At 35.8% G+C, this 57671-nt stretch carries 59 protein-coding genes, 3 pseudogenes and 3 riboswitches (2 of these 65 running past the window's edge); of the genes and pseudogenes, 42 read left to right on the top strand and 20 right to left on the bottom strand.

Annotated features, from left to right (window positions below; translation table 11 throughout):
* A protein-coding gene (thrS, locus tag ACQKOF_RS13895) for a threonine--tRNA ligase (protein ID WP_427557958.1) crosses the window boundary here: on the top strand, window positions 1–1204 show its 3' portion. It extends 713 nt beyond the left edge of the window; 1204 of the gene's 1917 nt are visible here — the last part of the coding sequence; its start codon lies off the left edge, out of view; it ends in the stop codon at window positions 1202–1204.
* Window positions 1205–1411: 207 nt separating this feature from the next.
* Here thrS and ACQKOF_RS13900 read toward each other — a convergent pair whose 3' ends face one another.
* On the bottom strand, window positions 1412–1873 hold the full coding sequence (locus ACQKOF_RS13900) for a hypothetical protein (protein WP_427557960.1): 462 nt from the start codon (window positions 1871–1873) through the stop codon (window positions 1412–1414).
* 148 nt (window positions 1874–2021) lie between these two features.
* Window positions 2022–2162 carry an aspartyl-phosphate phosphatase Spo0E family protein gene (locus ACQKOF_RS13905; RefSeq protein WP_199777829.1) on the bottom strand — a complete coding sequence of 47 codons (141 nt, stop codon included), beginning with the start codon at window positions 2160–2162 and terminating at the stop codon, window positions 2022–2024.
* Window positions 2163–2827: 665 nt separating this feature from the next.
* On the opposite strand from ACQKOF_RS13905, the gene ACQKOF_RS13910 reads away from it, so the two are divergent.
* Window positions 2828–3460 (top strand): hypothetical protein, encoded by a 633-nt coding sequence (locus ACQKOF_RS13910; protein WP_427557963.1) that lies wholly within the window; start codon window positions 2828–2830, stop codon window positions 3458–3460.
* Window positions 3461–3670: 210 nt separating this feature from the next.
* On the opposite strand, the gene ACQKOF_RS13915 is transcribed toward ACQKOF_RS13910, so the two are convergent.
* Entirely contained in the window at window positions 3671–4225 is a 555-nt protein-coding gene (locus ACQKOF_RS13915) for a GNAT family N-acetyltransferase (protein ID WP_427557964.1), read from the bottom strand.
* Between the two features lie 400 nt (window positions 4226–4625).
* Here ACQKOF_RS13915 and ACQKOF_RS13920 point away from each other — a divergent pair, with 400 nt between their 5' ends.
* Both ACQKOF_RS13920 and ACQKOF_RS13925 read left to right on the top strand, forming a co-directional pair.
* Entirely contained in the window at window positions 4626–5096 is a 471-nt protein-coding gene (locus ACQKOF_RS13920; protein ID WP_427557967.1) for a GNAT family N-acetyltransferase, read from the top strand.
* Window positions 5097–5190: 94 nt separating this feature from the next.
* Window positions 5191–5610 carry a GNAT family N-acetyltransferase gene (locus ACQKOF_RS13925; protein ID WP_427557970.1) on the top strand — a complete coding sequence of 140 codons (420 nt, stop codon included), beginning with the start codon at window positions 5191–5193 and terminating at the stop codon, window positions 5608–5610.
* A gap of 263 nt (window positions 5611–5873) precedes the next feature.
* Here ACQKOF_RS13925 and ACQKOF_RS13930 read toward each other — a convergent pair whose 3' ends face one another.
* Window positions 5874–6536, bottom strand: coding sequence for a class I SAM-dependent methyltransferase (locus ACQKOF_RS13930; RefSeq protein ID WP_427557973.1), 663 nt, complete (start codon window positions 6534–6536; stop codon window positions 5874–5876).
* Between the two features lie 323 nt (window positions 6537–6859).
* On the opposite strand from ACQKOF_RS13930, the gene ccsB reads away from it, so the two are divergent.
* Window positions 6860–8029 (top strand): c-type cytochrome biogenesis protein CcsB, encoded by a 1170-nt coding sequence (ccsB, locus tag ACQKOF_RS13935; protein ID WP_427557976.1) that lies wholly within the window; start codon window positions 6860–6862, stop codon window positions 8027–8029.
* A gap of 517 nt (window positions 8030–8546) precedes the next feature.
* Here ccsB and ACQKOF_RS13940 read toward each other — a convergent pair.
* From ACQKOF_RS13940 to ACQKOF_RS13950, 3 genes are all read right to left on the bottom strand, one after another.
* Complete coding sequence (locus ACQKOF_RS13940) at window positions 8547–8747, bottom strand: cold-shock protein (RefSeq protein WP_008174868.1); 201 nt, start codon at window positions 8745–8747, stop codon at window positions 8547–8549.
* A 213-nt stretch (window positions 8748–8960) separates the two neighbouring features.
* Complete coding sequence (locus tag ACQKOF_RS13945; protein ID WP_427557979.1) at window positions 8961–9587, bottom strand: response regulator; 627 nt, start codon at window positions 9585–9587, stop codon at window positions 8961–8963.
* Window positions 9580–11772, bottom strand: a complete 2193-nt coding sequence (locus tag ACQKOF_RS13950; RefSeq protein WP_427557982.1) for an ATP-binding protein — start codon at window positions 11770–11772, stop codon at window positions 9580–9582. The genes ACQKOF_RS13945 and ACQKOF_RS13950 overlap by 8 nt, the downstream gene beginning before the upstream one ends.
* A gap of 204 nt (window positions 11773–11976) precedes the next feature.
* On the opposite strand from ACQKOF_RS13950, the gene ACQKOF_RS13955 reads away from it, so the two are divergent.
* Together ACQKOF_RS13955 and ACQKOF_RS13960 are read left to right on the top strand one after the other, a co-directional pair.
* Window positions 11977–12900: a hypothetical protein gene (locus tag ACQKOF_RS13955; protein ID WP_427557985.1), complete on the top strand. Its 924-nt coding sequence runs from the start codon at window positions 11977–11979 to the stop codon at window positions 12898–12900.
* An 85-nt stretch (window positions 12901–12985) separates the two neighbouring features.
* Window positions 12986–13963 carry a thymidylate synthase gene (locus ACQKOF_RS13960; RefSeq protein ID WP_427557988.1) on the top strand — a complete coding sequence of 326 codons (978 nt, stop codon included), beginning with the start codon at window positions 12986–12988 and terminating at the stop codon, window positions 13961–13963.
* 111 nt (window positions 13964–14074) lie between these two features.
* Here ACQKOF_RS13960 and ACQKOF_RS13965 read toward each other — a convergent pair whose 3' ends face one another.
* Window positions 14075–14359 carry a hypothetical protein gene (locus tag ACQKOF_RS13965; RefSeq protein WP_427557991.1) on the bottom strand — a complete coding sequence of 95 codons (285 nt, stop codon included), beginning with the start codon at window positions 14357–14359 and terminating at the stop codon, window positions 14075–14077.
* A 74-nt stretch (window positions 14360–14433) separates the two neighbouring features.
* Between ACQKOF_RS13965 and ACQKOF_RS13970 the strand changes: the two genes are divergently transcribed.
* The 6 genes from ACQKOF_RS13970 (at window position 14434) to ACQKOF_RS13995 (ending at window position 19150) form a co-directional block, all read left to right on the top strand.
* Entirely contained in the window at window positions 14434–14622 is a 189-nt protein-coding gene (locus tag ACQKOF_RS13970; RefSeq protein ID WP_427557994.1) for a hypothetical protein, read from the top strand.
* Between the two features lie 45 nt (window positions 14623–14667).
* Entirely contained in the window at window positions 14668–14874 is a 207-nt protein-coding gene (locus ACQKOF_RS13975) for a thymidylate synthase (RefSeq protein WP_427557997.1), read from the top strand.
* Window positions 14875–14987: 113 nt separating this feature from the next.
* Window positions 14988–15398: an Rrf2 family transcriptional regulator gene (locus ACQKOF_RS13980; protein ID WP_427558000.1), complete on the top strand. Its 411-nt coding sequence runs from the start codon at window positions 14988–14990 to the stop codon at window positions 15396–15398.
* A gap of 73 nt (window positions 15399–15471) precedes the next feature.
* The gene (locus ACQKOF_RS13985; protein WP_427558003.1) at window positions 15472–16101 is read left to right on the top strand and encodes an NAD(P)-dependent oxidoreductase; all 630 of its coding nucleotides are present in this window, start codon (window positions 15472–15474) and stop codon (window positions 16099–16101) included.
* Window positions 16102–16230: 129 nt separating this feature from the next.
* On the top strand, window positions 16231–17649 hold the full coding sequence (gene aspA, locus ACQKOF_RS13990; RefSeq protein ID WP_427558006.1) for an aspartate ammonia-lyase: 1419 nt from the start codon (window positions 16231–16233) through the stop codon (window positions 17647–17649).
* 250 nt (window positions 17650–17899) lie between these two features.
* Window positions 17900–19150, top strand: coding sequence for a methyl-accepting chemotaxis protein (locus ACQKOF_RS13995; RefSeq protein WP_427558009.1), 1251 nt, complete (start codon window positions 17900–17902; stop codon window positions 19148–19150).
* A 154-nt stretch (window positions 19151–19304) separates the two neighbouring features.
* Here ACQKOF_RS13995 and ACQKOF_RS14000 read toward each other — a convergent pair whose 3' ends face one another.
* The gene (locus ACQKOF_RS14000; RefSeq protein WP_427558012.1) at window positions 19305–19736 is read right to left on the bottom strand and encodes a DUF4181 domain-containing protein; all 432 of its coding nucleotides are present in this window, start codon (window positions 19734–19736) and stop codon (window positions 19305–19307) included.
* 583 nt (window positions 19737–20319) lie between these two features.
* On the opposite strand from ACQKOF_RS14000, the gene ACQKOF_RS14005 reads away from it, so the two are divergent.
* The 5 genes from ACQKOF_RS14005 to ACQKOF_RS14025 all read left to right on the top strand — a co-directional run bounded on the left by ACQKOF_RS14005 (window position 20320) and on the right by ACQKOF_RS14025 (window position 25276).
* Window positions 20320–21789 (top strand): amidase family protein, encoded by a 1470-nt coding sequence (locus ACQKOF_RS14005; RefSeq protein WP_427558015.1) that lies wholly within the window; start codon window positions 20320–20322, stop codon window positions 21787–21789.
* Between the two features lie 131 nt (window positions 21790–21920).
* The gene (locus ACQKOF_RS14010; protein ID WP_427558018.1) at window positions 21921–22286 is read left to right on the top strand and encodes a hypothetical protein; all 366 of its coding nucleotides are present in this window, start codon (window positions 21921–21923) and stop codon (window positions 22284–22286) included.
* A gap of 343 nt (window positions 22287–22629) precedes the next feature.
* Window positions 22630–22826, top strand: a riboswitch (cobalamin riboswitch).
* Window positions 22827–23050: 224 nt separating this feature from the next.
* A complete protein-coding gene (locus tag ACQKOF_RS14015) occupies window positions 23051–23902 on the top strand; it encodes a leucine-rich repeat domain-containing protein (protein WP_427558020.1) in 852 nt (283 codons plus the stop codon).
* Window positions 23903–24081: 179 nt separating this feature from the next.
* Window positions 24082–24265, top strand: a riboswitch (cobalamin riboswitch).
* 30 nt (window positions 24266–24295) lie between these two features.
* Window positions 24296–24424 (top strand): hypothetical protein, encoded by a 129-nt coding sequence (locus tag ACQKOF_RS14020; RefSeq protein WP_427558023.1) that lies wholly within the window; start codon window positions 24296–24298, stop codon window positions 24422–24424.
* Between the two features lie 87 nt (window positions 24425–24511).
* Window positions 24512–25276, top strand: coding sequence for a hypothetical protein (locus tag ACQKOF_RS14025; protein WP_427558025.1), 765 nt, complete (start codon window positions 24512–24514; stop codon window positions 25274–25276).
* A 187-nt stretch (window positions 25277–25463) separates the two neighbouring features.
* Here ACQKOF_RS14025 and ACQKOF_RS14030 read toward each other — a convergent pair whose 3' ends face one another.
* Window positions 25464–27404 carry a GTP-binding protein gene (locus ACQKOF_RS14030; protein ID WP_427558028.1) on the bottom strand — a complete coding sequence of 647 codons (1941 nt, stop codon included), beginning with the start codon at window positions 27402–27404 and terminating at the stop codon, window positions 25464–25466.
* A gap of 156 nt (window positions 27405–27560) precedes the next feature.
* Window positions 27561–27746: riboswitch (cobalamin riboswitch) on the top strand.
* A 168-nt stretch (window positions 27747–27914) separates the two neighbouring features.
* On the opposite strand from ACQKOF_RS14030, the gene ACQKOF_RS14035 reads away from it, so the two are divergent.
* Together ACQKOF_RS14035 and ACQKOF_RS14040 are read left to right on the top strand one after the other, a co-directional pair.
* On the top strand, window positions 27915–28916 hold the full coding sequence (locus ACQKOF_RS14035; RefSeq protein WP_427558031.1) for an ABC transporter substrate-binding protein: 1002 nt from the start codon (window positions 27915–27917) through the stop codon (window positions 28914–28916).
* Between the two features lie 53 nt (window positions 28917–28969).
* Window positions 28970–29644: a precorrin-3B methylase gene (locus tag ACQKOF_RS14040; RefSeq protein WP_427558034.1), complete on the top strand. Its 675-nt coding sequence runs from the start codon at window positions 28970–28972 to the stop codon at window positions 29642–29644.
* Window positions 29645–29756: 112 nt separating this feature from the next.
* On the opposite strand, the gene ACQKOF_RS14045 is transcribed toward ACQKOF_RS14040, so the two are convergent.
* Window positions 29757–30173 carry a hypothetical protein gene (locus ACQKOF_RS14045; protein ID WP_427558037.1) on the bottom strand — a complete coding sequence of 139 codons (417 nt, stop codon included), beginning with the start codon at window positions 30171–30173 and terminating at the stop codon, window positions 29757–29759.
* A gap of 210 nt (window positions 30174–30383) precedes the next feature.
* Between ACQKOF_RS14045 and ACQKOF_RS14050 the strand changes: the two genes are divergently transcribed.
* The 5 genes from ACQKOF_RS14050 to ACQKOF_RS14070 all read left to right on the top strand — a co-directional run bounded on the left by ACQKOF_RS14050 (window position 30384) and on the right by ACQKOF_RS14070 (window position 35642).
* Window positions 30384–30509, top strand: a complete 126-nt coding sequence (locus tag ACQKOF_RS14050; RefSeq protein ID WP_427558040.1) for a hypothetical protein — start codon at window positions 30384–30386, stop codon at window positions 30507–30509.
* 34 nt (window positions 30510–30543) lie between these two features.
* Window positions 30544–31494 carry a ribokinase gene (locus ACQKOF_RS14055; RefSeq protein WP_427558042.1) on the top strand — a complete coding sequence of 317 codons (951 nt, stop codon included), beginning with the start codon at window positions 30544–30546 and terminating at the stop codon, window positions 31492–31494.
* 138 nt (window positions 31495–31632) lie between these two features.
* Window positions 31633–33621, top strand: a complete 1989-nt coding sequence (locus tag ACQKOF_RS14060; protein WP_427558044.1) for a S9 family peptidase — start codon at window positions 31633–31635, stop codon at window positions 33619–33621.
* Window positions 33622–33885: 264 nt separating this feature from the next.
* Entirely contained in the window at window positions 33886–34386 is a 501-nt protein-coding gene (locus ACQKOF_RS14065; RefSeq protein WP_427558046.1) for a sigma-70 family RNA polymerase sigma factor, read from the top strand.
* Window positions 34383–35642, top strand: coding sequence for a DUF4179 domain-containing protein (locus ACQKOF_RS14070; RefSeq protein WP_427558049.1), 1260 nt, complete (start codon window positions 34383–34385; stop codon window positions 35640–35642). Before ACQKOF_RS14065 ends, ACQKOF_RS14070 begins: the two co-directional genes overlap by 4 nt.
* 470 nt (window positions 35643–36112) lie before the next feature.
* Here ACQKOF_RS14070 and ACQKOF_RS14075 read toward each other — a convergent pair.
* Window positions 36113–36349, bottom strand: a pseudogene (locus ACQKOF_RS14075) (IS3 family transposase); the annotation flags it as partial.
* Window positions 36350–36453: 104 nt separating this feature from the next.
* Between ACQKOF_RS14075 and ACQKOF_RS14080 the strand changes: the two are divergent.
* The 5 genes and pseudogenes from ACQKOF_RS14080 (at window position 36454) to ACQKOF_RS14100 (ending at window position 40043) form a co-directional block, all read left to right on the top strand.
* Entirely contained in the window at window positions 36454–36855 is a 402-nt protein-coding gene (locus tag ACQKOF_RS14080) for a BlaI/MecI/CopY family transcriptional regulator (RefSeq protein WP_427558109.1), read from the top strand.
* Between the two features lie 2 nt (window positions 36856–36857).
* Window positions 36858–38018, top strand: a pseudogene (locus tag ACQKOF_RS14085) (M56 family metallopeptidase); the annotation flags it as partial.
* An 871-nt stretch (window positions 38019–38889) separates the two neighbouring features.
* Window positions 38890–39258, top strand: a complete 369-nt coding sequence (locus tag ACQKOF_RS14090) for a hypothetical protein (RefSeq protein WP_427558052.1) — start codon at window positions 38890–38892, stop codon at window positions 39256–39258.
* Window positions 39259–39530: 272 nt separating this feature from the next.
* Window positions 39531–39782 carry a hypothetical protein gene (locus tag ACQKOF_RS14095; protein ID WP_427558054.1) on the top strand — a complete coding sequence of 84 codons (252 nt, stop codon included), beginning with the start codon at window positions 39531–39533 and terminating at the stop codon, window positions 39780–39782.
* Between the two features lie 66 nt (window positions 39783–39848).
* A complete protein-coding gene (locus ACQKOF_RS14100) occupies window positions 39849–40043 on the top strand; it encodes a DUF6980 family protein (protein WP_427558057.1) in 195 nt (64 codons plus the stop codon).
* 562 nt (window positions 40044–40605) lie between these two features.
* Here the strand turns inward: ACQKOF_RS14100 and ACQKOF_RS14105 are convergent.
* The 3 genes from ACQKOF_RS14105 to ACQKOF_RS14115 all read right to left on the bottom strand — a co-directional run bounded on the left by ACQKOF_RS14105 (window position 40606) and on the right by ACQKOF_RS14115 (window position 43677).
* Window positions 40606–41148 (bottom strand): GNAT family N-acetyltransferase, encoded by a 543-nt coding sequence (locus tag ACQKOF_RS14105; RefSeq protein WP_427558059.1) that lies wholly within the window; start codon window positions 41146–41148, stop codon window positions 40606–40608.
* A 351-nt stretch (window positions 41149–41499) separates the two neighbouring features.
* Window positions 41500–42696: a class I SAM-dependent rRNA methyltransferase gene (locus ACQKOF_RS14110; protein WP_427558062.1), complete on the bottom strand. Its 1197-nt coding sequence runs from the start codon at window positions 42694–42696 to the stop codon at window positions 41500–41502.
* 63 nt (window positions 42697–42759) lie between these two features.
* Complete coding sequence (locus tag ACQKOF_RS14115; RefSeq protein WP_427558065.1) at window positions 42760–43677, bottom strand: alpha/beta hydrolase; 918 nt, start codon at window positions 43675–43677, stop codon at window positions 42760–42762.
* A gap of 172 nt (window positions 43678–43849) precedes the next feature.
* Here ACQKOF_RS14115 and ACQKOF_RS14120 point away from each other — a divergent pair, with 172 nt between their 5' ends.
* The 3 genes from ACQKOF_RS14120 to ACQKOF_RS14130 all read left to right on the top strand — a co-directional run bounded on the left by ACQKOF_RS14120 (window position 43850) and on the right by ACQKOF_RS14130 (window position 45616).
* Window positions 43850–44329, top strand: a complete 480-nt coding sequence (locus tag ACQKOF_RS14120; RefSeq protein ID WP_427558068.1) for a dihydrofolate reductase — start codon at window positions 43850–43852, stop codon at window positions 44327–44329.
* A 659-nt stretch (window positions 44330–44988) separates the two neighbouring features.
* Window positions 44989–45201: a hypothetical protein gene (locus tag ACQKOF_RS14125; RefSeq protein ID WP_427558071.1), complete on the top strand. Its 213-nt coding sequence runs from the start codon at window positions 44989–44991 to the stop codon at window positions 45199–45201.
* Window positions 45188–45616 carry an HIT family protein gene (locus ACQKOF_RS14130; RefSeq protein ID WP_427558074.1) on the top strand — a complete coding sequence of 143 codons (429 nt, stop codon included), beginning with the start codon at window positions 45188–45190 and terminating at the stop codon, window positions 45614–45616. The genes ACQKOF_RS14125 and ACQKOF_RS14130 overlap by 14 nt, the downstream gene beginning before the upstream one ends.
* A 48-nt stretch (window positions 45617–45664) precedes the next feature.
* On the opposite strand, the gene trhA is transcribed toward ACQKOF_RS14130, so the two are convergent.
* The gene (gene trhA, locus ACQKOF_RS14135) at window positions 45665–46300 is read right to left on the bottom strand and encodes a PAQR family membrane homeostasis protein TrhA (protein WP_370043250.1); all 636 of its coding nucleotides are present in this window, start codon (window positions 46298–46300) and stop codon (window positions 45665–45667) included.
* 273 nt (window positions 46301–46573) lie between these two features.
* On the opposite strand from trhA, the gene ACQKOF_RS14140 reads away from it, so the two are divergent.
* The 5 genes from ACQKOF_RS14140 to msrB all read left to right on the top strand — a co-directional run bounded on the left by ACQKOF_RS14140 (window position 46574) and on the right by msrB (window position 50081).
* Entirely contained in the window at window positions 46574–47416 is an 843-nt protein-coding gene (locus ACQKOF_RS14140; protein WP_427558077.1) for a DegV family protein, read from the top strand.
* A gap of 184 nt (window positions 47417–47600) precedes the next feature.
* Window positions 47601–48533: a GDSL-type esterase/lipase family protein gene (locus ACQKOF_RS14145; RefSeq protein ID WP_427558079.1), complete on the top strand. Its 933-nt coding sequence runs from the start codon at window positions 47601–47603 to the stop codon at window positions 48531–48533.
* Window positions 48534–48537: 4 nt separating this feature from the next.
* On the top strand, window positions 48538–49113 hold the full coding sequence (locus ACQKOF_RS14150) for a YpmS family protein (RefSeq protein WP_427558082.1): 576 nt from the start codon (window positions 48538–48540) through the stop codon (window positions 49111–49113).
* 12 nt (window positions 49114–49125) lie between these two features.
* Entirely contained in the window at window positions 49126–49656 is a 531-nt protein-coding gene (msrA, locus tag ACQKOF_RS14155; RefSeq protein WP_427558085.1) for a peptide-methionine (S)-S-oxide reductase MsrA, read from the top strand.
* Entirely contained in the window at window positions 49653–50081 is a 429-nt protein-coding gene (msrB, locus tag ACQKOF_RS14160) for a peptide-methionine (R)-S-oxide reductase MsrB (protein WP_370043255.1), read from the top strand. Before msrA ends, msrB begins: the two co-directional genes overlap by 4 nt.
* Window positions 50082–50402: 321 nt before the next feature.
* Here the strand turns inward: msrB and ACQKOF_RS14165 are convergent, their stop codons facing one another.
* On the bottom strand, window positions 50403–50909 hold the full coding sequence (locus tag ACQKOF_RS14165) for a formylglycine-generating enzyme family protein (protein WP_427558088.1): 507 nt from the start codon (window positions 50907–50909) through the stop codon (window positions 50403–50405).
* Between the two features lie 287 nt (window positions 50910–51196).
* Entirely contained in the window at window positions 51197–53035 is a 1839-nt protein-coding gene (locus ACQKOF_RS14170; RefSeq protein ID WP_427558091.1) for a methyl-accepting chemotaxis protein, read from the bottom strand.
* A 258-nt stretch (window positions 53036–53293) separates the two neighbouring features.
* Here ACQKOF_RS14170 and ACQKOF_RS14175 point away from each other — a divergent pair, with 258 nt between their 5' ends.
* Window positions 53294–53506 carry a YozE family protein gene (locus tag ACQKOF_RS14175; RefSeq protein ID WP_427558093.1) on the top strand — a complete coding sequence of 71 codons (213 nt, stop codon included), beginning with the start codon at window positions 53294–53296 and terminating at the stop codon, window positions 53504–53506.
* Window positions 53507–53625: 119 nt separating this feature from the next.
* The gene (deoD, locus tag ACQKOF_RS14180; RefSeq protein ID WP_427558096.1) at window positions 53626–54333 is read left to right on the top strand and encodes a purine-nucleoside phosphorylase; all 708 of its coding nucleotides are present in this window, start codon (window positions 53626–53628) and stop codon (window positions 54331–54333) included.
* Between the two features lie 120 nt (window positions 54334–54453).
* Here deoD and ACQKOF_RS14185 read toward each other — a convergent pair.
* Window positions 54454–54873, bottom strand: a pseudogene (locus ACQKOF_RS14185) (tyrosine-type recombinase/integrase); the annotation flags it as partial.
* A gap of 375 nt (window positions 54874–55248) precedes the next feature.
* Here ACQKOF_RS14185 and ACQKOF_RS14190 point away from each other — a divergent pair.
* Window positions 55249–56043: a CsxC family protein gene (locus tag ACQKOF_RS14190; protein WP_427558098.1), complete on the top strand. Its 795-nt coding sequence runs from the start codon at window positions 55249–55251 to the stop codon at window positions 56041–56043.
* Window positions 56044–56557: 514 nt separating this feature from the next.
* On the opposite strand, the gene ACQKOF_RS14195 is transcribed toward ACQKOF_RS14190, so the two are convergent.
* Window positions 56558–56902: a DUF6176 family protein gene (locus ACQKOF_RS14195; RefSeq protein WP_427558112.1), complete on the bottom strand. Its 345-nt coding sequence runs from the start codon at window positions 56900–56902 to the stop codon at window positions 56558–56560.
* A 321-nt stretch (window positions 56903–57223) separates the two neighbouring features.
* Between ACQKOF_RS14195 and ACQKOF_RS14200 the strand changes: the two genes are divergently transcribed.
* Window positions 57224–57671, top strand: partial view of a DMT family transporter gene (locus tag ACQKOF_RS14200; RefSeq protein WP_427558101.1) — the 5' portion only. 440 nt of this gene lie beyond the right edge of the window; the window shows 448 of its 888 coding nt (coding positions 1–448); its start codon is at window positions 57224–57226; the stop codon falls past the right edge of the window.

Here is a 57671-nt window from a genome sequence, read left to right on the forward strand (position 1 = left end):
AGAAGCGGAAAAGCGGAATCACCGGAAGTTAGGAAAAGAACTAGAGTTATTCATGTTTTCGGAAGAAGCACCAGGGATGCCATTTTATTTAGCAAATGGTCAAATTATTCGCAACGAATTGGAGTCTTATTTACGTCATTTACAAGCAAAATTTGATTATCAAGAAGTACGGACACCTTTGATGATGAATCAGCGTCTATGGGAGCAGTCAGGACATTGGGATCACTATAAGGAAAATATGTACTTTACACATGTAGACGACCAAAGCTTCGCATTAAAGCCTATGAATTGCCCTGGACATATGCTGATATTTAAAAATGATTTACATTCATATAGAGATTTACCGATTCGTATGGCTGAATTTGGTCAAGTTCATCGACATGAATTTAGTGGCGCATTAAATGGCCTTTTACGAGTTCGTACATTTTGTCAGGATGATGCACATATTTTTGTTACGCCACAGCAAATTGAAGATGAAATTGCGCTTGCTCTGAAAATTATTGATGAGGTATATCAGGTTTTTGGCTTCCAATACGATATTGAATTATCAACACGTCCAGTTGATTATATGGGTGAACTTGAACTTTGGAATCAAGCCGAAGCGGCATTAGAAAACGTACTAACTAATCTAGGCTTTCCTTTTACAATTAATGAAGGTGATGGAGCGTTTTATGGACCAAAAATTGATATTCATATTAAAGATGCCATACATCGCAGTCATCAATGTGCAACGGTGCAGCTCGATTTCCAACTACCTGAGAAATTCGATTTAACGTATATCAATGAACAGAATGGAAAAGTAAGACCTGTCGTTATTCATCGAGCGGTATTCGGTTCAATTGATCGCTTCTTAGGCATATTGATTGAGCATTTTGGAGGGGCGTTTCCAGCGTGGCTTGCACCTCAGCAAGTAAAAGTAATTGGGGTTGCAGATACACATCAAGAATATGTACAGCAAGTAGTTGATGCTTTACAAAAGGAACAAATCCGTGTAAGTATTGACGATCGACAAGAAAAGCTCGGTAAAAAAATTCGTGAAGCTCAAATGAAAAAAACACCTTATATTTTAGTGCTTGGTGATAAAGAAATGGATCATCAACATGTCACTGTTCGTAAATATGGTCAGCAAGCATTAATTGAAAAACCATTGCAACAGTTTATAGAAGAAATAAAGCAAGAAATACAGCAAAAAGCCTTATCTTAAAAGGGGATTAAACCATTCTTTATATCAATATAGCTCGACTCCAGAGGTAAGTCACTACTTCCTCGAGTCGAGCTATAAACAGCCATGAAATGTATGTTGTAATATATGTTTTTCTAAATTTACTGAAAATGTTGATTTTTTCATCGATTTTGCTACTATAATCAAATTTTCAAGCATACAATAAATAAAACGACAAACAAAATAAATTTAATTGATGGAATTACTTTGATAATTACTATTTCCTAAAAGGATAGTTTGGGTCTCAGCGTCAATGACCAGGTATTTATGATAAGTCTCCTGATTATTTTGCTTAAAGGATGCTAAAAAATATACTTGTCGATTGGGATGAATAAAAGTATGTTGAGAGAGGTCTATTTTTTTACGTATAAAATTAGTTTTTAGATGAAATGTTTCTTCAGCCTTCGGTACGTCCTTAAAGGCTATTTTTTGACGAATGTTTAAGGTAGCATCGTTATATTCCTCATAGATTGTCTTGTCTAATTGATGATAAAAATCATTCTCAGTAAGAAATGTCTGATATTGATTATTAGGATATTTATAAGATGTAGTTCCAGAAGGTATGCAAAGAATTGGTGCTGTATTTTCTACTGAATCTTGAGGCTGCTGTAGTAAAAAGCTTGAAACGACCAATGATAAAAATACCTGCATTTATAGGCCTCCTTTTTCCTGTCATAAAGAAGATATCCCATTTTTATGATATTTATACGTATCTTTACAACAGCAATAGGAATTTGCTGTCTATTTTATAACCGGAACCTAATACAGGATAAAACTAGTCGAATCATCGGAAATCGTTTCAGCTGGCTTTATTGATCGCTTTTGAATATTTATTTAGTAGGTCATCTAATTCTTGACTACAATCTACCACGCTAGGATGGGTGAAACCTAAATCCATAGCCTTTTTATACATATCTTTCCTTTTGTTTTCAATCTCCATCTTCAAGAATTGTTTAAACGATATATTAACCAAAATCTTTTCCCCCTAAAATTTTTTCTTCATATTCTTGAAATACATTGACCTCGATTCAACTTTTTCATTGTATCTCACCTAAAATGAAAAATATGTCACATTGTGTATAGGTTGAGAAATTCGTAAATTAGTCATAGGAAAATATATTAATTCTTATATAGTGGGAAAAATAAAAAACAGTAATATTAAATAGTTTGACCTATTTAAAATACCTTTTATTGTATTATTCGTATGTTTTATTACCCTGAATAGAAGAATATTAGGGTTTTTTTTTGGCTAGATTTTAGTAAAGGTGAAGGGTGATATTTAATAAATTAGCATCTTTTTTACTATAAAATTTTATGTCGATATTGACGGAAATTTTAATGAAATTCGTATCTTGTCACAATTTATCAAATAAACTTCTTTGTTGTTTGTTATTGAGGAGATTTTATTTTGGTTGATAATGTTGAGAATTTTCGAAATAAATGGAATGATGGATAAATAGAGTTGCAATCTATTAACTTCTGCTGAAAGAAGTTAAAGCCTCCGGCGGATGTCACGGAATCGGAAAGGAAATCTTTGTGCCAGCACAAAGCCGATTCCGGACGCAATTATGCCGAGGCATAATTGATATGATAGGGGGGAGGTTTATGGTGTTGAAGTTAAGATGGCCATTATTAAGCGTTATTATCGTTTCTAGTTTAATGTTAATAGCATGTTCAGACGTGAAAACAAAAGCTGGAGAATCTCCAGGATCAACAGCGGCTACTAACCATTCCGTTCAACACGTGGAAGAATCAAAACAAACACCTCCAACTATTGATAAGAATTATGATTTTACATATTTAGAGAAATTATCAGAGGAAAAAAGAGCTTTATATGAAGATTTCTTAAGCAAAGGGAATATTAATAGTTTAAAGACTTTTACACCAGAGGAAATGGTGTTAATTATGATGAATTTAGTATTTGAGCATAATTTCGATAAACTATATGCAATTACCTACAATAACAATGAGCTTCCAGATAAAGAAACCTTTATTGGTGAGTATATAAATTATTTATTAGATGAGCAAATACAGGATTATTTAATGTACAGATACTACAATAATATTTCATTGAATAAGGATACTAGTACCGAAAGTATTGCAATTGTTCAATTAGAGATAATTTTTGGAAGTTCCCACTACCTTAAGGTATTTGCCTTACTGAAAGAGGATGGTATGTGGAAGGTTGACTTATACAATTATATGAAAGAAAAGAAAGCAAAATCAGAAGAAAAATAGAGGAGATAATAATGACCGTCATTTACTTTGTAAGACACGCTCATTCACACTATACAGCTGATGAGTACAATCGTTACAATCGTCCACTTTGGGTTTGAGGATAGGGATAAAAAGGGGCTGTCTACTGGCAGCCCCTTGGTTCATTTTATCGAGAACTTTATATGATTTATCGAGAAAGACGAAGTATTTCCACCACCTGCGAAAAATTGCTTATCCTATTTGAGTCCAATCTTCTCGTAATAGACCAAATAAAACTACATCATGGAATTGAGCGAAGCGGAAAATCTCATTTCGTAGAGTGCCTTCTTTTGTAAAGCCACATTTTTCATAGGAACGAATAGCTCCTTTATTAAAGCTGAAAACCTGAAGCTTAATTTTATTAATGGAAATATAATTAAAAATAAAATGAATAAGAGTTTTCATGGCATCGGTTCCAAGCCCTTTGCCGTGCCATTGTTCGCCAATTGAGATGCCTACAAAGCAAGTACTATTTTTCCAGTTGATGCCATAGACACCACATGAGCCGATAAGTTCATTTGACGACTTTTCGAATATACCGAAGAAAAACTCCTCTTTTTTTCCACTAATACTTTGAAAGAATGAAGAATGATCCTCAAAGGTGTTTGGAAAGGGAATATCGTCATTGGCAAGTAACAACGTATTCTTTTCACTTTCGATTTTTACAAATGCTTCTAAGTCGGAGGAAGTCATTTGCTGTAAGGTAATAGATTGTCCTGTAAGAAATTCTTTAAAATAATTTTCCATTTGTTTTCTCCCTTGTTCAAGGGCTGCAGTTAGAGTTTACATCCCTTGGATTATTTGTTGTATAAACAAAACATCTACTGCAATTTCCGCACTCATATGCACAACTCCTTTAGTTTAGATATCTTTATAGTAGCATTTTTGGTAATTAGTAGAAACAAATATTTTAATCAGGTATGTCAAATAGGGAAATGTTGGGTTATTATTGATAGAAAGAAGTTTTTTATACTTTGCTAATGTATGCCCTTTTTTTGCTAATTGTAGCGGAAGATAATTTAAATAAGCTGGGCGAGTAGGACAAATGTTTCGCGATGTTCATGACCCAGATATCTATAAGAATATCTACAGTAGCTTATTGATTTGAAGAAGATTACGAGGACTAAAGATGAAGGGGAGAGCTTCGATGAGATTAAAATTTTATGAAGAAAATGATGATCAATTAATTGAACGATATACGATCACAGAGGAGCAGCTCCGCTATACGATGTCTCCGAAAGAGAGCATTGAACTAGTGAAGCAGGACAAGAATCGTCATGCTATTCTTGTATTAGAAGAAGACAAGCTCGTGACCTTCTTTGTGTTACATGAAAAAGAGGGCGTTAAGCCATATTCCTCAAATGAACAGGCGATTTTAATCCGCGCCTTTTCGACAGACTTTTATGAACAAGGTAAAGGTTATGCAAAGGCGGCATTACAGCTTTTGCCGGACTTTGTTTTGGAACATTTTCTAAATATCGATGAGCTTGTTTTAGGGGTTAATCCACCGAATACTGCCGCTCAGTCACTTTATAAAAAATGCGGCTTTGTCGATGAAGGAAGGCTGGCAACAGGGTTCAGAGGTGAGATTAAGGTGATGAGTTATTATATTAAGTAGAATAGACAGAGAAACTGAATGAAGCTACGTCACTTTGCAGAAAAATATTTTCTCCGCATAACCTATGAATTTTGATTTAAAGAGGTGAACAAAATTGATAGATTTACTGGAAGCACGTATGGAGCATTTCGATGAAATATGTGCGATTGATCAAGAAGTAATTGGAGATTTTTCGAGAAGCAAATATTTGCGAACAGCAATTAACGAAAAACGATGTATCATTCAACAAACTAAAAAAGGTATTGTTGGTTTTCTTATTTTTACGAATGACTTTTTTGAAAATAGCTTCATCTCATTAGTTATTGTTAAGCCATCCGAGAGAAGAAAGGGAGTTGCCACAGCATTATTGGACTTTTATGTAGAAATGGCTACCACTCCAAAAATCTTTTCTTCTACTAACCAATCAAATACTAATATGCATAAGGTATTTGAAACGGCGGGATTTATAAAAAGTGGGTTTATTGAAAACTTAGACGAAGGTGACCCAGAAATTATATATGTGAAATTTAAGTAGTAGCAAGGCAAGTCTCGCAGTAGAGTTGCTGCTGCAAGACTGCCACTAGTAAAAGTTATTTCTTCGCTCGTATTAATAAAAAGGAGGGGCGACGGTGCTCTTTTTCTAGGGAAGGCAGTTTTTGAATGGCCTCTGAATCAGGAAGCGGCTCTAGCATTTTTTCTATCGTTAAGCCATGTGCGATTAATGTATTGATGATTGTAGAAATGCTACGATGATATTTAACTTATTTCATCGGATGTCCAAACATCTGATGAAATAAGTTAAAGCCTCCGGCGGATGTCACGGAATCGGAAAGGAGTTCTTTGTGCAAGCACAAAGCCGATTCCGGACGCAATTATGCCGAGGCATAATTGATCAAAACCATCCACAAACCAAGTTCGCTCACGTAATCCCTCATCTTGGTAATTGTCAATCGCGTAATGGCTCCTATTGCCGTTGTCATCATACTTCCAATTATCCTCCATTGTTTTACGAGCTGTAACGATCGGATGCTCTACAGAAAAAACAAAAACACTACCTGGACGAAGCATTTTCGCAATTTTACCAATCACTGCACTAAAATCCTTTATATAATGCAAGGAAAGTGAGCTTGTTATACAGTCAAAGCTGTTAGGGGCTGCATGATAATCCTCTATTGCTTGCAAATAGTAGTCTATATGCGGATGAGCATGTTTATGTTGAGCAATTGTCAGCATATTTTCTGAAACATCAATAGCGGTTACATGCTGTGCGTTATTTTCTATACAATAGTACGCAAATTCTCCCATTCCACAGCCGATATCAAGCATTTGTAAATTAGATAATTTAGGAAGTAAGGATTTTAACGCAGGTTGTTCAAGCAAATTATTGAAATTGTATGGTCCTTGACGTAACTTTTGATATTGACGGAAAAATTCCGGATGGTCATAAATATTTTGTTTCATAGTAAACCTCCACTTGTCTAACATAACGTTATGTAACATTTGCGCATACTTATTGTCACATAGCCACCTCGAAAGAAATAGACTTTTATTCCAATTTTTAGTAAGGTGTAGGTAGAGTCATACCAACTTTTGTAATTCACCATCTATTTGATTGTATAGATGGTTTTTTGACATGAGGACGTTTTTTACGCCATAAAATTGTAACAATTCAAAAAAATAAAATTATATAGAGGCAAATGATGGCACTTATTTTAATGAATGACGTTATTTTTATTGGGAGTAATTATGCGGTTTCCCAAAAAAATACATTGGAGGATGTTACATTGAGTAAAGAATCATTATTAAGTTTAAGTAGTAATTCATTATTCTTGGCATTTATTTTACTACTGATCGCCATTATACCGATTGGGCTTGCCGTGAAATCAAAAGGAAAGATGTTTGGAAAAGTCGGGCTTTTACTTACATATATTGCTTTTGCTTTACAGCTAGTATATTTCATATTAAGGTGGATTGCTGTTGATCATGCACCTGTAAGTAATATGTATGAGTTTATGACGTTCTTTGGCATCATGCTTACTGGTAGCTATTTGATCATTCATTTTTTATATAAGCAAATTGTGGTTGGTTTGTTTACCATCCCTGTGTCATTACTTATCCTCGGTTATGGAAGCGTTTTTACAAAAACGGTTTCACCACTTGTTCCATCACTGCAAAGCAATTGGTTAACGATTCATGTTATGACAGTTGCATTTTCAAGTGCTATTTTATCGATTTCGTTCGCAACAGGTATTATTTATTTATTAAGAACATTAGATGTTTCTAAGTTTTCGATTAGTACAGTTGCTTTGGAATTTGTTCTGTATTGTTTAGTTGTCGTGATTGGCTTTATCGGTGTGGCCACTTATTTTAACTTAGCAGCAGATAAAATCGAGGTTCAATTTGAAAATAAGCTAGGCAAGGAAGAAACAGCCGTTTATGCGATGAAGCCACTAATTGTCAATAAAGATGCAGTAACATCTAGTGGGGATCAGGTTGGCGTTTTACAGATTACCAATAAGATAGATGCGAAGAAATTGAATTCTATAGTATGGTCATTTGTCGCTGGAACGATTTTATATGCGATGATTTTACTCATTACGAGAAGAAGGTTAATTGTTTTATTAAAGCCATTAACAAACCGCGTACAGCCAGCATTAATGGATGAAATTTCATATCGAGCTGTTGTTATAGGTTTCCCGTTGTTCGCTTTAGGAGGTCTGTTGTTTGCCATGATATGGGCACAGATTGCTTGGAGTAGGTATTGGGGCTGGGATCCTAAGGAAGTGTGGGCACTTATAACATTTTTATTTTATGCCGCTTTCCTGCATTTCCGACTTTCTAAAGGCTGGGAAGGGGAAAAGACAGCTTGGTTAGCGATTATTGGCTTTGGCATTATCGTGTTTAATCAAGTATTTGTGAATCTAGTGATTGCAGGTTTACATTCTTACGCATAAGGATGTTGTGAATGAAATATTTTCCTAAACTGAATGTAGTGAGTATGTTATATGGGTTAATGTTCTTCATTTCTCTTGAAATACAACTAAATTAATTATTATCGCATCGTGAGACTTACGGGGTGGGAAGGACAATATTTCGATATCTTATCATTACTTGTTCATGGAATTGGTTTTGTTGTAGCAACTATTGCATTATATAAACCCTAACAGATAAATGGATAGCACATCGTCGATTGGTCTATTGGACAACATTTTTTTGGCTGCCCTATACAGCGTTATTTATTTTTATATTCGTAAGTGTGTATCCAATCACTTATCAGGGAGATATGCCGGCGCCCGTACAAGGGTTAATTCTTTTTGCAATGCTCTTGTTTTATCCGTTTTATATTGGGACTTTGAATATGATATGCTATCATTCAAAGTCTGAAGCTGTACAAATTAAATAACCGTAAAAAAGAGACATCCATAATTTGGATGTCTCTTGAATTTTGCATTATTCATGCTAAAGCTAAAATTAAATTTTCACAACATTAGTTGCTTGTGGTCCGCGGTTACCTTCTTCTACACCGAACTCTACTTTTTGGCCTTCTTCTAAAGTTTTAAAGCCATCTGTTTGAATAGCAGAGAAATGTACAAATACATCATTTCCACCTTCTACCGCGATAAAACCAAAACCTTTTTCTGCGTTAAACCATTTTACTGTACCTTGTGTCATGTGAACAACCTCCCAAAAAAATTAAACAATCATATTCCTTCGATCGCTTGCAAAAAAATCACGTATTCAAAAGCTCGTATTACTTTTGAATACGTGATTTTAACGGCTAAGATGAAGTAATGTAATTATTGTTTTGATTATATAACAGTTTTATACATTTATCCAGTATATTCCGATTTTAGTAAGAAAAAATTTACATGTTTTTAAATATAATTAGATGATCCATGCTTTCTCTTTAGCGACAATTACTGCTTCTGCACGTGATTCTACGTTTAGTTTGACAAAAAGTTTGGTTAAATAGTTTTCAACGGTGCGCTGTGTGACCCCAATAGCTGAAGCAATTGCTTTGTTTGTACAGCCTTGAGCGACAAGCTGTAAAATCTCTTGCTCCTTGTCGCTTAGTAAAACATCTTGCTGCACATTTGGTAGATTGGTCCGCTGATGTAAAAAATCTAAAAAATCAGCTGCTAGTAGGATCTCGCCTCTTAGTGCGGCTTGAATGGTTTGAATCACTTGCTCTTTCGTGGCAAGCTTTGATAATAGTCCATCGACCTTTTTCTCGATCAGTAGTTCGTAATAATCGGAAAGCTCATAGCCTGTATAGAGTAGTATAAGTGCTTCGGGTTGCTTTTTCTTAATCATTTCTGAAAGTTGGATGCCGTTGATTGGTTTCATATTAATATCGATCAAAAATAATTGAAAATCTTGAGCATCCATTCTCGTTAGAACAGCTGCACTATCCTGCTCTGTGTCTATATGAACATTTGTTAAATCCTGTAATAAAGTTTTTGTACCATCTAAAACGACAGGATGGTCATCTACAATAAGAATATCAATCATATGATTCCACGTCCTCTTGTATTTGAATAAAAATATGCATTCCTTCATTATGACTGGAGGTTATTGTGATGTTTCCATTAAAAGCACGGACACGTTCTCGAATACCGTTAATGCCCATAGATGCTGAAGATTGCATTAAATCTTCAATATTACATCCAATACCATTATCATCGTATTGGAGGATAAAACCACGACTTATCGCTTGCAGTGTTAGTGAAACTTCGGTTGCCTCAGCATGCTTAATTGCATTATTTAAAAGCTCCTGCACAAGGCGGTAGACGACTAAATGTAAGGTTACATCCTGAAATTGGACACGTTCTATTTGGGCGTTTAACAAAAAGTCGGCCCGTATTTTCACCTTTTGAATTAGCTTTTTTAAAGCGATTTGTAGCCCAAATGTGTCTAGTAATGGAGGGCTTAGATTTTCACAATACTCCCGTAAATCCTTCGATGCATCTAGCAATTGCTCTCGAATATCTAATACCTTTTCTTTTTTTATAATAGGCGAACTAGCAAGAACATCTAACTCTCTCGCTAAATGAAGTTGCTCCTGTAAAATAGTGTCATGTAATTCCTGTGCTAAAATACTTTTTTCCTTTTCAATGATATTCCATAATAATTTATCGAGCCAAGGAAGCTGCGTATCATTGTTATCCTTCATAAGCCTTATTTCACATACTAAATCTTCAATAAGCTTTAAATTATCAATAAACATTGAAACATAGAGGGCAAGTAACTCTAACCAAAGAAGCTCTTCTTTTTGTAATACATGTCTAATGTTTAACATAATTTTTTCTTCACCTGTATCATGTAATAGCAGGTGAGTCATTTCATTCCTTATGTTGACTTCACCACGAGTGAATGGCACATCTTCCGTTATTGTTGTAATCGTAAAAGCTGTAGTACCAAGCTTTTCTGTTATTTCATACTTGAATTGATCCAGTAATTCTTGCTGATTTTTTGCTTTACCCATACGATTAACGGCAGCATATAAATTATGTACATAATTGCCAGTAGATGAAAAAATAATCTTTCGATACTTAAAATCAAGCTGCTCTTTTATATAGAAGCTAGCAATGATGACAAAGAATACAAGTATATAGACGCTCGTAATTTTAATAATCGATAATTTGTCTATAAACAGTATGGTAACGCCCGTAGTTAATATTAATGCACTAAAAAAAGCAAGTGCTGAATAATAGCGCAAACGAGATAATTGGTATTCAATATCGAATAATCGTTCATTCACTTGAATGAAGATAAAAGAAAAAGGAATAAACAATAAAAATAATGCAGCTACCTCAGCATGTAAAATAGGGTTCAGACCTAATATTTCAGGTATGACGAAAAGTAGTAAAAACGGCAGAAAAGGCGTAATAAACGCAATAGTGATCAGACGGATTTTTGCCAGTTTAGTTCGTAAATAACTCGTTAGTAAAATATAGATGGCATAGAAAACTAGAACAGCAAACATTCCTAAGTTAATTAATGATGCTATCGTCCTGAAGTCAGAATTAACTATTTCAATGAAATCACAGCAAGGTATCAATAGTAATAGTAAATAAAGCCACTTAGTATTGATATAGCGCCATTCTATACGTAGATAACGGAAATAAAACTGTAAAAAGTGAATAAAAAGCACTATGCATAAAACGATACCAATAGATATTACTGATGATCCAATTAGATTTCCTCTAACTGAGGCGCCTGTACTTATATAAGCCAATGAACAAGTTAATAAAAATAATGTTAGTAGACTAGTTAGCAAATTATCTTTATTTCTTCGCCATAAGTAGATAGCGACGCCAAAAGATAAGACAAAATAAAACAGTGGAAAAATAATTTGCAAATAAAATTCTTCTGGAATATCTTTATGCTTAATTGTAACAGAATGAACATCACCATCAGGCTTCATAAACGTTAGTTCCTTAGCACTTCTAACGATAGAATCGAGTTGGATAGAACGAACATCTTCTGCAGGCTTGCCATCGATTGTCAGTAGAAGATCACCTTTTTCAATATTATTTTGCTGTGCCCAATCGGGATAATAGAATCCATCAATGATAGGCTGTTCGCTAGTTGTGTCTACAAAAATATGAATTAAAGGTATTCGCATTGCCACTACAAGCACATAAATACCGAGGAGTAGGTAGGTTATGAAAATACTATATGTCCATTTACTCATAGTTTTCTCACATTTATTTGCATGATAATATTGCCCCATTTCAATCTTAAGTACCTATATATTATCCATAATTTTTGGTAATTTTGGAATACCGAAATAAGGTGTTTCGGAAAACCACTATTGCTTTTTCGGAATAACGAAGTAGTTTTTTCGGTGTAGCCTATGATAGTGTAAATCTAGTATATGTGACGAAAAGGGGGAGCATTGCATGAAAAAGAAAGGATTGCCACTAATCTTTTTTTTCTAGTCGTCATAATGTCGTACCCGAAGACAACAATCGCTAAGAACTTTGAGAATGATGCGGTGAAAGTAGATATTTGCATTATTGGGGGTGACAATCATTTTGTCTATAAGATTCCTAAGCATTTACATAAAGATACGCCGTATGTTGAAATGAAGAATAATATTGAATCTTCCTTAGCAAGTCATTGGAAGATCGGGGATGCCCGTTATGAAGCCCACCAGACAGATGTTGCGTATACTTTTTCCATTAAAGATTTAATTAATGAAAAACAAGATGGTCAAATGAAGGTAGCGATACCATATACTTTTTTAGTAGGTATGTTTGGTGAAAATGATGCCATTCAATTACGCATTTTGGCTAGCAAATTAATCGACTGGAAAGCCAACTCAAAGGATTGGGCAACTTTTGGCTTTGTGGCACCGCCCACTTATTTTAGTGAACAGGAATATGTTTATGAGGGAGAGGTCAACGAGCTTCTTCAGCAGCGGGTAGGACATTTTAATGGCACGGTTATGAAAGGGCAAATGGTACTACAAAGTGTTATTTATTTTAGCTTTATTATTGCACAGTTTATTGCCTGTATAATTTTATCGAGGCGTTTAAAAAAGAGAATTATTGAAGATCCAGAGAACATGCATCAGTTCCGAAAGCTTAACTATCTGTACCAAATCATTCCATTAATGATTATCGGTGTGCAAATTGTTTTTCTTGTCATGTCAGGGTTACTGACTGCTTTTGGTCTCTATTTCTCCTCAGGGATTGATATCTTGCTTATTATTGGACCTATTGTATTTAATATTATTTTGTTGCCAATGTTTTTTGTCACGATTGAGAATGAAATCTCAAAAGAGCTGGAAAGCAATTCCTTTGGCTCTGACATGTAAATATTGTTTTTATTTTTGGGCGTCCAAATGTAGTTATTAGATGTTATAATGGTCAACAGCATACTTGAAGGAGCTGTTTATTAACATGGCGCATCCAGAAATCGCGTACTTAAATTTACTACAACATATATTAGATAATGGCGTTAAAAAGGAAGATCGTACAGGAACCGGTACATATAGTGTATTTGGCTATCAAATGCGATTTGATTTAAGCAAAGGCTTTCCTCTTTTAACGACTAAACGTGTACCATTCAAGCTTGTAGCAAGCGAGCTACTTTGGTTTATCAAAGGGGATACAAATATTCGTTATTTACTGCAAAACAACAACCATATTTGGGATGAATGGGCTTTTAAAAAATGGGTTGAGTCTGACGAATACACAGGTCCTGATATGACAGACTTTGGTCGTCGTTGTTTAGTGGACGAGTCTTTCAATGCTGACTACAAAAAAGAGTTAGCATCATTTTGTGAGCGTGTTTTAACAGATGATGAATTTGCACGTAAATACGGCGAGCTTGGAAATGTTTACGGCAAGCAGTGGCGTAATTGGACAACATCAACAGGGGAAAGTATCGATCAATTGCAAGATGTAATCGATCAAATCAAGCACAATCCAGATTCACGACGTATTATTGTCAATGCATGGAATCCAGAGGATGTGATCAATGCTGGAGCAAAGGGCAGTAAAGCTGCATTACCTCCATGTCACGTGATGTTCCAATTTTATGTCGCAAATGGTAAATTGAGCTGTCAGCTAATGCAAAGAAGCCTTGATACATTACTAGGCTGTCCATTTAATATTGCATCATATGCATTACTGACACATTTAATTGCACATGAATGTGGTTTAGAAGTTGGCGAATTTATTCATAGCATTGGGGATGCTCATATATATGTAAATCACGTGGAACAAGTAAAAGAACAGCTTTCACGCGAGCCTAAGGACCTACCAACCTTAAAAATTAATCCAAATAAAACGTCAATTTTCGACATAGAGCTCGAAGATCTTTCTATTGAGGGCTATAATCCACACCCAACAATTAAAGCACCAATTGCCGTTTAAACAGAAGCAGCAGCCGTTTTGGCTGCTGTTTTTTTTAGCGAACTAATAACAAAGCGTCGGGTAGATTTGTTAGAGCGACGGAAAGAAGAGGCAAAGCGACGGAAAGAAACGTCAAAGTGAAGGAAAGAAGACAGAGCGACGGATAGAAAAGCCAAAGTGACGGAAAGAACCAGCAGAGCGACGGATAGAAAAGCCGAAGCGAAGGAAAGAAGACAGAGCGACGGATAGAAATGCCAAAGCGACGGAAAGAACCAGCAGAGCGACGGATAGAAATGCCAAAGCGACGGAAAGAACTAGCAGAGCGACGGATAGAACCGCCAAAGCAACAGAAAGAGCCAAATTGATTAATCTAGAGCCAAATTTTCTAGCAATTATATGAAGGATGTTTAAATTCATGAAAATTTTTCCGATATAAGTTTTAATCTGGAAGTCCTATTAAAAATTTAGAGGTGAATGATGTGAGGAGATCATTGATTTTTCAAATAGACGGAAGAGAACGTGAGCAACGTTTAAGGACGAAATTGCTTATGAATACTTCTCAACCAACAGAGGGGTCTAAGCTACCACACATCTCTACAAAATTAACACAGGAGCAAATACATAATATGATGCAAGTCATTGAGGGAATTCGCCTGAAACGTTATAAAGAAAGACTATAAATGTAAGCGCCTTCTAAGCTATAATAGCTGAGGAGGTGTTATAGAATGAACGTGATATTTGTAGATTCGGTTTTAGGTACAGAGCTTTTACAAATGGTGTCACATGATATGGCAGGTATATTAGCAGCGGCGCAGGGCGAAAGTGTGACGTTTCCGGTTGGCCATTTTAAGTATGAATTCCATAACTTAGACTTTTATGAGCAAGATGGAGAATTACGACAAGAATTAGTCATTTACGTAAAGAAAGTATAATCATCGTATAATACTCAGAAAAATGGAAAAAATAAAAACAGGTGTAAATAAGGCAATTTATTTGCTTTTATTTAAACCTGTAACTATAATAGTTACAACAGGTGGTGATACATATGGTGAACAGTCGATTTTCGGTAGCGATCCATATACTTTCTCTCATTGCAACAACATCTGATAAAAGCCAGCTGACGTCTGAGTATATCGCAGGGAGTGTGAATACAAATCCAGTTGTCGTGCGACGAATGATAGGTGTGCTAAAAAAAGCGGGCTTGTTAACATCGCAATCAGGTATTGCAGGCTACGACCTATTAGCGGAGCCGAAAGATTTAACGCTGTTAGCTATTTACCACGCGATTGATGGGCCAGAGCAGCTATTTGCGATTCATGATGAGCCAAATCCAGCATGTACTGTTGGTCGAGAAATCCAACGGACATTGGAAGGTGTTTATACATCTGTCTGGCATGCAATGGAAGAACAACTACAAGCACAAACTTTACAGGATGTGCTAGATCAACTTCGTTAACATCAACGAAGTCGGTCTTTTGTATCTAACCTGTAACTAAAATGGTTACACAAAAATAGGAGGAATTATTAATATGAAAATAGCAGTAATTGGTGCAACAGGGAAAGCGGGACAAAAAATTGTAGGGGAGGCACTGCAACGTCGTCATGATGTAACTGCAATTGTACGATCGGCTTCAAAAGTAACAGCAAATATTCCTGTAATTGAAAAGGATGTCTTTGAATTATCTCAAGAAGATGTGAAAGGTTTTGACGTAGTCGTAAATGCGTTTGGTGCTCCTTTTGGTCAGGAGGAATTACATGTGAAAGCGGGCCGTCATTTAATTGAGATTTTCACTGGTATTCATACAAAATTATTTGTTGTCGGTGGTGCGGGTAGTCTGTTTGTAGACCCAGAGAAAACTGTACGGGTTATGGATACACCGGATTTTCCAGAAATGTTTTACGCGACAGCTAAAAACCAAGGTGAAAATCTACGTGACTTACAACAATCAACTATTACTTGGACATTCTTAAGCCCATCTGCTTTCTTTGATCCAGAAGGTCCACGTACAGGTAGCTATACTACTGGAGAAGATCATTTATTAGTTAATGCTGCTGGTGAAAGTTATGTGAGCTATGCAGATTATGCCGTTGCAGTGTTTGATGAAATTGAAAATCCAAAGCATGTTAACAGCCGTTTTACAGTGACTTCTAATAAATAATGATCAACCGAGCGTAAAAACTGCGCTCGGTTATTATTATTTTTCATTTTACAGACAAATGACTGTTTACAATCAGGCAGTTATTAGCTACTATCAAGTGTGAGTATTACATAAAAGGAGACGACAATTATGTCCACACAACGTATAGAAAAAGACTTTTTAGGTGAACGTGCCTTACCAAGCACTGCTTATTACGGTATCCAAACGCTTCGTGCAACTGAAAATTTCCCGATTACAGGGTATTCAATTCATTCAGCACTTATTAAAGCAATGGGTATTGTTAAAAAAGCAGCTGCTTTGAGTAATATGGAGGTACACCTACTTTCAAAAGAAATCGGAGATGCAATTGTCGAGGCTGCACAAGAAGTTATTGATGGCGAGTGGGATGCTGAATTTATCGTTGACCCAATCCAAGGTGGTGCTGGCACATCAATTAATATGAATGCCAACGAAGTTATCGCTAACCGTGCCTTAGAGATTTTAGGTAAAGAAAAAGGGGACTACCATACAATTAGCCCTAACAGCCATGTAAATATGTCACAATCAACAAATGATGCTTTCCCAACAGCTATTCATATTGCTGTGTTGAATTTGATAGATGAACTACTTCTTACAATGGAAAACATGCAAGCTGTGTTCCACCAAAAAGCGGAGCAATTTGCACATGTTATCAAAATGGGTCGTACTCATTTACAAGATGCTGTACCGATTCGATTAGGGCAAGAATTTGAAGCATATTGCCGTGTAATCACTCGTGATATTGCGCGCATTCGCCAAACTCGTCCAAATTTATATGATGTAAATATGGGAGCGACAGCTGTAGGTACAGGATTAAATGCATTCCCTGACTATATTCAATCAGTTGATATTCATCTTGCTGAAATTTCAGGATTGCCACTTAAAGGCGCTACTCACTTAGTAGATGCAACACAAAATACTGATGCTTATACAGAAGTATCAGGCGCATTAAAAATCTGTATGATCAATATGTCGAAAATTGCTAATGACCTTCGTTTAATGGCTTCTGGTCCACGTGCTGGATTAGGGGAAATCATTTTACCAGCGCGTCAACCTGGATCATCCATTATGCCAGGGAAAGTAAATCCTGTTATGCCAGAGGTACTGAACCAAGTGGCCTTCCAAGTAATTGGTAATGACCATACGATTTCTTTAGCATCTGAAGCAGGACAATTAGAATTAAACGTTATGGAGCCAGTGCTTGTCTTTAACTTAATTCAATCTATTAGCATTATGAATAACGTGTTCCGAGCATTTACACAAAATTGCTTGAAGGATATTGAAGCAAACGAAGACCGCATGAAAGAATATGTGGAAAAAAGTGTTGGCGTACTAACAGCAGTGAACCCGCATATTGGCTATGAAGTAGCTGCACGACTTGCACGCGAAGCAATTCTATCTGGTCGTTCAATTCGTGAGCTTTGCCTTGAAGAGGGTGTACTAACGAAAGAACAGTTAGATTTAATTCTAGATCCATATGAGATGACACATCCAGGTATTGCCGGATCAAGTATTATGAAATTAAAATAATTGATTATGAAAGCACTTTGTCTAAGGCAAAGTGCTTTTATGTTTTTGTAAAAACTATTATGTCAATAAATTTAAGGAGTCATACTTTTATATCACATCTTCATTGACACAATGGTTTTCGATACTACGAAAGCACTTTCGCTTTTGTAATTCATTTATCTTACAAAAGTTGGGCTTTTTTCTATGAATTTCAGGAGAATTAAACTATAATAACTACGTTGGAGTAATATTATAGTTGGAGGAATTTAGTATGAGTTTACGGAAAAAAAGTATAATTTGCTTTTCTACTTTAAATGTTCTCATGGGTGTCATTTTAATTATAGATCTAGCAAATGTAACTTCATTAAAATGGTTATCCACTTTATTAACAATAATGGGAATTACTATGACATTATCTTGTATTTTCTATGTAAAATTTAAAATTATTAAGCCTATTAAGCAATTAGCAGAATCCGCTCAAGCAATCGCTGATGGGAATTTGCGTACAGCTCCGATTGAAATTAATTCCAATGATGAGATCTCAGACTTAGCTAAAGCGTTTTTAGAGATGAAGGAACAATTACATACGATGACACAAAAAATTGCGAGTAGTTCAACAGATTTATCTGCGAGCATAGAGGAGCTATCAGCAAGTACAAATGAAATTACAGATGCAGTTAACGAAGTTGATTCACAAATGGAGAATACGACTGAGGGTCTTAAGAAAGCAGCACAATCAGCAAATGAAAGTGCTATTGCTATGCAGGAAACTGCTGATGGCATTGAACGTATTACCGTGGCAACGCAAGATGTATTTGATCATGCAAAAGAAGCAAATGACATTGCAGGCAACGGTGCGGAAATTTTACATGTGGCTAAAAATCAGATGGAATTTATTTCAACTTCTACTGAAAAAACAAGTGAATTAATGCAGCAATTATTTGGAAAAATGACAGATATCAAATCGATGACAGACATGATTACGGCTATTACAGATCAGACGAATTTGCTTGCATTAAATGCAGCGATTGAAGCAGCTCGTGCCGGAGAGCATGGTAAAGGCTTTGCAGTAGTAGCGGAGGAAGTTCGAAAATTGGCAGAGCAATCTAAGCATTCGGCTATTCAAATTGTCGAGCTAGTAGTGGGCATTGAAAGTGATACAAAACAAGTAGCTACCTCTGTCGAAGAGGACTTGAAAAACGTTCAACAGGGCGTCTATGTTATTGATGAGGCTACAAAGTCGTTTGGTACGATCTCTCAGCATGTTAGCAAAATGACGAACCAGCTAGAGGATATTTCTGCAACAGCTGAAGAGCTTTCAAGTAGTGCGAATGAGGTGACAAAATTAGTATCGACAATCGCAAATGGAATGGATAGCTTATCTAATAATACAGAGGTCGTTCTGCAGTCAGTTGATGAGCAAAGCGCTTCCATGCAAGCGGTCAACATGGTAGTATCACAAGACTTATGTGTACAAGCTGAAAATTTACAAAAGCTGACACAGAGATTTAGTAGACACTAATTGAAAGAAATATAGTATTCATTAAAAAAGGCTATTTTGCAGGAATTAATTTTCTGCGAAATAACCTTTTTTATTTTATATCAAGTGCATTGATTAACCGTTGTTATCAACTTTTCCGCCCCGGTCTATTCTCTAGAGACGCTTAGCCTCGAAATTAAATATTAAATAAGCCGAAAAAATCAGTTTTTATCGTCAACAATACTATGCTAATCATAAACATCATTTCTGCGATAGTAGCAACAAAATCCCTTTTATTTTCCGCGTATCTCCATTCCATAAATGCTCGTAACATTTCAGATGTTATTAAAAAGACAATTATGATAAACCAAGTTCCGAAATACCAAGGAGTTCCAACTGAATCATTGTAAATCGTATAATACGAACTAATTAAAAATAGACTCGTAAAAATTATTCGTACAGTCCAATCTAGTTTTTTATGTCTTTCGTTAAGGTGATTATAAGAAAACCATTTCTTTCTTTCGACACCTAGCAGCTTTCTAATGACAAATCCAAAAGTACTAATTACTAAAAGTAGTCCAATAAGAAAAAGTATTAATGTCCTTAGTTCAATATTAATATGATTCAATTCATTCACCTCTCAACCTGATCTTTTCTTTACAAAAAGAAAGAGACCGTAGCTCTAGATTATTTATGTATTCTTATTGCTTGAACAATTAATGTAATTCCTATAATACATAAACTCCCTGATAAAACATGAAGAGTTATATTCCATCCTTCGCTGACTTTTTGAAAATATTTGATATATAAAGATACGCCATATATGTACATAAGGACACCCCAAATGCCTCTAAGCATCTTCATATAATCTCCACCCATCCTTTTTAAACTAACTGAAAATTTTATCTGTAAAGAGAGTGTAGCACAGTTGATAATTATTTGGTAATTAATTGGGGGTGAGCGGCAAGCGAAATTACCAGTTATATAAAAAATATGAAAATGTATACACTAAAGCCCTTAGATTGATATGTGAGGGCAGTTTAACATTTAAGTTTATACGTTAATTACATGCAGAGCTTTGAGTTAGCATACATAAGTATCCGACTGCGGGAGCCTGAGGAGACTTTGAAATTTATTTGAAAACACTAAAAGATATTTTATGTATTAATTGATTTTATTGGTATAATTTTGAAAGAAGGGTGGGAATATGAATGGGTATAAATTTTAATAGTTTTCTTAAAGAAGAATTGTCAGTAATCGATATTCAGACAGCTATGGTACATGGTGATATAACATCAAAAGAATTAACTATGTATTATTTACACAGAATTGCTAAGTATGATCAAGATGGACAGAGAATTAATTCTATGCTTGAAATTAATCCTGAAGCGATATTTATTGCTGAAGCTTTAGATGAAGAAAGACTAACAAAAGGGACTAGAGGGCCTCTACACGGAATTCCGGTAGTTTTAAAAGATAATATCGAAACGAAAGATTTTATGCATACTAGTGCGGGCGTAATAGCATTAGAAAATTATTTAGCAAAGCAGGATGCATTTCTAGTAAAAAAGCTCCGTGAAGCAGGGGCTGTTATTTTAGGAAAAACGAATATGACTGAATTAGCAAACGGTATGTCGAGTACGATGTGGGCAGGCTATAGTTCTCGAGGTGGACAAACACTAAATCCTTATGGTGATCCAGAACTTTTTGTAGGAGGGTCCAGTTCGGGTTCGGCAGTAGCAGTGGCATCAAACTTTTCTGTTTTATCAATTGGAACTGAGACAGATGCCTCGATTTTAAGTCCAGCTATTCAAAATTCAGTAGTTGGCATAAAACCGACAGTTGGGCTCATTAGTCGACAGGGCATTATTCCGTTTACATACTCTCAAGACACAGCAGGACCAATGGCTAGAACAGTAACAGATGCAGCTATTTTATTGGGAGCGTTAACAGGAGTAGATCAAGAAGACGTCGCTACATATAAAAGTGAAAGAAGGTTATATAAGGATTACATCAAATTTTTAGATGCCGCAGGATTAATTGGTGCTAGAATTGGTGTTTATAATAATGCCTCAAAAGCTTATTATGACTCAGGGGAATATGACGAAACACTTTTTAATAATGCAATTCAGGTTTTGAGAGAGCAAGGAGCCGATATTATTGAAGGCATCGAAATCCCTACTTTTCATAGAGACTGGAAATGGGGAGTACCGTTATACGAATTAAAGCATAGTTTAAATAATTTTCTTGTCAATCTACCTTCCCACATGCCTGTCCATTCTATCTCTGAGTTAATTCAATTTAATATTCGATCAAAAGAAAAGTCGTTGAAATATGGGCAGGATAAATTGGAGTCGAGAGAGAATTTACCGAACACGTTAAGAGATTCTGAATATTTAAACGCAAAACTAGAGGATTTGTATTTTTCACAAGAACAAGGGATCGATTATACATTAAAAAAATATGAATTAGATGCGATTATCTTTCCATCCTATATAGGTTCGACAATTAGTGCGAAAGCTGGATATCCGTCTATTGCCGTCCCAGCAGGGTATATGAAAAATGGGAGACCGTTTGGCATAACATTCGCAGGAACTGCATTTAGTGAAGATGTTCTAATAAAACTTGCATTTTCATTTGAGCAAGCAACTAAACTACGAAAAGCTCCGAAGTTGTATTAAGATCTTCTGTGCAAATCCGACACTAAACACCAATTAAAATATGGTGAAATTTATTTAATAGTAAAAAGATTTGACTAATTATATTAAGTTATTACTTGTAAGACAATAACGCAAATAAAAGGATGATTTTAATGAACATCAAAGGTAAAGTACTAGCAAGCGTTTTAGCACTTTCAATAGCAACTACAGGCGGATATATTACGGGAATGCAAGAAGAAGAGAATACAGCAGATGCGGCAACATTCTTTAATAAAAGTGATTTAGGTTATCCAATGTTTTCGCACTTGCCAGAAATCCAAGCGTATTTTAACTGGGATACTGTAAAACAAGGTAACCTAGTATTCTACGTTACAACATTTGACCAAGAAAGAACAGACCATGAAATGAATCTAAATTCTAGTTGGCTACCTAAAGATATAAAAATTTATGCATTTAAAAACATAAATCTAGATTGGATTACTGGTGAACAAAGGTCTGCAAGTTTTAACAATGTTTGATCGCCAGATGCTAAAAATGTAAATGGTGGTGATTTATCTTTATCAAACATCAAAGATGGTGACCCGGTTATTCTCGTGTATGGTGGGTTTGATACCAAGCTATTAGAAATCATTCATATAACTAAGGAGGATTATGAGAAAGCGATGAAAGGTCATAATCCTCAACCACCTGCATGTAAATAAAGTACATTTAGACTGTCCTTCACTGGGTAGTCTTTTTTATTTGTCTTCCTTTCCAATTTCTTAACAGTAGGTAAACTACACATTACAATTTAGTTTGATAGTCAGTAAGGAATATTTACTCTACTATTTCTTACATCTTTAAATGGCTAATTTAACAACTAAATAGCATAGAATAATAGGCGTAATTCGGTGTAATTTACTTAAATGGGAAGCCGGCGCAAATCCGACACTGCCCCGCAACTGTAAATGCACATAGTATTTTAATAAACTCGATCAACAACGATTCAATTCGTTTGTTGGGCGTTCTTTTTTTGCGTTGAATGTGCATGACCCCGAAGCCTACGATTCTGAGTGGAACTTTCTGGTGTTCCGACCTTGCGCACAACTTTTTTCTTCTTGAAAAATAATAGATGTTTTTCCGAAATATTGTTACTATTCAACTAACGGAACAGGTTAGTTGAATAAACAGGTATGTTATAGAAGAAGTTCAAGTAGTTTAAGTAGAGTTATTCAAACAATGTGCAAAAAATTCAAGTTGGAGGAATATACATACATTGTATTTTCGAAAAAGGAGCAGACAAATGAAACTAAATTTTCCTCATATGAAATTAGACTCTTTACCTAATTTAGATGTACCCATAAAAGAAATAACAAATTTAAACCTTTTTGATAATAGGTTAACAACGATACCTTCCGAAATTTATAAAATGAGCAGATTAAAAATTTTGAATATATCTGTTAATAAGATTAAAAAAATGCCTGCGGAGATAGGCAATTTAACAGATCTTAGAATGTTGGATGCAGGGCATAATGAAATTGACGTTATTCCTCCTGAAATTGGATCCCTTCATAATCTGGAGGATTATTTATACCTTCATAATAATAAATTAAAGTCCATTCCACCTGAGATCTCTAAGCTGGTCAAAGTGAAATATTTAAATCTAAGTGATAATCAATTATTAAAATTACCAGATGAACTTGGACATTTGACCAATATTATAGAACTGCGTGTAATGAATAATCAATTGAAAGAGTTGCCGTACAGTATTTGTAGATTAAGTAACTTGAAGGAATTACATTTAAAAAATAATCAAATCACAACTCTTCCAGTAAATATAGGGGAATTGTCATTATTGCGTGTTTTAGATATAGAAGATAATCAATTAAAAGATATACCTCAATCTTTACATAAATGTTTAAGGTTAAGACGATTAAATTTGAGACATAATCAATTGACCACATTACCTGAAGAGATTGGACAATTGAAGAATTTATTAGAAATTGATCTAAGAAGCAATCTTCTAACGGAATTACCAAAATCATTGCTGGAAATGGAGGGGTTAGAACGTTTGGATCTTAGATGGAACCACCAATTAAACATACCAAAGTGGTTAAGAGAACTAGAAGAAAAAGGGTGTATTATTTATTTGTAATTGTGATTAAATGCACTTAAACTAACTGGGCTTTAGTTTAATGTTTACAATCCGAGTTAAAAAGTCTAGAAGATAATGCATAAGAAACTGGAATATATTGTGTTATTTGACTTTGGAAATACACTCCTATACAATTGATTTTAATAATCTAATAGGAATACTAGATTCCTATGACAACTGAATAGCGTGGAGTAATAGGTGTAAATTGCGTGCAATTTACTTAAAAGGGAAGTCGGTGCAAATCCGACACTGTCCCGCAACTGTAAATGTGAGCGACTTTTCAAATACCACTGTTTAACGACGGGAAGGGGAAAAGTAGCGATGATCATGAGTCAGGATACCTGCCTATTATGAGTACACACCATAACCCTACGAGGAATAGGAGGTGGCATGTTGACAAAACAGAATGCTCTGTTCGTCACTGTACGTCAAACGCCCAAAATAAAAGAAGGTATTGGCAATCGAGCTAATTCTTTGATATTTGGGCATTGTTTGACATTATATGATGAACGAAAAAGATAGAATGAAGGATTTCCTCGCGTTAATAGGAAATCCTTTTTTTACTGATGACTTCCGTTTTGAAAATATGTACGAAAAGAGGATGCAAGTATGACGAATATTCATGTATATACAGCACAGGATTCGCAATATTTAGATATGAAAATTTGTAAGCAGCCACGCACTGAAGTTACTAAGAAAGCTACAACAAGAATGGTTATAGAATCACTTGTTGATCAATTAATAGCTAGTAATCTTATTAGTAATGAACGATTATTTGAGCAAATTTTATATAACAAAGATATTATTTGGATTCAAAATGAAAATATTAATGGGCACCTTTTTGCAAAGGCGGATATGACAGATCAGCTTAAAACAAAAACAAATAGTTTTATGATGTATATGCCGACAAATCCAATTGTGTATGAGGTGAATGGTGAGCATTATCATTTAATTACACGGATTGATTCGACGCGTGCAAAACCAAATTTAGAGCGACTTTCCCAAGATCCTAATCCAATATTAAGTGCTGCTCGGGTCAATGATTTATTGTGCTCGATAGTAATGCGCTTTTATGAAACATATTTAGAGGATTTATCACAGGTAGCTCATAAAGACAAACAACTGATTAATTTTGTAGAGCGAGAGTATCAGCAATTTTTAGAAGCTGTGAAGGAGCTAAATGATTATCATTTAAACTGGCACCCACGTGGTAACGGTCATGAACTATTGCTTGAATTAATTGATAATTTGCAACTTTTGAGAAGCCGACCGGGCAAGGTTTTAATTGATTTTTCTAATTCCCATAGTCACGTTGTGGTGGAACCTTCATATCGCATTTTTAAACAAGCACAGAAAACAGTACAAGCTTTATAAAAAAAATCGCGCGGGGTGAAGAAGAATACCCGTGAACTGGAGTGGTATACCTGCGAAGTAGAGTAAATACACGCGGAAGCAAAGCAAATACCCGTGCAAAGCAAGATTACCCGCAATAGCATAGTAAATCCCCACGAAACATAATAAACAGGACAATGATATAAAATCATGTCCTGTTTTTATGAATTTAGTCAATACAATGCATAGCTGCCGCTGCCTCATGCCATGGAACGGAGTAGCCTTTGCCTTTTGCACAAAAAATACTCGAGGATGTATATTCGGGGTCGGCGTTTTTATCGTAGTCAATTTGCGCAATAATGTCTTCTGTATTGTGACACATATCATAACCATCAAATTGTAGAGAAAGTACGCCCTTACCATTAGTGTAGGCGGCAAAGGTTGTACTGTAGCTCATAAATGTTGCGACAGGGGCTCGACCAGTTAAAATCGCATCATGTTCAGTTAAAATTGGCGCATCAAATGTACCAGCAGCTTGTTGAATATCGGTCATCATGCGGCCGATAAAATCACTAGGAGCTTTTAGCTTAAAGCGGTAATACGGCTCTAGTAATACATTTTCTGCTTGCTCCAGCCCTTGCCGTAATGCTCGGAATGTTGCTTCACGGAAGTCGCCACCATCAGTATGTTTAATATGTGCGCGTCCCGTTAAAAGAGTGAAGCGAACATCTGTCACGGGGAATCCTGTTAACAGCCCATGATGATCGCGCTCGAATAAATGTTTTTCAATGAGTCGTTGATGCCCGACCGATAAATCATCCGCATGACATGCATTGACAAATGTATTGCCAGTAACGCGTGTATTTGGCTCCATCAATAAATGTACTTCTGCATAATGCTTTAATGGCTCAAAATGACCATAGCCCGTCACCGTTGTTGCGATCGTTTCCATATATAAAATCTGTGGTTCGCTAAATGAAATGTCTAGTGAGAAGCGTTTATTAAGCACGTCGATCAGAACTTCGAGTTGGATGACACCCATAATATGTACATGAATTTCTTGAAATTTTTCATGCCACAGCACACGTAATGATGGCTCTTCCGCTTCGAGTATGCGGAAAATTTTTAATACTTCCTTTATATGCTGATCGCCTTCATATTGTACTTTCGCTTGTAATGTCGGTACTAATTCATAGGGCTGCGGGTTACCTGAATTACCAATGATATCTCCGATGTTTGCTTCACTAATTCCTTTAACTGCGAAAATCTCCCCAGCCTCGACCTCTTGAACTGTTACATAACGGCTGCCATTGTATAGTCGAATCTCAGTCACTTTTTCTGTTACATCTCCAAAGGAAAATTCATCACGCACATGTAACGTTCCCTGCAATGCCTTTAAAAAAGTTAAGCGTTGATGTCCATCATGACGAATTTTAAACACCTCACCTTGAAACGGGGCATTGTTATGAAAATGTATCTCTGTAAGTAGGAGAAGCTGTGCTAGGAATTCCTTTATCCCAATATCTTTCAAGGCAGAGCCAGAAAAACATAGAAAGGCCTTTTCCTGTTTAACCATCGTTTGTAAATGAGTAAGGCAGCTAGAGCTATCCAATGTCTCATTAAGAAAAGCATCGAGAAGCTGCTCATCACGTTCTGCAAGCCACTCCATCATGTGGTTGGAAACATAGTCAGAACGGAGCGGGTCATCTACGAATAGTACATCCTCAGAGCAATCCTTTTGAAGCTGTGCCATAACGGCTTCAACATCTGCCCCTTCACGGTCAATTTTGTTGATAAAGAAGAAGGTTGGGACGTGATATTGGCGTAAAAGTTGCCACACTGTTTCAGTATGACCTTGTAGTCCTTCAACCGCACTAACAATAATAATGGCATAATCCATAACTCGAATGGCACGCTCCATCTCTGGCGAGAAATCGACGTGTCCAGGTGTATCGATTAACGTATATGTATCATTTCCAATCGTCATGCGACCTTGCTCCGCAAAAATCGTAATGCCTCTTTGACGCTCTAACTCATGATTGTCTAGAAATGTGTCCTGGTGATCTACTCGCCCGCGGGCTTGAATACTGTTTGTATGAAATAGTAACTGCTCAGAAAATGTTGTTTTTCCTGCATCAACGTGAGCAAGTACTCCAATTGTTACATTCATAAAAAATCCTCGTTTCTATTAATTCATATCAACATTGTAACAGAATTGGGTAAAAAAATATTTCGTGTAGTGTTTATGTCGCAATAGTGTTAAAATATTTAATATATTTATTATTATGATTTATTTGTGAGATTGTGAATCTGATTATTTACAACAAAATAAAAACGACGTATTGGTGCAAATGATTTTGTCATTTGCTTAAAAGGGAAATCGGTGCAAATCCGATGCTGTCCCGCAACTGTAAATGGGGAGTCTATACGAGATGCCACTGTAGCTACGCTATGGGAAGGCGTATAGATGACGAACCTAAGCCAGGATACCTGCCAATATATATTTTTTACTTAAACCACGAGGATGGAGATAGTGAACAGGTTGAAGAACCTTTCTTTCGCTATGCTAACCTCTTGGAAACAAGGGGATTTTTTTATGCCCTTTTCTAGAAACTTAACTCGGTAGCAAAGAAGTCTAATGATTTCTTTCTATATATTTAACATCAAAGGAGAAGAGGACATGAAGAAATGGAAACACGTATGGCTTGTCTTTGCAATAGCATTGATCGCTGTACTAGGCGCGTGTAACGCAAAGGACAAACCAGAATCTGCAGCAAAAGATGAGAAGGTAGAGCCTTCACATGCTGAAACGACAGAAGTAACGATTGAAAATAATGGAACAACACAAGTATATAAGGAAGCACCAAAAAAAGCGATTAGCTTAAATCAACACGTGACAGAAATTATGCTGGCTTTAGGTTTAGAAGATTCAATGGTAGGGACGGCATACTTAGATGACAAAATTTATGAGCCCTTGCAAGCTGCCTACAATAAAGTACCTGTGTTAGCTGAACAGTATCCTTCAAAGGAGCAGGTTATTAATGCTGAGGCAGACTTTTTATACGGTGGTTGGAAAAGTGCCTTTGGAGAGAAAGGTGTTGGTACACCTGAAGAGCTTGAGGTCTTAGGGATTCACACTTATTTACATACTGCCTCAAATATGACGAAACCAACTTTAGACGATATTTTCACAGATATTCGAAATATCGCAAAAATTTTCCGCGTTGAGGATCGTGGAGAAGCTTTAATTGAGAAAATGACAAAGGATGTAGATGCAGTACGAGCAAAATTACCGCAAGATGGGAAAGAACTGCGGGTATTAGTGTTTGATAGTGGTGATAAAGATGTCTTTACTGCTGGACAGAACTTTATGAATGAGCTTGTTAGTATGTCTGGCGGTAAAAATATTTTTGGTGATGTAGAATCAGGATGGACTACGGTATCAAAAGAGAATGTAGTAGAACGAAATCCAGAAGTTGTTGTTGTCGTTGATTACGGAGAAACAACGGCGAAAGAAAAAATAAATTTCTTAAAAAATGATCCAGCCTTAAAGGAAACGGAAGCAGTAAAAAATGAACGCTTTGTGATCTTACCGCTTTCTGCTGCGTCAGAAGGAGTTCGTGCTGCAGAAGCCATTCAAGTATTAGCAAAAGGCTTCTATCCTGACAGCTTTAAAAACTAGAAATAATCTGGGCTAGCGTTTTGCTAGCTCCTTTTTCATAAGGAGAATTATTTATGAATGCATTCCGTACGAATATACCGGACAAAACCTTTGAAAAGCTAAACAATAAAGGGGGTTTTACTCGTCTTGCCGTAAGTCCTGGTATTATTAATAAACATTATACGCCTGCACAATTTCAAACAATAGCGAAGGTTGTAGGGGAGACCGGTGCGATCAAATACTCTGCCTCTTTCAGCATATTATTATCTATTCCAACAGTAGATGTAGCAAATACGATTGGGGAGCTAGAAAATGCTGGTCTGTATGTGGCAAAGCAAGGGCCAATTGTAGCGATGAAGGCCTGTGATTTTTGTGACGGTGATAAGATGGAGGCAGCACCGATTACTGAACAGCTATATCATGCATTAGCAGGAATAACGGTCCCTACAGGATTACGTTTAAATGTCAATGGCTGTGCCTCAGCCTGTTATAATGCGGTCTATGATGATATTGGGCTTGTCTATCAAAAGGATAGCTTTGACGTCTATTTAGGAGCAGTACCAATGGGGGCGAATGCACAAGCCGGAACGCTGTTTGCAAAAAGGGTAGGAGTAGAGCAGGTTGAAGGATTTTTAAGGCAAATCATTGAGTTCTATAAGGAACACGCTCGTCCGAATGAACCTTTTTATAAATTTTATCGCAGAACAAAATCTGCTGATTATTGGGAGTTATTAAAAAGTAAGACTTAATCCTAGATTCATAATCATCTCGTTTTACCGCAATAAAATGCCTACAGAAATAAATTGTAGGCATTTCAATTGCATGGTTTTCTAATTTGGTATTTAGTAAAGTATCTATAACCTAATTTTCTAAGTACTTTCCGTTCCGATATGCATTATTTTCGAAAGATACGTAAGCTTGAATGACTTTACCATTTTCTACTCTATATCCATAAAGCACTGTTGGTTCATCATCAAATTTCACTTGTATTTCGTATCTATTTGATGTTGTTGACAATGAATCTTTGTCTACACTAATTTTCCAAGATGCATTTGAGTATTTCTCTTCTAAATGTTCTTCAACCATTTGAGTATATTTATTATATTTTGCATCCTGTATATATGGACGAACAATTAGTAATACTGCATAGCTTAAAAGGATAATAGCTACAAAACTATACAAAATTATTTTTCCTCTTTTTCTAAAAAAGAATGAGATTACGAAAAAGAAATAAATAATGCCAAACACAAAAGATAGCTCTAATGCTTTTAAATCCATATATCTATCTCCTAATAAAATCAATTTTAATTAGATTTTTCTATTTTAATTATAGCCTATGTAATATAGCATTGCTCCAAAAAAGTTGAGGTTAATAAGAGTGCCTTCTTTATTGAAGGTGGATTTGATTTACTACTGACCCAAAAGTTCAACTAGTTCTTTAGAAAGATTTAGAAGGTTCTTTATTGTATAGATCCAGCAATTGTTGTAATGGCAAATCGTAAAATTATTGCAGATGATGTTTCAGAACATATTTTTTATAATCCTGTGATAGTAGAAGAAAGTATACTGAAGCCGCCTGCAGTTGCTAAAAAGGCCAATTATTATCCGTATTAAAGAAAAGAGATTTTATGAAAGGATGATAACTGGCATGCATATTTCATTAGTTGGGAGCATTAATATCGATCTTGTCTTTCGTGTTCCTTATATTGTAAATAATGGTGAAACGCTTCACAGTGCGTTCCATAGTGTTTATTACGGTGGAAAAGGTGCTAATCAAGCTGTAGCAGCAAGTCAGCTAGGAGAAAATGTTCATTTTATTGGAAAAGAAGGCAAAGATGATTTCGGGGAGCACGCGATAAGAAATTTAAAAGATAAAGGCGTTTATGTTGATTCCATTCGAAAGGAGGGAGCTACTGGGCAAGCGATAATCCAAGTGACAGATGCCGGTGATAATGCGATTGTTTTGTTTCCTGGTGCAAACTTTCTAGTTACTCCTAAACAAATTGAACAGGAAGCTACTATCATTTCTTCAAGCAAAGCACTTCTTCTTCAACTTGAAATACCGCTAGATGCAGTTGAAAAGGCAGTGGAAATCGCATCTCAACATGGAAAAATCATCATCCTAAATCCAGCACCATCTCTAAAATTACCAGATTCTTTATTGAAGAATATTACTTTTATAACTCCGAATGAAACAGAACTTGCACAGTTGATGGGGATTGAAGTGACAACAGAAGAAAATATTCGCTCCGCATGTAGGTCATTGTTAGATAAAGGGGTCGGAACGGTAGTCGTTACACTTGGATCTAAAGGCTCTTATTATATGAATCATGAAGAAAGTGGCTGGGTTTATGCGTTGCGTGTTGACACGATCGATACAACTGGTGCGGGAGACGCATTTAATGGAGCTTTGACAGTAGCACTATGTAGGGTGGGAGTCGCTTCGAAGTTCGATCGTTTTTGCCACGAAAGTTGCCGCTTATGTCGTTACTCAAATGGGTGCACAACCGCGTATCCCAGAATCAATCTTGAAATAAATGATATCCGTAGCTCTTCGTCATTATTGCGAAGCAGCTACGTTTTTTTTTTGATGCAGTAAGTCACCCGTTAGAATCTCACCACTGTAAAATCCTCTCTGAGATAAAAAACAATTTTTCCTTAAAAGCAGGAATAATACTTAGGGCGTCGAAATATTCTACATAAGTAATGAAATTTTAACACAAAGGGGATTTAAAATATGACTTTGAAACAAGGGATTCAACCAGAAGATCTATATCAATTAAAATCAGTGGCAGATCCACAAGTATCACCTGACGGAACAGAAGTTGTGTATGTAGAGACGCATATTGATGAGAAGAAAAAGGACTACGTGTCTAATTTATTTTACATAAACTTGCATGAAAAAAAGACTCAACAATGGACATTTGGAGAAGATAAAACGAATTCACCAGTTTGGTCTCCAGATGGCAGTAAAATCGCATTTGTATCAACGAGACATGGCAAGCCACAGATTTTTGTGCTTTCTAAAGCAGGTGGGGAAGCGAAACAACTTACTAATTGTAAAAACGGTGCGACATCACCAGTTTGGTCTCCATGTGGTAAGAATATTGCATTTGCAGTAAAGCTAGGTAAAAATGAAAGCATTTATGATAAAGCTGAAAATGATAAGAAAGATGATAAAGTACTTAAACCACTTGTAATAGAAAAGATGAAATATAAGTCAGATGCTGCTGGGTTTATTGATATGGAGCAATTTTCTCAAATTGCAATCGTCAATCTTGAATCTGGAGAATTAGAGCTAGTTACGGAAGGGAAACATAATTTACAACTTGGTACATGGTCTCCAAACGGAAAATACCTTTCTTACATTGCTGACTTAACAGAGGATCTAGATTTTTCATTCATAAGTGATATTTACTTATTGGATTTAGAGACAAAACATGGTCGCAAGCTAACGGAAGGAACGGGTATGTTCTATCTTACTTCATGGTCTCCGAATAGCCGCTACATAGCTTATATTGGAAGTGAAAGAGAATTTGAAAATGCGACACAAGCAAAGTTATGGATTTATGATTTGGAAAATAACAATACGACGTGTATAACGAGTGAATTTGACGCGCCTGTCGGTGATTATGTTGTTGGTGATTTCCTGCAAGGTGTAGTTGCTCCTCGTGTCCAATGGTTGGAGGATAATAAAAGTTTTTACTTCCAAGTGACAGATCACGGAAATACAGCTATTTATTTTGGTAATCTATCTGGAGAATTATATCCAGCGATTAATGATGATCAGTATGTCTATGGTTTTTCACTTGACTATAAGAATGACAAAGCGGTAGTCGCAATCAGCACTACTACAAATCCTGGCGATCTATTTCACGTAAATTTAAATACTGGTGAAAAGGAACAACTTACAAAAGTTAATGAAGAATTTTTAAAGTCGAGAGAATTATCTGTTCCAGAAGCAATTGAATATGAGAGGGCAGATGGTTGGAAAGTAAGCGGTTGGATGATGAAGCCTATTGGATTTGAGGAAGGGAAAAAGTATCCACTTATTCTTGAAATCCATGGTGGACCGCATGCTATGTATGCCAACTCATATTTTAATGAATTCCAAATCCTTGCTGCACAAGGTTATGCGGTTCTCTTTACGAATCCTCGCGGAAGCCATGGCTACGGTCAAAAATTTGTTGATGCGGTTCGTGGTGAATATGGCGGCAATGATTATAATGATCTAATGGCCGCTGTTGATTATGCATTGGTGCATTATGATTTCATTGACAAAAACCGTCTCGGAGTTACAGGTGGGAGCTATGGGGGCTTCATGACAAACTGGATTGTCGGTCATACAAATCGCTTTAAAGCAGCTGTTACGCAACGTTGCATTTCTAACTGGATTAGCTTTTACGGCGTAAGTGATATCGGCTATTATTTCAATGACTGGCAAATTCAAGCGGGACTAGACAATATAGAGAAACTATGGAATCATTCGCCACTTAAATATGTAGACAATGTGGAGACGCCACTGTTAATTTTACACAGCGAAAAAGACTATCGCTGTCCGATTGAACAAGCAGAGCAATTATTTATTGCCTTGAAACATCGTAAAAAAGAAACTAAATTTGTTCGCTTCCCAGAATCCAATCATGAACTTTCTAGGAGCGGAAAACCAACGTTAAGAATCAATAGACTAGAATATATTAGGGATTGGTTTGTGAAATATCTATAAAATAAATATAGGTGGCAAAAGAAGTGAAAATACTTCTTTTGCCACTTATTATTTTTACATAACAAAGGCTGTTTTCGTCAAGATAGTTGCTCTTCAGCTAACGGCGTAGATTCGTTGAAGAAGGAATTAAAAACTTATATCTTCAAAGGAACATCTTTGGCGCAAAGAGTAAAGACAATCCCATAGACAGTTTCCTAAATAATTTTAAAATTTTTGAACGAAATGAAGCATCGCTCCGTCTAATGGAGGAAGGAGGCGAAAAGGATGGAATTTGAAATCGTGCAGCGTGCTATTCGAGGGGATCATCAAGCGATACTTTCACTTATTGAAATGGATGAAGATATTTTATATCGCATGGCTTTTACATATCTGAAAAATGAGCAAGACGCTTTAGACGTGATGCAGGACCTAGTTTACAAGGCACTAAAAAAAATGCATACCGTTAAACAACACGAATATGCCAGAACATGGCTCGTGCGCGTCTTAATCAATTGTTGTAAAGACCATTTGCGAAAACGTCAACCAACTATTTCAATACAAGAACATCACCAAGTTGAATGGGTCATCTACTCTGATATGGAGCGGTTATTGGAACATTTATCCTTATCGGAGCAGCAACTCGTCTATATGAAATATTTTCAGCAACTAAAAAACAAAGAAATTGCCGAGCTAAATCAAATTCCGGAGGGTACTGTAAAGTCTAAGCTTCATCACATACTAAAGAAGCTTAGAAACTTCGCTGGAGAAAAGGAGGACTGGCTATGAGTAAACTACCGATTGACGTTCCAAAGGAGAAACTTCAACAAGTTAGGATGGATATGTTTCGTAAAGTTCAACGAGAAAAAAGAGCAAAGAAGCGCATTGTTCCGGTTGCAATAGCCTTTTTGTTTTGCTTAAGCTTTTTATTTTCAATTCGTGTTTCTCCTACGATTGCTAGCTATGTTGCAAAAATCCCTGGCTTTCAACCAATTGTATTAGCGGTTGTAAGAGATAAAGGGATAAAAGATATTGTGGACAATGGATACTATGAAGAAATCAATACGACGCAGTCTAAAAATGGTCTATCACTTACATTGCAAGGCGTGATTGCAGATAATTCGGGATTAGTACTTTACTATGACGCCGATGCAACATTTGATATGTCGGAATTACACTTGGAGGAAGTTCAATTGTTCCAAGGAGACGAAGAAATTAAAGGCGGAGGTTCATTTACAAGTCATCAATCACATCAAACGCGCATCTCTTCTTCAGTTGACTATAGTTTTTCAGAGCCTTTCGCTTATACTTCAAAGGATTTTAAAGTGGTTTTTCGTTTTTATGAAAAAGATAAGGGGAACATTGAAATGACGATACCGTTTTCACTACAAAACGAAATCGCAAAGGAAAAAATTATTACTGCGAATCGTATTGTAGACGTCGGTGGTCAGAAATTTACGATTACACAAATTCGCCGTTCTCCACTAAGAACGGCAATCGATATTGAATTAGATGAAGCGAATACGATGCAAATTTTAGCGCTTGATGATATTGCGGTCGAGACGGAAAATGGGGAGCGAAGAGAAGGCATTAAATATGGCTTGTCATTAGGTGGTGATATTCGCGACGGCAAATTCACGCTTAATTTACAAAGTAATTATTTCCATGATTCAGATTCACTCAAAATATTAATTGGAGCTGTTCATGCCGTTCCAAAGGGCGAGGATTATATCGAAGTTGATTTTGGTACAAAAGAAGTACTCACGAAGCCTGAATATTTGGATTGGAACATTTCTGTAGCGCAGCAAAGTGTATCGGTTGCTGCAAAGAAATGGGATGATAGATGGGCACATTCGTTTCTAAATGATGCTGTAAAAGCAGATGGCACGACGTTAAAATATAAAGGTAGCACGTTCTCAGATGATGAGCAGTACCTATTTGAGACGGAGAACTTTGAAAATTATGATGGCAAAGCAAAATTATATATTAGCTATTACTTCAATCCTATTGGAAAAAATATTGAACTGAATATTCCATTGAAATAAAGTAAAGATGTTCAAAAAGGCTCTCCTTTTTGAACATCTTTTTAATTTTTTCATACTTATGGTAATATTCCTGTATTGGGTTCGGGTAAAACCTACCTAATAAAATGCTACTAGGTTATCTTGATTACAGTATGTGCTGAAGCCATCGCGATTGGAAATGCAATCAATTTCTTTTATTAACCTCCCTTGTCTGAGAAACCTTTTGATTGGTATTTTGAAAATACACAAAGTGAGAATGTTTTAAGATGGGATGTAGGGAATTTTATCATTTCCACTATGAAGAAATGCAAAAGTGGAGAAAAAAGGTGTAATGACGGAAAAACATTATTTCTATCTCGTTTATAGATTAGCTGATGATATTGAGGAATTTACTGACCGAAATCCAAATCGTTAATTTATTAGTAAAAGACCACTCAGTGTGAAGTGTACTCAAAAGTTAGACACATATTAATTAAGCAAAATTGTAAGGATTAAGTTCGATATTGTACCGGACTTAATCCTTTTAATTTTGGCTTTATTTGTTTGTGATTATTCTATATATTGTCCAATCTCTTGTATGAAGTGCTCCATTTAAAACTCTTGCCTTGTAAGTAAAGTAATTCTGATTTTAAGATATAGAAGAAATTCTCCATTACTGCGTTATCGAGACAGTTTCCTTTACGAGACATACTTTGTGTAATGCTATGTTCTTTTAATGCATGAGCGTATTGTGAGCATCTATTTAAAAATTAAAATTAGATTGACAATTATTGATTACAAACGTAATATTTGTATATGGATTACATTTGTAATACAGGGAGGTGAGTTATATATTATGAAAGAATTACCTAAGATATCCGAAGCTGAATTGGAAGTTATGAAAGTTCTTTGGTCAAAATCCCCGCAAACAGCAAATGAAGTAATTAAAGTATTAGAATCAACAACGGATTGGAAACCGAAGACAATTCGAACACTTATTAATCGATTAGTCCAAAAAGAAGCCATTTCTTACCATCAAAATACGGGGCGTATATATGCATATTTTCCTTTAGTGTCACAAGATAAATATCTTCAAGTAGAAACAGAATCATTACTTAAACGTTTCTATGGCGCAGCATTTAAACCTCTTTTTGTGAACTTCTTAAAAGAAGAAAAGTTGTCTTCAGAAGATATTAACGAACTTAAGCGTATTCTGGATGAGAAGACTGAGGAAAATCAGAGGAAGGAAAGCTAATAATGATGGATAAGCTTATAAACGTCTATCTACCTCATTTTTTTAATTGGTTGATAGAAACCTCAATTATGGCAAGTATTCTAGTTGTTCTAATCTTATGTGTAAAAATTTTGTTTAGAAATCAGTTAAATCCACGATGGCAATATCTACTTTGGATGATATTAATTGTAAGACTTTTATTGCCATGGTCTTTGAATAGTACCTACAGTATCTATTCTATCTTTTCATACAGTAATGGGACTGCTGTTACAACTGTTTCTTCTTCAAAAGAACATATGAAAGAATTGACAGATATAGACAATTCAAAGTTGGTTATTAAAGAAGATTCCTTTGCAACTGGTTCAACCCAAGTAGCTGAGGAAAATAAGAAACAGAGTCGCAATAATGCAAATCAAAATGATGAGACTTTTTCTTTTTATTCAATCCTTATATACATTTGGCTTACTGGGGTTATCATTTTGGGCTTTACTACTATCATTATAAATAGGCGTTTACTTCACTTCATAAAAAAACAGCCTATGATTACAGATCAGAGGATTGTCACGATCTTTGAGAATTGTAAAAAATCTATGTCTGTTCAACAGGAAATCCCACTTTTTTTTGCTGGAAATATTTCAAGTCCAACTGTGGTCGGATTTATTAGGCCAAAGGTGTTATTGTCAGGTGTACACTCGGAAGTATTAAATGAGCAACAGCTACGATACATTTTTCATCACGAATTAGCCCACATCAAACGAAGAGATGTTGGGGTGAATTGGCTTATGTATGGCTTACTCATTCTAAATTGGTTTAATCCTATTCTTTGGTATGCCTACTCATGTATGAGAGAAGATTAGGAATTAGCCTGTGATTCATTAGCTCTTACATATATAAATTCAGATGAGCAACTTGCATACGGTCATACTATTATTAGCCTTTTAGAACACTACTCAAATTTTTATCAAATACCAAGTTTAGCAAACTTAAGTAGGAATAAAAAAACTTTGAAAAGGAGGATCCTTATGATAAAAAAATTCAAAAACTCTTATCGTTGGTCTGTATTTGGCGTTGCTACTTTAATCGCTGTCTCATCTATATCTTTAGTAAATGCACGTGTAGATAAACCGACTAACCCGATGAATGAAAATACGGAATTAAATGAAGAAAAAGGGAAAACAGAGGTGGTCCAATTAAGTGTCAAAAATAGCGAACCAACAAACGGTCCACTTACAGAAGTAGGTCAGTGGCAAATTATAGGTCTTGGTTATAAATCTACATTAGTTAATATAAAAAATGTAGACAAAACCTATGATATGGGTGCAATTAAATTTACTATTGAATCCATCAATTTCGTACAATTGACAAATTTACCTGAGTTTACTATAAAACAAATCAAAGAGAAACATGGTAAAGATCTCAATGATGAATTAAATTTAATTGAAATATCTTATAAAGTTGAAAATACAACCGATAAAGATATAGTTTTCTACCCTGTTGATACACTTACAATTAATAATAAAACTCAAATTAAATCGAAGGATTATGTGCATCAAACATCTGATTCGCAAACCTTTATAAATAAAGTAGTCGATAAGAGGATTTATCTTATTCCCACTTTAGAAGTTCCATTTAGTGAAATTAATACGATAAATATTATTACGAGTGATGTATTGAACAAGGAAAACTCTACAATTTTAAACCCGAGTAAAAACATAAGAATTAATTTATAATATAAAGAATATATATTGAAACAGCTAGCTAAATTGAACTGTCCTCCAATTGACAATACAATGTTTGTGAAGAATTGTACTTTAAGAATGGGATGCAATAAAAAATACTTCTGATTAAAATCCTTTCTGAGCTTTCCACTTAGTTGAGCATAAATATGTATAGAAACAGTCTTATAATGGTCCTTTTTTTAACTAAAGGGTAGGTTAGTTCAATAAGAATTAGAAATAAAAAAACTACAGTATATTGAAAAAACCACCATATAGTGTAAAATTACACTATATGGTGGTTTTTCCTTATCAATTTAATATGGGGGGTATATATAAATTGAAGAGGTTTATTATAAGTATTTTGTCTTTATTTCCAGTTCCTTTCTTATTTCATTTTTACGAATATAATAGTCATCTTGCTAGGCAACACGCTGATTTTTTGTTTCCGGTATTTCTAGTGTTCATAATTGTTGTAGGTATATCATCGAGAAACATTAAATTTCCTTTGTTCTTTGGCTTGAATTTTATTATGACCGTTATTTCTTTGATATTTGGCTATTTTTTTATAGTTGATGATGGAGGTTGGTTTAAACCTTTTGGCAGAGATGCCGCCATTATATTTGTTTCAATTATTTATATTTTAGGGCAATTAATTATAAGAGTATTTAGCAAGCAAGGACATACTAACAGCCAAAGTAATAAGTAAATATGAAACGAAAAGAAGTAATTCTTCGTTATGATGGATTGCTTTTTCATAGGCTGCTAACAAAGTAGCATTTCTGTAATATATAAACTGTTTAATTTTGCTAAATCAATAATGTTTGTGAAAGAATGTACTTAAACTAATGGAGGGCTTTACTTGAAGGTCATTGAGTTGCATAGGCAGCTCTTTTTTCTTATTGAGCTAACGGAGAAGGGAATGCAGGGAATTAACTGTATAAGGTGGAATCAGTGGATTAATAGTAAAGAGGTGAAATAATGAGGAAATATGCTTTTCTTGAGGAAAAGATTGATGAAATATGTAAAGTAATGATTTATGGATCGCCCGATGAAACATACGTGTTTTTATATAATACATTACAAGATACTGGTTGTTTTGCTGATATGTGTTTTGAAGTTTTAGAAGAAGCAGAAGAATACTGTGAAAAATTAGGTATTAATAATGAGGATTGGCTATTTATTGATGAACCGTTAGATAGATGCCAAGACGATATAATTAATTGTAAATGATACAGATTTGTGATGTTGTACACTTAATCTAACGGGAGCTTTACTTAAATAAGGGGAAATGAAATTATGAAAAATCATTGTTGTGAGGATATGATTTTTCATGCAAGTTTCAAGTGTGAAATACATGAGAATCCGTTTGAATGTCCTGATAAAATAATCATTTTTTATGAACAAAATAATGACTACGGTTTGATAATACATGATGGTGGTGAGTCGATTATTAGCATTGATTTTTGTCCTTGGTGTGGTTTGAAACTTTGAATTTTAAATACTTCCTTCTTCAACTATCGGGGGCTTTACTTCAAGGTGGGATTCCTCAGAGACCCCATCATTTTCTTATTCAACTAACGGAGCAGGATTTGAATAAGTTAATATAATTAAATCGGGTTTTACTGGTTGTTACGAGGAATATTTTGAAAAAATTTCGTGGGAAAAATAGATACTTCCAAAATTTATGGAGAGAAGTAGAGACTTGTGATATACAATTCGATATGAATTCGTACTTTGATTTTTGTGGAATTGGTAAAAATAGTAAGAAGAGAACATATTAAAGCCCATATAGCTTTGTATAATAAATTATTAAAACAGCTTGAAACATTTGAAAAGCCTTATCAATCTTGGATATGTATTCACGAAGAAGACCCTATCTCAGATGCAGTATTATACTAAATATCAAACCAAAAAACAGAGTTGATTCTACACATTTTGTAGAGTAACTCTGTTTTTAGGTATTAACAGCAACAATCTTTTAGAAAACAGCCTTATCAAAAAGAATTAAGGTGAAGGAACTAAATCGTCGGAAACGTCTTTTTGAGAAACTAGGCTATTTATTGATTATTCCATAATATACTAAATCCTCGTATTTACCGTCTTTGATAATATGGTCCTTTAAAATTCCTTCTTGTTTCATGCCAATCTTCTCCATAACTTTTCCTGAAGCAGGGTTTGTTGAAAAATATCGGGCAAACACTTTGTGCAGTTTCTTTTCTTCAAAAGCAAATTGTACAATCGATTGTGCTGCCTCCGTGGCATAGCCTTTTCCCCAATACTCCTCGCCAATCCAATAGGCTATTTCACCTTGATTAAAATGTTTATTATTCGATAATGCAATGGCTCCAAATAATTCACCAGTTTCCTTATCTGTAACAGCAAACTCGTACGAAATATCCTCCATAAAATGATCGTAATGATGTTCCATCCATGATAATGCGTCATTTAAACTATATGGATAAGGTAGATACATAGTGCTTTTATAAATATTATAGTTATTGCAAAGCTTTGTAACCGTTTCTGCATCAGATGTTTGAAATAATCTAAGAACGAGTCTTTCTGTAGTAATCATTAACTTTTCACGAACATATCCCATTCTATCATCTCCATTTATCAATATTCTCACCATAGCGTAGGGTGATTTCTGTACCGACTAGGCGCTTTGTCGCTTTGTTGCTGACGCTACGCTTTCGCGCAGATAAAACATTTGTTGCTGACGCTACGCTTTCGCACAGAGCAAAGCTTCTTGGGGGCGACCGATGAGCCACTGCGCTCCAATCAACTCATTTACATGGTATAAAAATTTAAAATTTCATGCCAAATTTTAGGAATGAGATGAATCTATTATATAGTAAACGGAAAATTCTAACAATGAAATGCGGGGATCTAAATATTTCTCCCAAACAAAAAGACAGAATCACTTGGAGGTGATTCTGTCTCGGTTCATTTAGTTGAGTTTTTTAATAAAAACAACTTTTAAGTAATTGAATTCTGGAAATTCACGTGGGGCACGGAAATCCTTTGGTAAGCTGTATTCTTCAACAATTTTATAGGCTGTTTTAGTTTCTTTAAATGCTTGGTCAATAAAGCTCTTGAACTTTTTCATCCCAAAGCTAGCATTGTTCGTTGAAGCAACAATAACACCGTTTTTCTCCGTAATGGCGATTGTATCTACGAGTAATTTAGGATAGTCCTTCGCAGTTGAGAATGTTCTTTCTTTCGTACGTGCAAAGCTAGGTGGATCTAAAACGACAAGGTCAAATTTTAAATTATGGCGCTGAGCATATTTAAAATAGTTAAAGACATCCATGACTTTAATATCCTGTGATTCGTAGTCGATGCTATTAACACTAAATTGCTCAATTGTTTTGGCTAAACTACGCTTCGCAACATCTACACTAGTTGTTTTTATTGCTCCACCAAGTGCCGCTGCAACAGAAAATGCCCCCGTATAGGAGAACGTATTTAGCATATTTTTACCATCTGCATAACGTTCACGAATGGCAAGTCTTACTTCTCGTTGATCGAGGAAAATACCTGTCATGGCTCCATCATTTAAATTGACGGCGTATTTCATACTATTTTCCGTTACGATAATCGGAAATTCGCCAGGTGTTCCCATGACGAAATCGTCCTGTTCCATATACTGTCCTTTCGTATCGAAACGTTTTTTCTCATAAATGGCTTTGTAATCTACGGTCTCTGCTAGTGCTTCATATACCATTTCTTTAAATGAATAAATGCCTGCGCTATACCAGCTCACCATATAGTAAGCGTCGAAAAAGTCAATAGTTAAACCGCCAATGCCATCACCCTCGCCATTAAAGATTCGGAATGCTGTTGTGTGAGGATTGTTGAAAAATGATTCTCGATTTTGTATAGCTTTTTTAAATTTTTTCATAAAAAAGGATTGGTCTATTATTTCGTTAGCATCGTTTGTTAATACCCAACCAATACCTTTGTTTTGTAAGCCATAGTATCCTGTGCCAATAAAACGGTTATGAATATCCGTTAGTCTTAGAAGTGCACCTTCTTCGTTAGGAAGGTGGCGTGCATCAACTGCATCTTTTGAAATGAGCGGATAGCCTTTTTTTAATTGATTAGAAAAGGGATTGTTAATTTGTAAAGCAATAGTTTGTGTCATGTTGTCATCCTTTAAAAAAACATTTTGCTCTATTATCGCACTATTTTATGCTGATAGACAAACTTATTTCACGAAATTAGCAATTTTTTCAGCTGTTTCAATAGTAGCTTGTTCGAAAAAATTCATTTTACTAAAGTAACTATGGATTAAACCAGTCATATTTACATGTTCAACAGTCACTCCGGCATCTGTAAGCTTTTGTGCGTATGCAAGACCTTCATCATAGAGGACGTCTGCCTCTGCAGCAATGATAATCGTTTTTGGTAAAACACTTAAATCCTCAATCTGAAGTGGGGAAACAAGAGGATCCATATAGTTTAGTTGATCTGTGTAATGACCCGCAAACCACTGCATCCCTTGTTTGTCTAAGCCATAGTGTTCCCCGTAAACATTGTAAGAAATCGTTGTAAAATCAACATTGACTACAGGATAAATAAGTGCCTGTGCTTTAATCGCAGGTCCATTTAATGTCGCAGATAAGTAGGCGACCACTGTTGCTAAGTTTCCACCTGCGCTATCACCAGCGACTGTAAGATTTGCTGTATCTCCACCGAAATTTTCGATGTTTTCGTAAACCCACATGAAACTGTCATAAGCATCATAGAGCGGGGTAGGGAATGGATATTCTGGTGCTAGGCGATAGTCAACCGACACAACGATTGCTTCGGCTTTTTCTGCTAATAGCAGACACCCTGCATCCGTAGAATCTAAATTTCCGAATACCCAACCGCCTCCATGATAATAAACAATGACAGGAAGGTTTTTATTTAAAACAGGTCTATAAATACGCACATTAATTTGTGCTCCATCTCGAACTGTTATTTTTCTATTCTCAATTGCCGCAAGCTGAGGGCTATTTGGTGACGTCCATTTTGGCACTATTCGAACGGCTCTCGCTTCTTGTGGTGTTAAATCATAATATTGTAAAGAAGAATCACTTGCTTTTATATAACGGATCGCTTCATCTCTTAATTTAGTCATCTTCATCAATCCTTTTTAATTGCTTTTGTAAATCTATTATAAACTATTCATATAAAATTACTAGGATTTAATATCGAAAAAGAAAATATTTTGATTTCTAAGCTGAAATTATCTGATTGTAAAGTAAAATTATGTTTATAATATAATGAACGAAAGTATTTGGAGGGACAATATGATTTCTTTAATTGTGGCACATGATAATAATTATGTGATTGGCTATGAAAATGGCATGCCATGGCATTTGCCTGGGGATTTAAAATATTTTAAGGAGAAAACGATGGGGAAGCCAATGATTATGGGGCGTAAAACATTCGAATCCATCGGTAGACCGCTTCCTGGTCGACGCAATATTGTAATTACGCGTGATGAAAACTATCAGGCGGATGGGATTGAAGTGGTGACAAGCTTAGAGGGGGCCCTCGCCCTTGCTGGGGATGTTCCAGAAATAATGATTATTGGCGGCGAGCAAATTTTCCGCTTATCCATGGATATCGCAGATCGCTTGTATATTACAAAAATCAATCATTCGTTTAATGGGGATACATACTTCCCGAAATATGAGCAGGATTTTGTACAAGTATCCTTAGTGGAGCCAGAAACAGCACCAGAGGGTTACACATTCCAATATCAGATTTTTGAACGTAAGAACTAAATCATAAAGTAAACGAAGAGGCTGGGACAAAAGTGTTTCAGCCAGCAAAAATACCGAACTATCCAATGAAACGCTCATGAAATGTTTCGATATAGTTCGGTTTTTCTATTTATCGTGTTTTGTTAATTTAGAGATTATTCGGCTTTATAAAGGAACCAATTAGTTATGTCCCAGCCTCTTTTCATGTGAAATGGAAGGTGATTGGAAATATTTATAGAATAAATAATTATAAGATTCGATTCGTCACTATAATGTAGGGTTGATTTCCGTTCCGACTGAGCGGGATAAATTCAATAAGTCTATCGTCGTTATCATTTTCTGGCAAGTTTTTTTAGCCAGGCGAATGAAGGAGCTATCGAAGCGACGGAAAGAAACGTCGAAGCGACGGATAGATCCATCGAAACGACGGAAGAACAATCGAGCGACGGAAAGAAAAGTCGAAGAGACGGATAAATCCATCGAAACGACGGAAAGAAAAGTCGAAGAGACGGATAGACCCATCGAAACAACGGATCGATCTTTGGGGCAAGCAGATAAGTCGCTTCGCTTGCGCTAAAGGGCTACGTTTCTGATTAAAATTTTCAAAGAATTTATACAATTAACCTTATAATTAAGGCTGCTAATTCCAATATTAAATTCAAACAAAAGGGGGAACATCTGTGAGAAAAATAACCTTATCAAATAGAGAAACGGTAGAAGTCGAATGTTTGAGCTGTGCAATAACTAGTGGGTTCAATCAATTATGCCTCGGCATAATTGTGTCCGGAATCGGCTTTGTGCTTGCACAAAGAACTCCTTTCCGATTCCGTGACATCCGCCGGAGGCTTCAACTTCCTTCAACGGGTGTCCAAACACCTGTTGAAGGAAGTTGAACCAGATGGAGGAGTAGTCATTGAAACGGACTATTTTCATGCCCATCAAGATGTTGCTTATCCGATAAAGGGATTAATCATCCTAGCTTCTAAGCGCCATATTAAATGCTTTGATGAACTCAACGATGAGGAAAAAATGGATTATATAAACCTCTTATCGAAAATCAGAAAGGCTCAAAGGGAAGTATTGGGTATAGAGTACGTTTATTATTTTTACAATGAAGATACGACACATCATTTCCATACGTGGATGGTGCCGCGCTATGAATGGATGCACGAATTTGGACGTTCCGTAGAATCAATTAGACCAGTTCTACTTCATGCGAGAAATAAAATGAATAATGAAGAAAATAAACTAGAAGTGATGCGTGCAGCAAAGGCATTAACAATGAAACTAACAGGCGGTTCCCAATAAAAATATAAAAAATCGCTCCTTTATAGGGGGCGATTTTTTAGTTAATATTTATAAGTAAAAATAAACACAAGCATACATCGATCCACAACCAGCTAACACAAATAGATGCCAAATTGTATGATTATAGGGAAGTGAACGCCATGCGTAAAAGATAGCTCCAATCGTATAGAAAAGCCCACCTGCTAACAGTAAGGCAAAGCCATGGAAGCCTAAGAAAAGATAGACAGGTTTAACAGCAAAAATAATCAGCCAGCCCATACCGATGTAAAAAATTAATGAAAGTTTCTCAAATCGATTAATAAAAAAACATTTAAAAATAACGCCTAGTATGGCAAGAGACCAAATAATACATAATAAAGTAATACCTAGTGTGCCACCAATTGCAATTAAAAGAAAAGGTGTATACGTTCCTGCAATTAAAATATAAATAGAAGAATGGTCAAGAATGGCGAAAAAGTGCTTGTATTTTTCCGGCATGCTATGTAACAGCGTCGACATTAAAAATAAAATAATCACAGAGGCACCAAAAACGGTAAACGTTGTAATTTGGAGCGCACTTCCGGTTTGTACAGCTGCTAAAATAAGAATAACTAGTGCTGGAATACTTGCGATAAATCCAATGCCATGTGTAATGGCATTCCACAACTCTTCCTTCCATGTTTTGTAGTCAAAAGAATCTACCATATCGAACACTCCTTTCGTGCATACATTTACTATACCCCGATAATTCTCATACTGGTATTTACATTTGTCATGTTTTCAACATCAAAAGTGTCATATAAATGTTGAAATGATTGAGGGACTTTGTTAGACAAGGAATCGACAAAGCGCTATAGTATCCAAGGTAGCGGATACAAATGGACTGAAACGAGTGAAACCTAATGACAAATGTCATGTTTACATAATGATTCATTAGTCTATATAATAAATTTTAATGAAGTAAAAGGATGTGTCGAAGTGGGACGAATTCATATAGTAACGGACTCAACTTGTGATTTAACAAAGGAAGAAGTAGCACAGCACGGTATACATATTGTGCCTCTAACGATTCAAATTGATGATAAAACTTATATAGATGGTATTGATTTAGAGCCACAACCTTTTTTAGGTTTAATGAAAAATGCTAAAAATTTACCAAAAAGTTCACAGCCTGCACCGGGAAAATTTAAAGAATTATACGATGAGCTAGGTAAAGATGGAGATCAAATTATTTCCATTCATATGACAGGCAGTATGAGCGGAACAGTAGAATCAGCTCGTCAGGCAGCGCAAATGTCAGATTCCGATGTAACTGTGATCGATTCACGTTTTATTGCCATCGGTTTAGCTATTCAAATACGTGAGGCTATTAAAATGCGCGATGCAGGCGCTACTGTCGAGGAAATTATTAAGCGTCTAGAGAAAGTGCGCGAAAATACGTATTTATATGTTATTGTAGACACACTTGAAAATTTAATTAAAGGCGGACGAATTGGGAAAGGTACAGGCTTTATCGGTTCATTGCTGAACATAAAAGTCATTGCAAACTTAGAAGGTGGCGCATACAACCCTGTATCCAAAGTACGTAGCCATAAACAGGTAGTGAACTACTTATTTAAACAATTCCAAGCTGACACTGCTGGAAAAACAGTTAAGTCAGTAGGGATTTCTCACGCCGAGGGTCTAACAACGATGGGTGGACCTTTAAAAGAATTAATCGAGGGAACAGGTTTTAATGAAGTAGAAATTGCCTTTACTTCACCAATCATCTCAACACATACTGGACCAGGTGCAATCGGTTTTATTTATTTTGCAGAATAATATATGAGAGCTACTACATAAATAATTGTAGTGGCTTTTTATTGTTGAAAAGTGAATACTTATTTATACAATCAGAAAAATGCTGTAAACTCACACTTTTTAAAGAATACCTAGGTATAGTCACTTTTCATTGCAGTACGAACTATTCTATAATAGAAGTAAGCAAATGATGGAAGGTGGTCAAATGAGTATTTGGCGAATAATAGTTTTGTCATGTTTGACCGTCTTAGTACTATGTGGTTGTGCAATATCAATAGATGAACCGAATCCGCAAGCAGAACCGGAAGGGGAGCACGCAGGGACGGAGCAAGATATGAAACAGGATGAGCAACAAACAGAAAATGAGGAAAAAACCTCAAAGAATGTATTGACGCAAATTTTTGAACATTTTTTTGAGCCATCACCAGAGGATTTACGGAAAATTGATGATAAAAACGCAAAGCAACTACAATACCTAGCACTCGGAGATTCTTTAACAGCCGGTGTTGGTGATGAGTATAGTAAAGACGGTTTTGTTGGAAGATTAGCAGATTCATTGGGAGCTTGGCCCTCGATTTCGGATGTTGAAGTCGATAATCGAGGAAAAAGAGGAAGACGTAGTGATCAGCTATTAAAATTAGTGGAAAAAGGGCATTATGATGAAGAGTTGCAAAAAGCACAGCTCATTTCGATTACAATGGGTGGAAATGATGTCATGAAGGTTGTCAGACACGATTTGTTTAATTTGAAACGCGATGCTTTTGATAAAGAATTGCAGGCATATAAGAAACGCTATAGTAAAATTATTGAAGGTATACGAGCAAAAAATCCAACAGTGCCTTTATTACTTATCGGTTTTTACAACCCATTTTCAATCGTGACAAATGAAGCGAATGAATTTGATACAATTATTACCGAGTGGAATAAAGTCATTGAAGACATAGCAAAGAAAGATACTAATGCGTGCTATGTATCAGTGGAGGACTTGTTTGATTCAAATAAAGAGCTCGTTTATCATACGGATTTCTTCCACCCAAATGCAAAAGGCTATGACAAAATGACAGATCGAATTTTAAAAGCAATGGAGAAATGTAACATGGAACAAAAGATTAACAAGGAAATAGGCTTCGAGGAGTGACAAAATGAATAAATGGAAATTTGCATTTTTTGCCTTAGCAGGCACAGTGCTTTTTGCAATCCTCCTCGTCGTTTTTTTAGCAACTAGACCAGTAGATGGAGTAAATTTTGCGGAGAGTCCAACAGGTGAAAGTGAAGTAAAAGGAAATGTACTCGTTGTCCAAACGACAACGAAGGAATTAGAATCTATTTCGAAAAAGTATTTAAAGGATGCGGGGTCACCATTACCGTTGGATTTTACGATTGGTGATGATATTCAATTAAGAAGTACATTAAAGGTGTTTTATACAGAAATCCCTATTTCTATGAACTTCGATCCGATAGTGGATGAGAAAGGGAATATTATTTTAAAACAGACAGGGATGAATGTTGGGCTGTTAAATATTCCACCTGAGACAACGATGAAAATTATGCGAGACACGGTGGAATTCCCTTCTTGGATTACAATTGATCCAAATAAGGCAGAAATCTATATTGACTTATCGCGCATTAACATTGCTTCAGGATCTCGTATCAAAGCAAAAGAATTAGACTTACCAAAGGATAAGATTTTACTGGAAGTAATTGTTCCTGGTGCATAAGGAGTGAGATAAATGGCAAAGCAATATGCAACATTTGCAGGAGGTTGTTTTTGGTGTATGGTCAAGCCTTTTGACGAAACACCTGGCATTGAATCAGTAATTTCCGGCTATACGGGTGGACATGTTGTCAATCCAACATATGAACAAGTATGCTCTGAAACTACAGGGCATGTTGAAGCGGTTCAAATTACGTTTGATGATGAGTTATATTCTTACGAGCAATTACTCGCGACATTTTGGACATTAATTGATCCAACAGATGCTGGAGGACAATTTTATGATCGTGGAGAGTCCTACACAACCGCGATTTTTTACCACAATGATGAGCAACGTGATTTGGCTGAGTGTTCTAAAGCAGATTTACAGGCATCTGGTAAATTCGATAAACCGATCGCAGTGAAAATTTTACCAGCAAGTTCGTTTTACTCAGCTGAAACCTATCATCAATATTATTATAAGAAAAATCCAATGCACTACGAGCGCTATGCCGTCGGGTCTGGTCGCAAAGCGTTTCAGGAGACACACTGGGGGTTTGAAAAATGAATAAAGAACAACGTTTAAAAGAGTTAACGGACATGCAATATTATGTAACACAAGAAAGTGGAACAGAGCCACCTTTCCGCAATGAATATGATAAGCACTTTGAAGAGGGTATTTATGTAGATATCGTTTCAGGGAAGCCGTTATTTAGCTCATTAGATAAATTCGATTCAGGCTGTGGCTGGCCAGCATTTGCAAAGCCAATTGAAAAGGAAGAAGTAGCAGAGCATTTCGATACATCTCACGGGATGCGTCGCGTAGAGGTTCGAAGCAAAGAAGCTGATTCCCATTTAGGACATGTCTTCCCAGATGGACCAAGTGAACTTGGAGGCTTACGCTATTGTATTAACTCCGCAGCACTCCGCTTTGTACCAAAAGAGGATTTAGAAAAAGAAGGCTATGCAGAATACCTTTCATTATTTAAATAACAACAACTCCTAGCAGGATAGATCGTGCTAGGAGTTTTTTATGGTTTAAGGTATTTTTTTGTATAAGTAGCGATGGATAGACCTTTTGAAACGACGGAAAGAGTCATCAAAACGACGGATGACCAATCAAGCGACGGATAGATCAGTCGAAACGACGGAAAGAAACGTCGAAGCGACGGAAAAAGTCATCGAAACGACGGATGACCAATCAAGCGACGGATAAGGCCATCAAAGCGACGGAAAGAAACGTCGAAGCGACGGAATGAGCCATCGAAACGACGGAAAGCCCCATCAAATCGCTAGATAGAACATCATAATTGTCTATCGATAATTGCCAAACATATCTTCATCGTATAAGTCCCAGCACCACTCCCAAACATTTCCTATCATGTCGTGCAAGCCCCATTCATTAGGCACTTTTTCTCCAACTTTGTGTACATGTTCGTTGGAATTATCTTTATACCAAGCAATTTCATCAATTTCGCCATACCGATATCCTTTTGATTTTGCTTTACATGCATATTGCCATTCAGCATCTGTCGGTAATCGAAAACCATTAGAACTATGATTGCAGACAACTGATTTACAATTCTGATCACAATCATAAAACTTGTTATAGCCTAGAGCGTCAGACAATGAATTACAAAAGTTCACTGCATCTATCCATGAAACATTAACAATTGGTTTTCGATCATTTATTGTTGTTAAAAATTTCTTCTCCATAATAGTTGCATAAAGTTCTTCTGTCACAGTATATTTGGCAAGATAAAATGGCTGTATCTCAACATTCCAATTAACTTCCTTTAAATTCTTTCTTTTACCCGGCATTCCAAATTTACCATTTTTGCTCGTTTCGAAAATCTCGTAGGCGAATTTCTCCGTCAGGAATATACACCATTAATTCTTTTAAGAAATGGGTTAAATTAGTTAACATTGTCTTCTCCAAATCTTAACCTATTGTTTTTATACACTACGATCTCCATTAATGAATTATTTTAAAATGCTCATTCTATAAACTCCGGCGCTAGATCATGTATCTGCTTCATTTATAATGAACTACTTTTAAACGAGTTTATTATTTTTTAAAAACTACATATAGTAGATTCTGAGACACTTTAAACTTTAAATTCACTGACAAGATTTCGCAGACTATCTGCTTGTTGAGCAAGCTCTGTGGCAGCGGCATTAATTTCCTGCATGGATGCAGATCCTTGAGTTGCTGCAGCAGCGGAAGTGACAGTGTTGGTTGCTGATTGTTCAGCATAGGCATTCACATGGACAAAATCATTCGCTACAGCATTGCTATAATCAAGTGTTAATGCAATCTTCTCCACCATAGTCGCGATAATTGTCGTCGTTTCTTTCGTATGCGTTAAAATATTGGTTAAAGATTGGTTTGTTTCATTCGTTACTTCAACACCACGAATAACAGACGATACACCCTCGTGGTTTTGAGAGATGATGGATGTTACTTCGTCTTGAATGGACGTTACAATGGATGTTACTTCTTTTGCGGCATTTTGCGATTGCACTGCTAGCTTTCGAACTTCATCAGCGACAACGGCAAAGCCTCGTCCGTGCTCACCAGCGCGTGCTGCCTCAATCGCAGCATTTAAGGCAAGTAAATTTGTTTGTTCTGAAATAGCAGTAATCGTGCCGATAATAGATGTTATGTCGGCGGATTTTTGACCGAGTGCTTCGACTATGGTAGTCGTGGAGGCCATCGTTTCTTCAATAGATTGTATGACTAATGAAGATTGTTGAACGGAGCGACTGCCTTCATCAGCCGCTTGCTGCATAGCCAATGATGCACGCTGAACAGCATTTGCTTGCTCATTTAACTGGTGTACTGAATGCTCAAGATCACTCATTTTTTGTTGTGCGCTAGTCATACTAGAAATCGTATTCTCGCTATCACTCGCGATATCTGCTGTAGCATCTGCAATATTCTGTATTGTACGAGCATTTTCATCGGCTAATGACATTAGCTCCTGGCTACTGTCTGAAACGTGGTCCGCCAGATTACTGACACGTTTAATCAAATTAGATATAGAATCAATAAGCGTATTGGTTGAAGCGGCAATAGTTGAGAATTCATCATGATTACGAACTTGAACACGTCGGGTCAAATCGCCACCAGCCTGTGCTATATCGAGAATGGAATGGTTAATAGCCTGTGTATTGTTTCTTAATGATTTAAATAACATATAACCAAAAATAATAATTGCAATAAATCCAAGTAGTGAAATGAAGAAGAAAGAAGTAATTGATAGTGTAACTTGCTTGTTAAGTTTATCTAATTTTGCTTTATTAGCATCATCCATAACCGAATTAATGGACTCAATATTTTTATCAATATACACCTTCATTGTTTCTCCAGTACCGCTCATCACGAGTTTGCGAGCTTGTTCGAGACCAAGTTCATCACGCATTGTCATGACCTTTTTAGAGTATTCAAGGTAATTTTTATAATATTGATCGATCGCCTGTATATAACCTAATTCTAGTTCTCTTTTTGTAAACTGCTCTTCTAAGTCTTTTATTTTTTTATCGATGGAATCAATTTTCATATTATATGAAGTAGCAAAGCTCCCATTCCCGGTAATTAAATAGGCTTGTTCTAAATTTGTGAGCCTCGCAATTTCGTACGCAAGTTGGTTGACAGTTAATTGTTCCTGGACGTTTTTATCAGTAAAATCTTTCATTTGTCTTTGCAGATTCTGTATATTGATATACGATAATAAACCCATTGTGCCATTAATAACAATAATGAGAGAAAATATAATAAGCACTTTGCCTCGAATTAAATGGTAAAAACGTTGTCGTTTTTCTTTAGTAGGAGGGAGATTATGCCTATCGTTCTCTAAATCATTTGCTTTCTTTTTAGAAAAGCTAATTTTAAAGAGAGACAGGCGTTTCTGTACGGAGTTCCTGGGTTTATGAGAGTTTTTCATCGCCATCACCTTCCTATTTTTGAATAGTTGATTTAAATTTTACCTTATTTTTCTAGGTATTTCTATCGTTTTTTCTAATAATTTTCACTTTTCAGACAAAAGTGAAAATTATTTTTCTGCGACGAAAGTCTAAGGAACTTGCGAAAATGGTTCTATTAATAAAAGTAGGAGAAAATGATTAAAAGATATTTTTGTGACGAAGAAGATATTTTTTGATAAACTAGCGGAAAGCAGAAGAGTAAAGAGGGGATTTCAAGAATGAAAAAGAGCTTTTATTTGTATGTACTAACATTCAGAGGAGGGGATTGGTCAGACTCAAAGGTGCGATTTGCGGAGGAAATGTTCCATGAACATAATTTTCCGAAGCAGAGCACAGACTTTGATGAGCTTTCTTCGTATGTTGAATCATATGCCACAGACAACTTAAAAATAGAAGTATTTGATGAGTTGTGGGCATTATATTTAGATTAAGCATGATATAAGTTGAAACAATATTTTTTATTTCAAGTTGCTAGACGTCTAGCATTGCGAAAATATGAGAAACACAGTATTATTTATAGTGAAGACTGACAGAAAAGAGGGATTGCAGTATGAGTATTCATATTAATGCAAAAAAAGGCGAAATCGCTGACACAATTTTACTTCCAGGAGATCCATTACGTGCAAAGTATATTGCTGAAACGTTTTTAGAAGATGTTACTTGCTATAACGAAGTTCGTAATATGTTTGGTTATACAGGTACGTACAAAGGTAAACGTATTTCTGTACAAGGTACTGGTATGGGTGTGCCTTCAATCTCGATTTACGCTACAGAATTAATGCAAGAATATGATGTTCAAAAATTAATCCGCGTAGGTACATGTGGTGCAATTCAAAAAGATGTAAAAGTTCGTGACGTAATTTTAGCGCAAGCAGCAACATCTGATACACGTATGAACCAAATTATTTGGGGCGGCGCTATCGACTTCGCACCGATCTCAGACTTTGATTTACTATTAAAAGCATACAATGCAGGTAAAGAAGCTGGTTTAAACTTACAAGTAGGCAATATCTTTACAGCAGATATGTTCTATTCTGATGAGAATCAAAACGAAAAATTAGCTCAATACGGCGTACTTGCTGTAGAAATGGAATCAGCAGCACTTTACACATTAGCAGCAAAACACGGCCGTAAAGCACTTTCTATCCTAACAGTAAGTGACCACATTCTAACTGGCGAAGTAACATCATCTGAAGAACGCCAAACTACATTCAACGATATGATCGTTGTTGCTTTAGAGGCGGCAATTCAAGAGTAGTTGATTTATCAACGTTTATGGCGAGTCTAAAACATTGAGAATAAGAGCAACCGACCAAAAACCGACCATTTTATAAAATGGAGGCAAAGCAGTCGGTTGCTTTTTCTTTATCTTTCATGGTTAAGTACTATAGGTATTAATTGTTTCTTGAATGTTTACATGTCCGAGTTGTTCTTTACTAACCATAAAAGATGCGTGGGTATGCCTAAGACTATGGAATGTTAGTTTCGGTTTATTGTGTCTTTCTACAATTTCACGCCATTTTCCAGACATACTATCAGGATGTGAGGGAAAGCAGTTTGTTTTCGTAAATAGTAGATTTATTTGATTGCCCTCATTATCCTTCGTAGGTGTCCAAGCTTCACCTAATGCAAGCTGTAACTTCTTATGATCCTTTGCGTATTGTTTTATTTCTCTCATTAACTCAACTGGTACATGGACAGTACGTGACCTTTTGGTTTTTGTAGGGCCTAAGAAAAAATTTTTTTCTTCTTTATCATATTGAAGGGTTGAGTCAATGAGTATGGTATTGTTTTTAAAATTTAAGCATTCAACTCAATCTCCTTATACCTTTTAGATTGAGAAGGTCTTTTCACACTAATCATTGGATTCGTTTCGTTTCGATTACCTGCCACTTAACTGCCGTGGTAAAAATACTTTTTAACGCCATGTATTTTCCTACTTTTGTTTAGTAAAAAACTGTACGATGTGAAATGTCTTATTATTTTTTATCTGCATTGAACCAAGGCTTAAATGTTATTTTATCTGGACTATCAGTGGGCTCATTTGATACTTATCTTTTCGTTTCAAAGATCCCTTTTTAAAAATCAGAAAAAAACTAGTATACACATCCATACATAGAATTAATCGCTACATATTCTAGCAATATAGAGAGCGCTCTCTAATACTAAAAAAATGAAAAGAGGGAATTTTTTGAGTGATCAATTAGATAATCAAGTTAGTCAAGTCGACCCTTGTCCAGTAACATCAACTGAACAAATCCCATTAACTAGTGAAATTACTCCAGTAGTCGCTACACCGGTTACAACTCCAACTATTAAAGTTCCAGTTGTACTTGCAGAACCAACACTTCAAATCGCTGTGGAGGCAGATATTACACTCAATCCTGCAGCAACTGAAATCAAAAGAGTGAAAAAAAATGTATTCCTAAATCAAGTTAAACTAGTGCCGGTTGCTTTTGCACGTATTGCCGGCACTGACTTTTTTAGAGTAACAAGAGCAAAATTATTTGTAGCGGGACATATTCGCAAAAATATAGAATATGCTTCAGCAGAATGTAACGGGGCACTCCAAGATAGAATTGCCGATGTTCAGTTTTCTGGTTTTACAGACCTTACTTTCCCACAAACAGTTGGAGGTCCTACTCCGATCTTAGGAATTTCCGAGTTTGCCGAAGCGAACTTCCTTAATGAAACTACGCAAATGGATGCTCGATTGGATAAAGCTTTCTTCCAAAATCTAGTTAAATACAATGAGCAACCATTTGGCGAGTTAGTAGCTGCAAACTTCTTTGAACTTGATTTTTCACCAGTTATGGCAGCACCAGAAGGTACTTTCAGCACATTGCGTGAAAAAATCGTACTTGAACTTACTGTAAAAGTACTGCAAGTTCAACAAGTTCGCCTTGGAGCTGGTAGTACTGTAATAACTCCAGTTCTTACAGGGCTTACTCCTCCTACTAGTCCTTGATCTAGTTTTTAGAGGAGCGGAACAAATAAAAAGAGCTGTTCAAAGAAAAAAATGTAATTGAAAAAACTGCTCTGGACTATTTAAGGCACTGATAAAAATCCAATATTTGAGTGGCAGTTGAAAGTATGATTGAATCTGATTTTCAACTGCCTTTTTGCAATTTAATAACCAAGATGTATTAGACGGTGTGTAATATTGGGAAGGCTAGAGGGTTGCAAAAGGGTATTTTTCAACAGTTCCCGAAAAATATATTGAACAAATTAAATCTACAGAACGCACAATAAAAAGATTTATTCATCAATTATTAGAACAATCGATTTAAAAGCCTTACATAAGGTATATTGTGCGGAGATAATAAGAAAAAGGCTATTAAGTAGAAAAGTAAATGGCAAAGGCAGAAAGTGAGTTGGTAGAGGAAAGGTAAATGTGCAAAAAGGACTGGCAGCTAGGAAATTCAATCCTAAACGCAAGTCCTAATCTTCTTAAACGAAAGTCTCCGTTAGTTAAGTAGTGCTTAATTCAGAGAATTTTGTACTTTTTCAGGAATCATCACTACCTCAGTTTTTAAATCTACAGGTTTAAAGGTTTCATCAATACATTCATCCCAGTATTCAATGTGTTTTTTATCAATCCAATGTTCTGATTCATCGACATCAATTCCACCTGTCCCTTGAACAACATACCAATACAAATATTCTTCTCCATTTAACACTTCTCGAAAAATCGTTTCAACGTACATTTTCTCGCCTTCAAGGGTAACTAGAACATCTTCCATATTTTCATTCAAGAAAGCTAACCACTCATTAACTTTTTCTGTTTTACCTTGTTTTACTCGAAATCGTGTGCACTCAATATTCATTGTACTTTGTTTCTTTCTATTTTTATCCATATTAATCATACCGTTATTTAATGTTATTTTCATATTCTTAGAGAGAACGCTATCGATATCTTCTCGCTAAAAATTTTTAGTTGGATCTGGATTATGGAGTTTAATTATCGCGTCGCGTATTTCTTCTTATAATAGATGCAGGATTTGGAAGAAACCTTTTTACAAACTTGATACGCGATGATACTATATATTAGGCGATTATTTCAAGAGGAGATAATTCTTTCCTAGGCTACTGGATATTCTCTTTAGATATTTCGTTAATTAAAGAACGACAGAAGGTATAGTAATATAGTGACAAATCTAATGTATGTATTTTGTTTAATAGTGTGGGGGCTTAATTTTATTGCAGTAAAAATTCAAGGAACCCCAGTAAGCTTAGAATTATCCTTGACTTATCGGCTAGTTATGACTGCATTTTTATTTATTGCTCTAGTATTATTTCTTAAGCCAAAAGGGATACCTTCCAGAAAAGATATACCCTTTATTATTGTGTTTGGTGTCTGTAATTTTGCTTTAAGTTATTTATGCCTATATTACGCAACAATATTAAGCTCAGCAGCAATTGTAACATTAATCTTTTCGTTAAAAGTGATATTGACGCCGCTAGCTCTTCGTATTTTCTTAAAAGAGCAACTACATCCTCGTGTTTGGTCTGGAGGAGTGCTAGGAGTGTTTGGTGTTTGTGTTCTCATTTATCCTTCTTTAAGTAGTTTGTCTAGCACAGGTGTTTTAAAAGGCA

Source organism: Lysinibacillus sp. NPDC093190 (genome assembly GCF_050280425.1).
Lineage (GTDB): Bacteria > Bacillota > Bacilli > Bacillales_A > Planococcaceae > Lysinibacillus.

Excerpts from the sequence above, each read along its gene's own strand:
- ACQKOF_RS13900 (WP_427557960.1), bottom strand. The coding sequence starts at position 1,873 with ATGCAGGTATTTTTATCATTGGTCGTTTCAAGCTTTTTACTACAGCAG.
- ACQKOF_RS13905 (WP_199777829.1), bottom strand. The coding sequence starts at position 2,162 with ATGGAGATTGAAAACAAAAGGAAAGATATGTATAAAAAGGCTATGGAT.
- ACQKOF_RS13910 (WP_427557963.1), top strand. The coding sequence starts at position 2,828 with ATGGTGTTGAAGTTAAGATGGCCATTATTAAGCGTTATTATCGTTTCT.
- ACQKOF_RS13915 (WP_427557964.1), bottom strand. The coding sequence starts at position 4,225 with ATGGAAAATTATTTTAAAGAATTTCTTACAGGACAATCTATTACCTTA.
- ACQKOF_RS13920 (WP_427557967.1), top strand. The coding sequence starts at position 4,626 with ATGAGATTAAAATTTTATGAAGAAAATGATGATCAATTAATTGAACGA.
- ACQKOF_RS13930 (WP_427557973.1), bottom strand. The coding sequence starts at position 6,536 with ATGAAACAAAATATTTATGACCATCCGGAATTTTTCCGTCAATATCAA.
- ACQKOF_RS13940 (WP_008174868.1), bottom strand. The coding sequence starts at position 8,747 with ATGACACAAGGTACAGTAAAATGGTTTAACGCAGAAAAAGGTTTTGGT.
- ACQKOF_RS13945 (WP_427557979.1), bottom strand. The coding sequence starts at position 9,587 with ATGATTGATATTCTTATTGTAGATGACCATCCTGTCGTTTTAGATGGT.
- ACQKOF_RS13950 (WP_427557982.1), bottom strand. The coding sequence starts at position 11,772 with ATGAGTAAATGGACATATAGTATTTTCATAACCTACCTACTCCTCGGT.
- ACQKOF_RS13960 (WP_427557988.1), top strand. The coding sequence starts at position 12,986 with ATGGCGCATCCAGAAATCGCGTACTTAAATTTACTACAACATATATTA.
- ACQKOF_RS13965 (WP_427557991.1), bottom strand. The coding sequence starts at position 14,359 with ATGAATTTAAACATCCTTCATATAATTGCTAGAAAATTTGGCTCTAGA.
- ACQKOF_RS13975 (WP_427557997.1), top strand. The coding sequence starts at position 14,668 with ATGAACGTGATATTTGTAGATTCGGTTTTAGGTACAGAGCTTTTACAA.
- ACQKOF_RS13980 (WP_427558000.1), top strand. The coding sequence starts at position 14,988 with ATGGTGAACAGTCGATTTTCGGTAGCGATCCATATACTTTCTCTCATT.
- ACQKOF_RS13985 (WP_427558003.1), top strand. The coding sequence starts at position 15,472 with ATGAAAATAGCAGTAATTGGTGCAACAGGGAAAGCGGGACAAAAAATT.
- aspA (WP_427558006.1), top strand. The coding sequence starts at position 16,231 with ATGTCCACACAACGTATAGAAAAAGACTTTTTAGGTGAACGTGCCTTA.
- ACQKOF_RS13995 (WP_427558009.1), top strand. The coding sequence starts at position 17,900 with ATGAGTTTACGGAAAAAAAGTATAATTTGCTTTTCTACTTTAAATGTT.
- ACQKOF_RS14005 (WP_427558015.1), top strand. The coding sequence starts at position 20,320 with ATGGGTATAAATTTTAATAGTTTTCTTAAAGAAGAATTGTCAGTAATC.
- ACQKOF_RS14010 (WP_427558018.1), top strand. The coding sequence starts at position 21,921 with ATGAACATCAAAGGTAAAGTACTAGCAAGCGTTTTAGCACTTTCAATA.
- ACQKOF_RS14015 (WP_427558020.1), top strand. The coding sequence starts at position 23,051 with ATGAAACTAAATTTTCCTCATATGAAATTAGACTCTTTACCTAATTTA.
- ACQKOF_RS14025 (WP_427558025.1), top strand. The coding sequence starts at position 24,512 with ATGACGAATATTCATGTATATACAGCACAGGATTCGCAATATTTAGAT.
- ACQKOF_RS14030 (WP_427558028.1), bottom strand. The coding sequence starts at position 27,404 with ATGAATGTAACAATTGGAGTACTTGCTCACGTTGATGCAGGAAAAACA.
- ACQKOF_RS14035 (WP_427558031.1), top strand. The coding sequence starts at position 27,915 with ATGAAGAAATGGAAACACGTATGGCTTGTCTTTGCAATAGCATTGATC.
- ACQKOF_RS14040 (WP_427558034.1), top strand. The coding sequence starts at position 28,970 with ATGAATGCATTCCGTACGAATATACCGGACAAAACCTTTGAAAAGCTA.
- ACQKOF_RS14045 (WP_427558037.1), bottom strand. The coding sequence starts at position 30,173 with ATGGATTTAAAAGCATTAGAGCTATCTTTTGTGTTTGGCATTATTTAT.
- ACQKOF_RS14050 (WP_427558040.1), top strand. The coding sequence starts at position 30,384 with ATGGCAAATCGTAAAATTATTGCAGATGATGTTTCAGAACATATTTTT.
- ACQKOF_RS14055 (WP_427558042.1), top strand. The coding sequence starts at position 30,544 with ATGCATATTTCATTAGTTGGGAGCATTAATATCGATCTTGTCTTTCGT.
- ACQKOF_RS14060 (WP_427558044.1), top strand. The coding sequence starts at position 31,633 with ATGACTTTGAAACAAGGGATTCAACCAGAAGATCTATATCAATTAAAA.
- ACQKOF_RS14065 (WP_427558046.1), top strand. The coding sequence starts at position 33,886 with ATGGAATTTGAAATCGTGCAGCGTGCTATTCGAGGGGATCATCAAGCG.
- ACQKOF_RS14070 (WP_427558049.1), top strand. The coding sequence starts at position 34,383 with ATGAGTAAACTACCGATTGACGTTCCAAAGGAGAAACTTCAACAAGTT.
- ACQKOF_RS14095 (WP_427558054.1), top strand. The coding sequence starts at position 39,531 with ATGAGGAAATATGCTTTTCTTGAGGAAAAGATTGATGAAATATGTAAA.
- ACQKOF_RS14100 (WP_427558057.1), top strand. The coding sequence starts at position 39,849 with ATGAAAAATCATTGTTGTGAGGATATGATTTTTCATGCAAGTTTCAAG.
- ACQKOF_RS14105 (WP_427558059.1), bottom strand. The coding sequence starts at position 41,148 with ATGGGATATGTTCGTGAAAAGTTAATGATTACTACAGAAAGACTCGTT.
- ACQKOF_RS14110 (WP_427558062.1), bottom strand. The coding sequence starts at position 42,696 with ATGACACAAACTATTGCTTTACAAATTAACAATCCCTTTTCTAATCAA.
- ACQKOF_RS14115 (WP_427558065.1), bottom strand. The coding sequence starts at position 43,677 with ATGACTAAATTAAGAGATGAAGCGATCCGTTATATAAAAGCAAGTGAT.
- ACQKOF_RS14120 (WP_427558068.1), top strand. The coding sequence starts at position 43,850 with ATGATTTCTTTAATTGTGGCACATGATAATAATTATGTGATTGGCTAT.
- trhA (WP_370043250.1), bottom strand. The coding sequence starts at position 46,300 with ATGGTAGATTCTTTTGACTACAAAACATGGAAGGAAGAGTTGTGGAAT.
- ACQKOF_RS14145 (WP_427558079.1), top strand. The coding sequence starts at position 47,601 with ATGAGTATTTGGCGAATAATAGTTTTGTCATGTTTGACCGTCTTAGTA.
- ACQKOF_RS14150 (WP_427558082.1), top strand. The coding sequence starts at position 48,538 with ATGAATAAATGGAAATTTGCATTTTTTGCCTTAGCAGGCACAGTGCTT.
- msrA (WP_427558085.1), top strand. The coding sequence starts at position 49,126 with ATGGCAAAGCAATATGCAACATTTGCAGGAGGTTGTTTTTGGTGTATG.
- msrB (WP_370043255.1), top strand. The coding sequence starts at position 49,653 with ATGAATAAAGAACAACGTTTAAAAGAGTTAACGGACATGCAATATTAT.
- ACQKOF_RS14165 (WP_427558088.1), bottom strand. The coding sequence starts at position 50,909 with ATGCCGGGTAAAAGAAAGAATTTAAAGGAAGTTAATTGGAATGTTGAG.
- ACQKOF_RS14170 (WP_427558091.1), bottom strand. The coding sequence starts at position 53,035 with ATGAAAAACTCTCATAAACCCAGGAACTCCGTACAGAAACGCCTGTCT.
- ACQKOF_RS14175 (WP_427558093.1), top strand. The coding sequence starts at position 53,294 with ATGAAAAAGAGCTTTTATTTGTATGTACTAACATTCAGAGGAGGGGAT.
- deoD (WP_427558096.1), top strand. The coding sequence starts at position 53,626 with ATGAGTATTCATATTAATGCAAAAAAAGGCGAAATCGCTGACACAATT.
- ACQKOF_RS14190 (WP_427558098.1), top strand. The coding sequence starts at position 55,249 with ATGAAAAGAGGGAATTTTTTGAGTGATCAATTAGATAATCAAGTTAGT.
- ACQKOF_RS14195 (WP_427558112.1), bottom strand. The coding sequence starts at position 56,902 with ATGAATATTGAGTGCACACGATTTCGAGTAAAACAAGGTAAAACAGAA.